Source organism: Streptomyces sp. DT2A-34, assembly GCF_030499515.1.
Classification (GTDB): Bacteria; Actinomycetota; Actinomycetes; order Streptomycetales; family Streptomycetaceae; genus Streptomyces.
Genome location: NZ_JASTWJ010000001.1, coordinates 2748358 through 2806028, shown reverse-complemented (window position 1 = coordinate 2806028; position 57671 = coordinate 2748358). Strand labels below are relative to the sequence as shown.

The following is a 57671-nucleotide window of genomic DNA, read 5'->3' as shown; positions in this document are numbered from 1 at the left end:
CCAGCAGCCACAGTGCGTTCGGGCCCATCTGGTTCTCGATGACCCAACGGACGTCGTAGCTGTTGCTGCGCGGGTAGCGGGCGTGGGTCAGCCGCTTGGTGAGGTCCTCACTCGAGGTCCTCGGGGTGATGTCTGGCATCGGTGAACGGGCTCCTTGAGTCCTGGAAGACGGAAAGGGATACGGAGGAGCTCGGCCGGACGCTCAAACAATGCACCTGCCCAGGTCGGCGGCGATGTGCCGCGGCAACGGCTGACCTTCGGAAGCTAGCAGCCCGCCCTGCGGACCCGCATCCGGTTTCTCAGCGCGACGCGCTACGCTCGCCCGCCATGAGTGGACGCGGTGATTCCGAGATATCCGAGACGAGGGAGGACCGGACCGAGGCGCCCGAGGACGAGCGCGTCGAGGAACTGGTGGATGTCGAGGAACCGGAGGACGTCGAGGACCCGGCGCAGGTGGCGCGGCGGGCCCGCTGGACGGCTGCTGCCGCCGGGATGCTTCTGACGCTCGCCGGGCTGTCCGCGTCGGCGATACGGGCCACCGGGTCCGCGCCGGCCCTCGTCCCGGCCGCCTATGCGCTCGGCGCCGCCGTCTGCGCGCTCGCCGCCTTCCTCGGCTCGCGGGGTCGTACGCGCCGGGCGCTGTGGCTGCTCGTGACCGGCGTGATGGTGATGGCACTGGGGGATCAGTTCGACTGATGTGAAAGGCGTCACTCACGAACGACAGAGTGGCCGTTACTGTCCTGTGATCTGCCTCCCACTCGTGTGAATAAACCCACGAACGCGGCAAACGATCATTTTCGCCTGCAAGAGTTTGCTTCACATCGCTCACGCGTTCTTTGCGGGCTGTTCACTTCATGAACGACTGTTCCCGGTCAAAGATCCATAAATCGCCCCTGGGAGCTCGTTCGTGGCAGCCCTCGCACGCTGGTGTGTACAACGCCGCCTCCTCCCCCTCCTGCTGTGGCTCCTGGCCTTCGGCGGGGTGAGCGCGGCCGCCGCCGTCACGGGCTCCGCCTACTCGAACGACTACGAGGTCCCCGGCACCGAGTCGGGCCGCGCCACCCAGCTGCTTCAGGACGGTTTCCCCGGCCTCGGCGGCGACAGCGACACCGTCGTCTGGCACACCGAGTCCGGCACGGTCCGCGCCGCCGACGTCGAACAGACCATGACCCGCACCCTGGGCGAGATCGCGGACCTGCCCGGCGTCGCGGCCGTGGGCAGCCCGTACGACAAGCAGGGCGCCGCGCAGATCAGCGAGGACGGGCACACGGCGTACGCCACCGTCACCTTCGACACCGGCGCCGAGAACCTCGACAAGGGCGAGGCGCAGGCCGTGGTGAGCGCGGCCAAGGCCGCCGAGGCCGACGGACTCCAGGTGGAGCTGGGCGGGAGCGCCGTGGGGCTCACCGAGTCGCCGGGCGGGCATCTCGCCGAGGTCGTCGGGGTGGCCGTCGCCGCGGTCGTGCTGTTCCTCGCCTTCGGCTCGCTCGCCGCCTCACTGCTGCCCATCGCCACCGCGCTGGTCGGCGTCGGCACCGCGTACGCCGGGATCGTGCTGCTCGGGCACGCCATGACCGTCGCCGACTTCGCGCCCATGCTCGGGATGCTCATCGGGCTCGGCGTCGGCATCGACTACGCGCTGTTCATCGTCACCCGGCACCGGCGCGGCCTGAAACGCGGGCTGTCCGTCACCGAGTCGATCACGAACGCCGTGGCGACCACCGGACGCGCGGTCGTGTTCGCGGGTGCCACGGTGTGCATCGCCCTGCTCGGGATGCTGATCCTCCGGCTCGGCTTCCTCAACGGCGTCGCGATAGCCGCGTCCCTGACCGTGGTCCTGACGGTCGCGGCCTCCGTGACCCTGCTGCCCGCCCTGCTGTCCTTCATCGGCCTGCGCGCCCTGAGCCGCCGCGAGCGGCGCCGGCTGACGGAGCACGGGCCCGAGCCCGAGCTGCCGACCGGGTTCGCCGCCCGCTGGTCGGCGTTCGTGGAGCGCCACCCCAAGGTGCTCGGCGCGATCGCCCTGGCCGTCGTCACGGTCCTCGCACTGCCCACCCTCGGCCTGCGCCTCGGCACCTCCGACCAGGGCAACAACCCGGAGTCCTCCACCACCCGCCAGGCCTACGACCTCCTCGCCGACGGCTTCGGCCCCGGCGTGAACGGCCCCCTCACCCTGGTCACCAAGGTCGACGGCGGCGACGACAAGCTCGCCCTCGACAACCTCGACGCCACCCTGCGCCACACCGAGGGCGTCGCGTCGGTGACCCCGGCGACGTACAACACCGGCGGCGACACCGCGTACCTCACCGTCGTACCGGAGTCCTCCCCGCAGTCGCGGCAGACCAGCGACCTCGTCGACCGGCTGCGCTCCGAGGTCCTGCCGCGCGCCGAGACCGGCACCTCGCTCGATGTGCACGTCGGCGGTATGACGGCCGGCTACGACGACTTCGCCGACGTGATCGTCGGCAAGCTGCCGCTGTTCGTCGGGGTCGTCATCGGCCTGGGCTGTCTGCTGCTCCTGCTCGCCTTCCGGTCGGTCGGCATACCTCTGAAGGCCGCGGTGATGAACGTGGCCGCGGTCGCCGCCGCCTTCGGCGTCGTCGTAGCGATCTTCCAGTGGGGCTGGGGGAGCGAGTTGCTGGGCCTGGGCCGCGCGGGTCCGATCGAGCCCTTCCTCCCGGTCATCATGGTGTCGGTGCTGTTCGGCCTCTCCATGGACTACCAGGTCTTCCTCGTCAGCCGGATGTACGAGGAGTGGCTGGAGACCGGTGACAACCGGCGGGCCGTCCGGGTCGGCCTCACCGAGACCAGCCGGGTGATCAACTCCGCCGCCGTCATCATGATCTCGGTGTTCCTCGCCTTCGTCCTCAGCGGTGACCGCGTGATCGCCATGTTCGGCATCGCCCTTGCCGCCGCCGTCGCCCTGGACGCCTTCGTCCTGCGCACACTCCTCGTCCCCGCCCTGATGCACATGCTCGGCGCCGCCAACTGGTGGCTGCCCCGCTGGCTCGACCAGCGCATGCCCCGCATCAGCATCGAGCCGCCCGAGTCCCGTGCCGCCCATGAGAGGCTGGCCGCCGTGACGGACGCCGAGGTGGCGGACGTGCTGGCGGGGGAGGAGCGACAGCGGGATGTACGCGATATCGCTGGGTGACGACGGAGCCGAACTGCGGCCCCTGGAGCCGTGGCACGCCGAGGAGTTCCTCGCCCACCTGGAGCGGGGGAGGGACTTCATCAACCAGTACGTCCCCTTCGGCTCCAAGGCCGTCGACGTGGACTCCGCGCGCGAGGCACTCCAGCGGTACGCCGACATGCGCGCCGCCGACACCGGATCCCTGCACGGCATCTGGCTGGACGGAAAACTCGTGGGCGGCGTGCTCTTCCTCAACTTCGAGGCGGAGAACGCCAACTGCGAGATCGGCTGCTGGCTGGAACCCGCGGGCACCGGCCGCGGGCTCGTCACGCGCGCGATGCGCGTGCTCATCGACTTCGCGATCGAGCGGCGCGGCATCCACCGCGTCGAGTGGATCGCCGCCGCCGGGAACACGCCCAGCCTGAACGTGGCCCGGCGCCTCGGCATGACCCGCGAGGGCGTGCGGCGGGAGAGCTACCCCTATCGTGGGGTGCGGCACGACCTCGAGGTGTGGTCGATCCTGGCCCCCGAGTGGCGTGAGGCACGCGCGCGTGCCGCCCACAACGACCATGAAGAGTCCTCTCGATCATTACTCGATCATTAAGAGACCTCTCAGACAGCGTCCGTACGGTGCGAGGCATGGGAACGAAGACAGTGGACGAGACCGGCGCCGACAGCGGCACCGAGGTGAAGACCGACGAGGAGAAGGTGGACGTCGTCCAGACGACCGACGCCACCGGCTCCGCCGACGCCGACCAGGCGACGGAGACCGACGAGACCGAGGAAGAGGTGGCCGTCGAGGCGACGGAAGAGGGCCCCTCCGGCGTCGGCCAGGGCGCGGGCGCGGTCGTCTCCGCGGCGCTCGGCCTTGTCTCCCTGAGCGGCGGCTGGCTCGGTACGGTCGCCTCAGCGCGGCAGTCCCTCTACGCCCAGCTGGAGTCCTCGACGTCGTCGTCCCAGAACGTCTCCAAGCTTCTTGAGCAGGGCTACGGGGACGCCTGGAACGCCACCGCCCTGTGGGCCGGCGCCTTCGCGCTCCTCGCGCTGATCGTCGGCGTCGTCGTGCTCGCCCGGCCCGCGTTCGGGGCGCCCGGCAAGCCGCAGGCCGTGTGGATCAAGTCGGTCGCCTGGGGCGGTGTCTCGCTGGGCGTCATCGGCCTGCTGCTGGCCGTACTCAAGTACACCGACGTCCTGCTCGGCGTGCCGTCAGTGGGCTGAATCACCGCAGGTCCCGAGGGGCCTCAGGGCCGCCGTAAGCACATCGGACGGCGCTCTGAGGCCCCTTACGCGTGTCTGAGGCACCCCCCGCCGCCGAAGATGCGGAACTCTCCCGATGTGGCGGACCCGCCTGGGAGACGAAGGTGGAGGCATCGCACCAAGCGAGCCCGAAATCCGACTCTCACCAGGAAAAACGAGGGATCCGCCATGTACGAGTACGAGCTCCAGCACCTCCGTGCCGCCGAACTGATCCGCCAGGCCGAGCACGAACGCCTGGTCCGCGAGGCCGTCCGCGGCCGCCGCGCCGCGAAGCGCTCCGCTGAGGGCGCGGCGGAGGCGGAGGCGCATACGTGGCGCCTCCGCAGGCACCGGCATCCGCGTGCCGCGTGAAGGCGGGGGACACGGGGGTGAGGGTCGGCGCCGGCCCGGGTCATCCAGCCCGTCCGGGGGGCGGCAGCCCCCAGAAAACCGGTGCCGGGCTGTCAGTCGTGCATGCGATGCTCGGGCCCGTGCAGAGCCAGTCCGTAAGCCCCGTGTTCGTCGGCCGCGCAACCGAGTTGGAGACCCTGAACGACGCCCTCGCCCTTGCCGCCGGAGGCAACCCGCAGGCCTTGGTGATCGGCGGAGAAGCCGGGGTCGGCAAGACGCGGCTCGTCGAGGAGTTCACCGCTGCCGCCGGCCGCGCGGGCGCCGTCGTCGCGCTCGGCGGCTGCGTGGAGATCGGCGCCGACGGGCTGCCCTTCGCGCCGTTCTCCACCGCGCTACGAGCCCTGCGGCGCGCACTCCCCGGCGAGCTTGCCGACGCGGCCGCAGGGCAGGACGAGGAACTGGCCCGGCTACTGCCCGAGTTGAGCGATCCGGCGCTGTCCCGCGGGACGGACCGGTCCGACGAGGAGGGCATGGCCCGCCTCTTCGAACTCACCGCCCGCCTGCTGGAGCGCGTCGCCGCCGGCCGCACGGTCGTCGTCGCCCTGGAGGACCTGCACTGGGCCGACGCCTCCACCCGCCACCTCCTCGCCTATCTCTTCCGCACCCTGCGCACCGGCCGCCTCGTCGTCCTGGCCACCTACCGCTCCGACGACATCCACCGCCGCCACCCGCTGCGTCCGCTCCTCGCCGAACTCGACCGGCTGCGCACGGTCCGCCGTATCGAAGTCGGCCGCTTCAACCGCGCCGAGGTCGGCCGCCAGATCGCCGGCATCCTCGCCACGGAACCCGATCCGGCCCAGGTCGACGAGATCTTCGAACGCTCCGACGGCAACGCCTTCTTCGTCGAGGAACTCGCCGTCGCCGCCCACGAGGGCTGCCGCACGGGCCTCACCGACACCCTGCGCGATCTGCTCCTCGTGCGGGTGGAGGGGCTGCCCGAGGCCGCCCAGCGGGTCGCCCGGATCGTCGCCGAGGGCGGCTCCACCGTCGAGTACCGGCTGCTCGCCGCCGTCGCGGGGCTCGCCGAGGACGACCTCATCGAGGCGCTGCGGGCCGCCGTGAACGCCAACATCCTCATCGCCGCACCCGGTGGCGACGGCTACCGCTTCCGCCACTCCCTGGTCCGCGAGGCCGTCGGCGACGATCTGCTGCCCGGCGAGCGTTCCCGCCTCAACCGCCGTTACGCGGAAGCACTGGAGGCCGACCCGACGCTCGTCCCGGCCGACGAGCGCGTCATGCGCCTGGCCAGCTACTGGTACCACGCCCACGACCCCGCCAAGGCCCTGCCCGCCGTCCTGGACGCCTCCGTCACCGCCCGCCGCAGGCACGCCCACTCCGAGCAACTGCGGCTGCTGGAACGCGCGATGGAGCTGTGGGACTCCGCACCCGAGGACGTCCGGGCGAAGCTGCGCCCCGTCGACTACACCGAGGTCTACCCGCCCTGCGGTTGCGACCCGGAGACCACACCCCTGCGCTACCTCGACCTGATGGCCGAGGCCGCCGTCGCCGGACGGCTGTGCGGGGAGCGCGAACGCGCCCTGAAGATCACCAAGCGGGCCCTGCGCCTCCTGGAGGACGAGGGCGGCGACCCCCTGCGCGCCGCCTGGTTCTGGGTCCAGCGCTCCCGCCTGGTCGAGGCCCTGGCCCGCGGCGACGGCTGGCAGGAACTCGGCACCGCGAAGGAACTGGTGCGCGGCCTGCCGCCGTCCGAGGTGCACGCCGAGGTGCTGGCCACCTCGGCCAACTGGGCGATGCTGCGCGACCCCGGCCCCGAGGCCATGTCGGCCGCCGAGCGCGCCGTCGAGTACGCGCGCATGGTGGGCGCCGAGGACATCGAACTGAACGCCCGCCTCACGCTCGGCCAACTCCTGGTCGACGCCGGGCACATCGAGGCCGGGCTGGCCCAGATGTACGAGGTCAGGGACGAGGTGACGGCCCGCGGCCTGACCACCGTGGTGGGCCGCAGCCATGTGAACCTCCCGTCCGTCCTGGAAGGCATCGGCCGCTCCGAGGACGCCGTCGGCATCCTGCGCGAGGGCCTGCGCCTCACCCAGGAGTGGGGCCTGCGCGACTCCGAGGCCTGGGTCTGGGCGAACCTCGCCAAGTCACTGATCTCCCTCGGCCACTGGGACGAGGCCGCCCAAGCCGCGGTCAACGCCCAGCGGACGGGGCAGTCCGCCAGGCCGCGCGGCGGCGGCTCCAACAGCCTCGCCCACCTCGCGCTCGCCCGGGGCGACATCGCCGAGGCCGCCCGCCACCTGGCCGCCGGCCGCGCCGCCTACGGCACGCACGACCCCATGCCGCAGAACAGCCTGCGGATGTCCTGCCTCGCCGTCGGCACAGCCGCCGCCGAGGGCCGCCTCCTCGACGCCCGCGCGGAGGCCGACCGGGTCCTGAGCGCCGGTTTCCCGCCCGGCAGCCAGCGCTACGCCTGGCCGCTGCTACTGGCCGCCGCCGTCGTCGAGTCCGACGCCCGCGGCCACGCGCTGCCCGCCGCGCAGCAGGGCCGCGCCGCCTTCCTGGAACGGCTCTTCGAGGCCACCCGCAAGCTCACCACCGGCGCACCGCTGTGGCTGGCCTACGAGAAGTGGACCCGAGCCGAACTCGCCCGGGCCGAGAACCGGGCCACCCCCGACACCTGGTCGGACGTGATCACCGCCTTCGAGGCCCTGGAGCGCCCCTACGACCTCGCCCAGGTCCGCCACCGTCTGGCCGAGGCGCTGCTCGCGATCGGCGGCGAGGACGAGCGCGCCCGCGCCACGGAACTGCTCCGCCTGACCCGGGCCACCGCCGTCCACCTGGGCGCCCGCCCCCTCGCCGACGCCACGACCCACCTGGCCCAGCGAGCCCGCCTCACCCTCACCGCAGCCCCGCCCCCGACCGACCCGGCCGGCTCCCTCGGCCTCACCACCCGGGAACGAGACGTCCTGCGCCTGGTCTCCGCCGGCCGCACCAACCGCCAGATCGCCGGGGAACTCTTCATCTCCCCGAAGACGGCCAGCGTGCATGTGTCGAACATCCTGGGGAAACTCGGCGTCTCGGGGAGGGGCGAGGCGGCCGCGGTGGCACATCGGATGGGGCTGTTTCCGGCCGAAACGCTCACGTCTGGGACGAGTGGCTGAGGTTTACGCTGTAAAGGACGATGGCCCCGGGAGGCTCCGTGTTCAACGCGTTCGAGGAACTCTTCGCACCCGGCCGCAAACACACCCGCGACGAACAGAACCGTCTGGAACTGACCCGCGAGGACGTCGGAGACAACGACCCCGGGCGCGGACCGATAGATCTCGCGTCCGGGAAGGTGGTCGTACGGCAGCCCGAGCCGACGGCCGGGGAGTTCGACGAGGACCAGGACGACGACGGGGAGGAGTGAGGGCGGCTCCTCAGCTCACCCGCACCTCCAGGATTCTGTCGTCCCCGTCCTTCGGGCTGCCCCGGCCGTCCGTGTTGCTCGTCGTCACCCACAGTTTGTCGCCGCCCGCCGACACCACCGTCCGCAGCCGGCCGTACTCGCTCTCCAGGAAGGCCTGCGGGTCCGCCGAGGCCTCCGTGCCCTTCAGAGGGACGCGCCACAGGCGCTGGCCCTTCAGGCCGGCCATCCAGACGGAGCCCTCGGCATAGGCGATGCCGCTGGGGGAGGCCTCGTCCGTGCCCCATTGGGCCAGTGGGTTGTGGTACCGGGCGTCGTCGGACTTGCCCTCGACCTCCGGCCAGCCGTAGTTGTCGCCCGGCTTGATCGCGTTCAGCTCGTCCCAGGTGTCCTGGCCGAACTCCGCGGCGAACAGGCGCTGTTCGGCGTCCCAGGCCAGGCCCTGGACGTTCCGGTGGCCGTACGAGTACACGGGGGAGTCGGGGAAGGGATTGCCCGGGGCCGGTTCACCTTCCGGTGTCAGGCGCAGGATCTTGCCGCCCGTGGACTCCTTGTCCTGGGACAGGCCCGTGTCGCCGCTCTCGCCCGTGCCCGCGTACAGCATCTTGTCCGGGCCGAAGGCGATTCGGCCGCCGTTGTGGATGAAGCCCTTGGGGATGCCCTTGAAGATCGTGTCGGGCGCGCCCAACCGCTCGCCCGACGGCTTCTGCTCGTCGTACAGCATCCGGACGATGCGGTTGTCCGAGGCCGAGGTGAAGTACGCGTAGACCATGTGGTCCGAGGCGTAGTCCGGCGACAGCGCCAGGCCCATGAGGCCGCCCTCGCCCGCCGGTGACACCCCCGGTACCTCGCCCAGCTCGGACTTCTTACCCGTCTCCCTGTCGATCCGCGTGATGGTGGCCTCGTCGCGGGAGGAGACGAGCAGGTCGCCGTCGGGGAGCGGGGCCAGGCCCCAGGGCGTGTTCAGGCCCTCGGCGACCGTGCGCAGCACCTTGACCGAGCCCTGTGCCGGCGGGGTCTCCTCGGCCGCCCGGGAAGGCGGCGACCCCGACCCCGTAGTGCTCGATGCCGCGCTCCCGGCCTGCCCCGGTGATCCCCCGTCTTCGGAGGAACAGCCGACCGTCAGCAGGAGCGCGGCCGTGGCCATTGCGGCCGTCACAACTCGACGTTGCACGATCAAGGTCCCTTCGAAGCGGCGGAGTTCTACTTTTCTTACACCGCTCGACGCCTCACAGGTTCCCGATCCATGAACCTTGAATCACCCGCCCGGGCTATCGCCCGGCCCTCGCTTGGCCTCCGCCCGGTCCTCGCTTGGCCTCTGCCCGGTCCCCGCCCGGCCTCTGCCCGGGCCCCACCCGGTCTCCGGCTGGTCCCCGCCCATCCCGTCCGGTTACGGTCCCTCCCGGGAGGTGCTGGACCTGAGCCCGGCGAACGTCGTCCGGGACCCCGGCGGCGTCGGTCCCAGGATCCCTGCGGCGTCAGTGCCAGGCCCGCGACGGCCGCGCCGTCAGTCCCAGGACCCCAGTGCCCGCGGCAGCTCCGCGACCTCCGTCAGGTCCTCCGCTGTCAGCCGCACTCGCTCAGCCCCCGTGTTCTCGGTCGCCCAGGGCTCCTTGCAGGTTCCCTGCGGCGTCGGTCCAGGCCTCGACACTTGTGCCGTCAGTCCCAGACCCTGGCGGCTGCGGCCCCAGTCCCAGACCCCGACGGCTGTGCCGTCAGTCCCAGGACCCCAGTGCCCGCAGCAGCTCCGCGACCTCCGTCAGGTCCTCCGCCGTCAGCCGCACTCGCTCAGCCCTCGCGTTCTCGGTCGCCCAGCGCTCCTTGCAGGTTCCCTGCGGCGTCGGTCCAGGCCTCGACACTTGTGCCGTCAGTCCCAGACCCTGGCGGCTGCGGCCCCAGTCCCAGACCCCGACGGCCGCGCCGTCAGTCCCAGGACCCCAGCGCCCGCGGCAGCTCCGCGACCTCCGTCAGGTCCTCCGCCGTCAGCCGCACTCGCTCAGCCCTCGCGTTCTCGGTCGCCCAGCGCTCCTTGCAGGTTCCCTGCGGCGTCGGTCCAGGCCTCGACACTTGTGCCGTCAGTCCCAGACCCTGGCGGCTGCGGCGTCAGTGCCAGACCCCGACGGCCGCGCCGTCAGTCCCAGGACCCCAGTGCCCGCGGCAGCTCCGCGACCTCCGTCAGGTCCTCCGCCGTCAGCCGCACCCCCTCGGCCCCCGTGTTCTCGGTCACCCAGCGCTCCTGCTTGGCCCCGGGCACCGGGACCACGTGCCGGCCCTGCGCCAGCACCCACGCCAGCGCCACCTGTGCGGGCGTGACCCCGTCCCCGTGCCGGGCCGCTATTCGGCGCAGGCCGGCCACTATCGGCTGGTTCGCCGCCATCATCTCCGCGGTGAAGCGCGGGTGCCGGGCGCGGACGTCGTCCGGTTCGAAGCCCTGGCCCGGGGTCAGTGTGCCCGTGAGGAAGCCGTTGCCCAGCGGCATGGCCGCCAGGAAGCCGACGTCGCGTGCCTCGCACCACGGCAGCAGCGTCTCCAGGGCCTCCGGCGACCACACCGACAGCTCCGCCTGCACGGCGCTCACCGGAAAGACCTGCTGCACCCGCTGCAGCTGGCGGATCGTCGTGTCGTGCAGGCGGGTTCCCGAGCGGCGGCCGCCCCGCGCACCCATCGCGCACAGCCCCAACGACCGTACTTTTCCGGCCTGCACGAGCTCCGCCATCGCGCCCCACGTCTCCTCGATGGGGACTTCGGGATCCGCGCGGTGCAGTTGGTAGAGGTCGATCACGTCCGTCTGCAGGCGGCGCAGAGAGGCGTCGCACGCCCGCTTCACATAGCCGGGACGGCCGTTGGCCACGATGTGCTGTTCGCCCACCAGCAGACCGACCTTGGTCGACACGAACGCGTCCTGGCGGCGCTCCTTCAACGCCCGCCCCAGCAGCAGCTCGTTGGTGAACGGACCGTACATGTCGGCCGTGTCCAGCAGGGACGAGCCCAGATCGAGCGCCCGGTGCACCGCCCTGAGCGACTCCTCGCCCCGCTGCCGCGACGAGCTGTACGCCCAGCTCATCGGCATGCACCCGAGCCCGACGGCTCCCACCGCGAGTGCCGCCGCGCCCAACGTCCTGCGCTCCACCTGGCCGTAACCCTCCCTCTTCCGGCACCCCAACCTAACCTCTGCACACCTGTTCGCCTGACATAGCCTCCAGAGCATGACTGCTGATGTGTGGCTCCCCATCCCGCCGGAAGAGATCGAGGGCCTCCCCGAGGGCCCGAACTACCGCTTCTGGGACGGCGCCGAGGACTTCCCCGCCGACCCGGCGGAGTGCGCCTTCTACGTCGTCCCGTACATGAAGGCGCCCGCGCTCGGGCAGCGTCCGCTGCCGGAGATGAGCTCGGTGCAGGTCGTGCAGACGCTCTCCGCCGGCATCGACCATGTGGAGGCGGGCCTCAGGCACCTGCGGCCGGGCGTGAAGCTGTGCAACGCGCGCGGGGTGCACGAGGCGAGCACCGCCGAGCTCACCCTCACGCTGATCCTCGCCTCGCTGCGCGGCGTCCCCGACTTCGTGCGGGCGCAGGACAAGGGGGAGTGGCTCGGCGGATTCCGGCCGGCGCTGGCGGACAAGAGTGTCCTCATCGTGGGATACGGCTCGATCGGGGCGGCGATCGAGGACCGGCTCGCACCCTTTGAACTGGCGCGGGTGGCGCGCGTCGCGCGCTCTGAGCGCACCACGGCGCGCGGACCCGTGCATCCGCTCACCGAACTGCCCGCCCTGCTCCCGGAAGCGGACGTCGTCATCCTGTCCACGCCCCTGACGGACGCCACCCGGCACCTGGTCGACGCCGACTTCCTGGCCCGGATGAAGGACGGCGCGCTGCTGGTCAACGTCGCCCGTGGAGCCGTCGTCGACACCAAGGCGCTGCTCGCCGAGCTGGAGACCGGGCGCGTCACCGCCGCCCTGGACGTCACAGACCCCGAGCCGCTGCCCCGGGAACACCCCCTGTGGCGTGCGCCGGGCGTGCTGATCAGCCCGCATGTGGGCGGACCGACGTCGGCGTTCCTGCCCCGCGCGAAGAGGTTGCTGGTGGACCAGTTGAGTCGTTACGTGAACCGGGAGCCCCTGCGCAACGTGATCCTTACGACAGGGGCGTAGTCCGCTTCGAGCACCCTCCGCAACCTCCCGGAAGCGGTCCGTACTCGCATATGCGCTGGTCGTCACGGAGCGTAGAGGCGCTATGTCCCTGAGTGACGAGACTGGTGTATCGTCCGGACAGGGGTTGCGCCGCGTACGTTCGGCGCCGGGGATGGATATTTCAGATTTGTGAGGGGGGCGACGGGCGATGCACGGCCTATGGACCAACGACCCGACGCGGCGGGGCCGCCGACGACCCTGGCGAACGTCCGCGTGCAGACGCGGCCACCACGGCGCTCACGGCTGCCATCACAGTCACCACCACCGCAGGCACAGCAGCCGCAGGCGGCATGCGTACACAGCGCACCGGGACCCTCGGGACCCGGGGGCGGCGCGGACCGGGAGGGCCCGGTGAGCTCGCCACCCTCTCCCACGACCACCCTCGACGGAGCGCTGCGGGCACAGCCCTCGTCGGCGGCGATGCTGCCCCGCCGGCCGTCCATCGGCGGCGGCTCGGGGTTCGTCCCCCAACTCGTGCTGGCCCTGCTGTGTGCGGCATACGCCGTCGGTTCCGCGGTCGGCTGGGGCTCTGACCAAGTCGCGCTGATCATGGGCGACTTCGGGCTGGCCGCCGCGGCCGGCGCCGCCGCCGTGTCCTGCTTCCGCTACGCCCGTAGCCGCCATATCCGGTTTCGGCCGGCCTGGCTGCTGTTCGCCCTCTCCTCGGCCATGGCGGCCCTCGGCAACCTGGTCTGGGGGTGGTACGAGGTCGTCCTCGAACAGCCCGTGCCCAGCCCCTCCTACGCCGACGGGTTCTTCCTGTGCTTCGCGCCGCCCGCCATCGTGGGACTCCTGGTGCTCGCCAAGCGGCCGGTGACGAAGGCCGGCTGGGTCTGCCTCGGGCTGGACGCCTGGCTGATCGGCGGCTCGCTACTGACCCTGGCGTGGAGCCTCGCGCTCGCCCAGGCCGCCAAGCTCGACTCGAACGGCGGGGCGAGCGTGGCGCACACCGCGCTCTCGCTCGCCTACCCGCTGCTCGACATCGCCCTGGTCAGCATGGTGCTCGCGCTGCACTTCCGCCGCTCGTCGGCGAACCGCACCGCGGTCAACACCGCGATCGGCGCCCTCGCCCTGACCGTGATGTGCGACGCCCTGTTCACCTCGCCGCTGCTGCACAACAGCTACCGCTCCGGCCAGCTGCTCGACGCGGGCTGGTTCGCCGGCTCGCTGCTGCTGGCGTACGCCCCGTGGGCCGCGCCGCGGAACGCGGAGGGCGAACGGCAGGACGGGTCGGGGCACACGCGCGTGGTGCACGAGCACGTCCCCGGACAGCGCGGCGCAAGCCATCACCACGCGCCCGCGCCGGGAGGTGAGCACAGCCGGTACCCGGCCAACCGGCCGATCGCCGGCTCCCTGGCCGCGCTCACGCCGTACCTCGCCGCCGCCGTCTGCACGCTGGGGATCCTCTACAACGTGCTCAACGGCCGCAGCGTCGACCGCGTGGTGCTCATCACCGGCGGCACGGTCGTGCTCGCCCTCGTGGTGCGCCAGGGCATCATGCTGCTCGACAACATCACCCTCACCCAGGAGCTGGCGCAGAAGGAGAACCACTTCCGCTCCCTGGTGCAGGGCTCCAGCGACGTCATCATGATCGCCGCGCCCAACGGCATCCTCCGGTACGTCTCCCCGGCCGCCGCCGGAGTCTACGGCCGCACCGCCGAGGAGCTGGTGGGTACGGAACTGGCCAATCTCATCCACCCGGAGGACCTGGGCTGCGTGGTGCACGAGGTGCGCCGCTTCCTCGCCGCCAGCCCCCTTGAGGAACCCACTACGCGCATCGAATGCCGCTTCCGGTCCGGCGAGGACGGGTGGCTCAACGTCGAGTCGACCGTCAACCGCCACCACGGCGGCCTCATCTTCAACAGCCGGGACGTGACCGAAAGAGTGCGCCTGCAGGCGCAGCTCCAGCACAACGCCGAGCACGACCCGCTCACCGACCTGCCCAACCGCGCGCTGTTCACCAAGCGGGTCCAGCAGGCCCTGTCCGGCCGCCGTGCCTCCGATCGAGGCATCGCCCTGCGCAACACGGCCGTCCTCTTCATCGACCTCGACGGCTTCAAGGGCGTCAACGACACGATCGGACACCAGGCCGGGGACGAGTTGCTCGTCCAGGCCGCCCGCAGACTCCAGGAGGCGGTCCGGGGCGGGGACACCGCCTCCCGGCTGGGCGGCGACGAGTTCGCGGCCCTGATCGCCGGGGACAACACCCGCGACCGCACCGCCCGCGAACGACACATCCTGGAGCTCGCCGACCGCCTCAGAGTGACGCTGTCGCAGCCCTACCTCATCGACGGCAACGATGTCCGTGTCAACGCCTCCATCGGTGTCGCCTTCGCCGAGCCCGGCCTCGGCGCGGGGGAGCTGCTGCGCAACGCCGACCTGGCCATGTACCGCGCCAAGGCGGGCGGCAAGGGCCGAGTCGAGCTGTACAAGCCGCAGATGCAGCAGGACGTCGTACGCAAGGCGGAGCTGGCCACGCGTCTGCGTGCCGCGCTGCACGACGGCGAGTTCGCGCTGCTGCACCAGCCGGTGGTGTGTCTGGAGGACGGCCGGATCACGTCGATCGCCACCCAGGCGCGCTGGCGGTCCTCGCAAGGGGTGCTGTTCACGCCCGCCGAGTTCCTGCGGGTGGCCGAGGACAGCGACAAGACCGCCGAGCTGGGCCGCTGGATGCTGGAGGAGGCCGTCGAGCAGGCCGCCGAGCGCGCCGCGACCGGGCTCGCCGTACCTGTCGCCGTGCGGGTGGGCGCGCGCCGGCTGCTGGACCGGTCGACGCCGCTCGGCTCGATCGAGGCGCTGCTGACCCGGCACGGGCTGCCGTCCGGTTCACTGATCATCGAGCTGTCCGACCTAGACCCCCGTGTCTCGCTGGATGAACTGGAGCGCCGCCTGAGCGGCCTGCGCAGAGCCGGTGCCCGGGTCGCCCTGGACGGCTTCGGCAGCGGTTACGCGGCGCTCACGGCCCTGCGCCGACTGCCCGTCGACGTGGTCAGGCTCGACCGCGGCCTGGTCGAGGGAGTCGTCGAGTCCGCGCGGTTGCACAAGATCACCAGTGGGCTGCTGCGGATCGCCGGCGACCTCGGGCTGCAGTCCGTGGCCGACGGTGTGGACCTGCCGGAACAGGTGGTCGCACTGCGCGCGATGGGGTGCACGCACGGGCAGGGCATGGCGTTCTCCGGTCCGCTGGACGAGTACCGGCTGCGCCGGGCGCTCGGTTCCGGCCGCTATCCGGTACCGCACGGACCGGCGGAGCCCGCGTTCGCGGGAGGCGGGTCAGGGGTGTACACCAGTGGTGTGACCGCTGTCCTCGGAGGCGGCAGTGCCCTTCGCTCACATAATGAGACTCCCGTCCCACCTACTTGACAGTGGGTGCGTGCCGGGGAGAGGGTCAGTGCCATGCGCACCCGAATTCTCGTACTTGGAAAGCGCGTCGGCTGAAGCTGGTGACGTCCGGACAGACCCGGAACTCCCAGCGACCCCACCCGGCGCGCTCCCCTCGCTTGCCTTATGGCACGAGGGGTTTTTTGTTGCACAGGCACGAGTCGTGCAGCATCGAAACTCCGCCCAAACCTCGCAAAAACCCTCAGCATCGAGAAGAGAATGCCGATGACCGAGCAGGCCACCGGGGCCCATCACCCGCAGCCGCGGCCCCGATCCGGAGGACACCAGTCCGCCCCCGAGCACGTCACGGGTGCGCAGTCCCTCATCCGCTCTCTCGAGGAGGTCGGGGCCGACACGGTATTCGGCATTCCCGGCGGTGCGATCCTTCCGGCGTACGACCCGCTGATGGACTCCACCAGGGTCCGCCACGTCCTGGTCCGCCACGAGCAGGGCGCCGGTCACGCCGCCACCGGTTACGCGCAGGCCACCGGCAAGGTCGGCGTCTGCATGGCGACCTCCGGCCCCGGCGCCACCAACCTGGTCACGCCGATCGCCGACGCCCACATGGACTCGGTGCCGCTCGTGGCGATCACCGGGCAGGTGGCCTCCAAGGCGATCGGTACGGACGCCTTCCAGGAGGCGGACATCGTCGGCATCACGATGCCGATCACCAAGCACAACTTCCTGGTCACCAAGGCCGAGGACATCCCGCGGATCATCGCGCAGGCGTTCCACATCGCCTCCACCGGCCGCCCCGGCCCGGTCCTGGTCGACATCGCCAAGGACGCCCTCCAGGCGAAGACCACCTTCTCCTGGCCGCCCACCATGGACCTGCCCGGCTACCGGCCCGTCACCAAGCCGCACGCCAAGCAGATCCGCGAGGCCGCCAAGCTCATCACCTCCGCGAAGCGCCCCGTCCTCTACGTCGGCGGCGGCGTGATCAAGGCCGGCGCCACCGCCGAGCTGAAGGTCCTCGCGGAACTCACCGGAGCGCCCGTCACCACCACCCTGATGGCGCTCGGCGCATTCCCCGACAGCCACCCGCTGCACGTGGGAATGCCGGGCATGCACGGTGCGGTCACCGCCGTCACCGCGCTGCAGAAGGCCGACCTGATCGTCGCCCTCGGAGCCCGCTTCGACGACCGCGTCACCGGCAAGCTGGACAGCTTCGCCCCGTACGCCAAGATCGTCCACGCCGACATCGACCCCGCCGAGATCGGCAAGAACCGCGCCGCCGACGTGCCGATCGTCGGTGACGCCCGCGAGGTCATCGCCGACCTGGTCCAGGCCGTCCAGAAGGAGCACGCCGAGGGCCACCAGGGCGACTACAGCGCCTGGTGGAAGGACCTCAGCCGCTGGCGCGAGACCTACCCGCTCGGCTACGACCAGCCCGAGGACGGCTCCCTGTCCCCGCAGCAGGTCATCGAGCGCATCGGCCAACTCGCCCCGGAGGGCACGATCTTCGCGGCGGGCGTCGGCCAGCACCAGATGTGGGCCGCGCACTTCGTCCAGTACGAGAAGCCAGCCACCTGGCTGAACTCCGGCGGCGCCGGAACCATGGGCTACGCGGTCCCGGCCGCGATGGGCGCCAAGGCCGGAGCCCCGGACAAGGCGGTCTGGGCGATCGACGGCGACGGCTGCTTCCAGATGACCAATCAGGAGCTCACCACCTGCGCCCTGAACAACATCCCGATCAAGGTCGCCATCATCAACAACGGCGCCCTCGGGATGGTCCGCCAGTGGCAGACCCTCTTCTACAACCAGCGCTACTCCAACACCGTGCTGCACAGCGGCCCCGAGGCCGACGGCAAGCAGCCGAGCGCCGGCACCCGCGTCCCCGACTTCGTGAAGCTGTCGGAGGCCATGGGCTGCTACGCGATCCGCTGTGAGTCGCCGGAGGACCTCGACAAGGTCATCGAAGAGGCGAACTCCATCAACGACCGCCCGGTCGTCATCGACTTCATCGTCCACGAGGACGCGATGGTCTGGCCGATGGTCGCCGCCGGCACCTCCAACGACGAGATCATGGCCGCCCGGGACGTCCGCCCCGACTTCGGCGACAACGAAGACGACTGAGAGCCGTAGGTAAAGGAAGCAGACCATGTCCAAGCACACGCTCTCCGTCCTGGTGGAGAACACGCCGGGCATCCTCGCCCGGATCGCAGCCCTGTTCTCCCGCCGCGGCTTCAACATCGACTCGCTCGCGGTCGGCGTCACCGAGCACCCCGACATCTCCCGCATCACCATCGTGGTGAACGTCGAGGACCTCCCGCTGGAGCAGGTGACGAAGCAGCTCAACAAGCTCGTCAACGTGCTGAAGATCGTCGAGCTGGAGCCGGGTTCGGCCGTTCAGCGCGAACTCGTTCTGGTGAAGGTGCGCGCCGACAACGAGACGCGCTCCCAGATCGTCGAGATCGTCCAGCTGTTCCGCGCCAAGACCGTCGACGTCTCCCCGGAGGCCGTGACGATCGAGGCCACCGGCAGCAGCGACAAGCTGTCCGCCATGCTGAAGATGCTGGAGCCGTACGGCATCAAGGAGCTCGTCCAGTCCGGCACGATCGCGATCGGCCGCGGCGCCCGTTCGATCACGGACCGGTCGCTGCGCGCCCTGGACCGCTCGGCCTGAGCCCCCGTACGGCCCGTCGCGGCTTCCCGCACGGCCGACTCGTAGAAGATTCACGTACGACCGGAATCGGGCGGCCGGCGAGCCACCGGCCGCCCGCATTCCGAGACCCCGAGACCTCCCTCACCCCCGCCGTCATACGGTGGGACGCAACACCTGCACACAAGGAGAGAACCCAAAGTGGCCGAGCTGTTCTACGACGCCGACGCCGACCTGTCCATCATCCAGGGCCGCAAGGTCGCGGTCATCGGTTACGGCAGCCAGGGCCACGCCCACGCGCTGTCGCTCCGTGACTCGGGTGTCGACGTCCGCGTCGGTCTGCACGAGGGCTCCAAGTCCAAGGCGAAGGCCGAGGAGCAGGGCCTGCGCGTGGTGAGCCCGTCGGAGGCCGCCGCCGAGGCCGACGTCATCATGATCCTCGTCCCGGACCCGATCCAGGCCCAGGTCTACGAGGAGCACATCGCCCCGAACCTGAGCGACGGCGACGCCCTGTTCTTCGGCCACGGCCTGAACATCCGCTACGGCTTCATCAAGCCCCCGGCCGGCGTGGACGTCTGCATGGTCGCCCCGAAGGGCCCGGGCCACCTGGTGCGCCGTCAGTACGAGGAGGGCCGCGGCGTTCCGTGTATCGCCGCCGTCGAGCAGGACGCCACGGGCAACGCCTTCGCGCTGGCCCTGTCGTACGCCAAGGGCATCGGCGGCACCCGCGCCGGCGTCATCAAGACGACCTTCACCGAGGAGACCGAGACCGACCTGTTCGGTGAGCAGGCCGTTCTCTGCGGTGGTACGGCCGCGCTGGTCAAGGCCGGTTTCGAGACGCTGACCGAGGCCGGCTACCAGCCGGAGATCGCGTACTTCGAGTGCCTGCACGAGCTGAAGCTGATCGTGGACCTCATGTACGAGGGCGGTCTGGAGAAGATGCGCTGGTCGATCTCCGAGACCGCCGAGTGGGGCGACTACGTCACCGGCCCGCGGATCATCACCGACGCCACCAAGGCCGAGATGAAGAAGGTCCTCGCCGAGATCCAGGACGGCACCTTCGCCCAGGCCTGGATGGACGAGTACCACGGCGGTCTGAAGAAGTACAACGAGTACAAGACGGCCGACTCCGAGCACCTGCTGGAGACCACCGGCAAGGAGCTGCGCAAGCTCATGAGCTGGGTGAACGAGGAGGCGTAAGTCTCAGCCGACGGGGCCGGAGCTTGCCGCTCCGGCCCCGTTGTCCACCCCGTCGTATCACGGACGGGTGATCCTTCCGCAGAGGCGCAAGACGACCTCCGCCGCGCCACTAGACTGGCGCACAACATACGCGTCAGGCCCACAGCGTCGTGCGTCTCCACGCGGCTAGCCCCTCCACCGCCTGCGGCCGTCGGGACGGCCGTCCGCATTGGACTTGTGAGGACTCACGTGAGCTCGAAACCCGTCGTACTCATCGCTGAAGAGCTGTCGCCCGCCACCGTGGACGCGCTTGGCCCCGACTTCGAGATCCGCCACTGCAACGGAGCAGACCGAGCCGAACTGCTCCCGGCCATCGCCGAAGTGGACGCGATCCTGATCCGCTCCGCCACCAAGGTCGACGCCGAGGCGATCGCCGCCGCCAAGAAGCTCAAGGTCGTCGCGCGAGCCGGCGTCGGCCTGGACAACGTCGACGTCTCCGCCGCCACCAAGGCCGGCGTGATGGTCGTCAACGCCCCCACCTCGAACATCGTGACCGCCGCCGAGCTGGCCTGCGGTCTCCTCGTCGCCACCGCCCGCCACATCCCGCAGGCCAACGCCGCGCTGAAGAACGGCGAGTGGAAGCGCAGCAAGTACACGGGTGTGGAGCTCGCCGAGAAGACCCTCGGTGTCGTGGGTCTGGGCCGTATCGGTGCGCTGGTCGCCCAGCGCATGTCCGGCTTCGGCATGAAGGTCGTGGCCTACGACCCCTACATCCAGCCCGCGCGCGCCGCCCAGATGGGCGTCAAGGTGCTGTCGCTGGACGAGCTGCTCGAGGTCTCCGACTTCATCACCGTCCACCTGCCCAAGACCCCCGAGACCGTCGGCCTCATCGGCGACGAGGCGCTGCGCAAGGTCAAGCCGAGCGTGCGCATCGTCAACGCCGCGCGCGGCGGGATCGTCGACGAGGAGGCGCTGTACTCCGCCCTCAAGGAGGGCCGGGTCGCCGGTGCCGGTCTCGACGTGTACGCGAAGGAGCCCTGCACGGACTCCCCGCTGTTCGAGTTCGACCAGGTCGTCGCCACCCCGCACCTCGGTGCCTCCACCGACGAGGCGCAGGAGAAGGCCGGTATCGCCGTCGCCCGCTCGGTGCGTCTCGCCCTCGCCGGTGAGCTCGTGCCGGACGCGGTGAACGTCCAGGGGGGCGTCATCGCCGAGGACGTCAAGCCGGGTCTGCCGCTCGCCGAGCGCCTGGGCCGTATCTTCACGGCGCTCGCCGGTGAGGTCGCGGTCCGCCTCGACGTCGAGGTCTACGGCGAGATCACCCAGCACGATGTGAAGGTGCTGGAGCTCAGCGCCCTCAAGGGTGTCTTCGAGGACGTCGTCGACGAGACGGTGTCCTACGTCAACGCCCCGCTGTTCGCCCAGGAGCGCGGCGTCGAGGTGCGGCTGACGACCAGCTCGGAGTCGTCCGACCACCGCAACGTCGTCACCGTGCGCGGCACGCTCGGCAACGGCGAGGAGGTGTCGGTCTCCGGCACCCTGGCCGGCCCCAAGCACCTCCAGAAGATCGTCGCGGTCGGCGACTACGACGTGGACCTCGCGCTCGCCGACCACATGGTCGTCCTGAAGTACGAGGACCGTCCGGGTGTCGTCGGCACCGTCGGCCGCATCTTCGGTGAGGCGGGCATCAACATCGCCGGCATGCAGGTCTCGCGTGCCGTCGCCGGTGGCGAGGCGCTGGCCGTCCTCACCGTCGACGACACGGTGCCCGCCGGGGTGCTGACCGAGGTCGCCGAGGAGATCGGGGCGACGTCCGCCCGTGCGGTGAACCTGGCCTGACGCTCCACGACGAACGCCGGGTGGGCTGAGGATTCTCGGCCCACCCGGCGTTCGTCATGCCAGGACCTTGTCCGGTTCCGAGGCCTTCGCGGGCTCCCGCACGTGCACCCGCCGCAGCGTGACCGCCGCCAGCACCGCCGCGCCCGCCAGCACCACCGCTCCGGCGATCGCAGCGCCCCGCATCCCGTCGGTGAACGCCTCCCGCGCGACCGCGGCCAGCCCCGGGACCTGATCGGCGACGGCCAGCGCGCCGCCCAGCGTCTCGTGCGCCACGTCCGGCGCCGAGGCCGGGATCTCGTGGCGGTAGATCGCCGTACCGATGGAGCCGAGGACCGCCATGCCCAGCGCCCCGCCGAACTCCGCGCCCGTCTCCATCAGCGAGGACGCTGTGCCCGCCCGCTCCACCGGGGCGGTGCCCAGCGCGAGGTCCATGATCTGGGACATGGCCGTGACGCCCCCGACCGCGAGGACCCCGCACGCCGTCAGCACCAGCCCCATCGAGTCCGTACCGGCCAGGGCCAGTAGCGCGAAGCCGGACGCGGCGATCGCGAAGCCCGCGGTGACGACATGGGCGCGGTCGACGCCCTTCTGCACCAGCTGGGTCGCGATCGGCGCCGCCGCCCCGATCGGCACCGACGGCAGCAGCGCCCACAGGGCCGCCTCCAGCGCGCCCATGCCGAGTACCGACTGGAGGTACTGCGTGGTGAAGTAGGTCGAGCCCACCACCCCGAACATGCAGACGAGGTTGAGGCCCACCGAGGGGGCGAAGCCCCGTCCGCGGAACAGGGCCGGCGAGATCATCGGCGCCGCGGCCGTGCGCTGACGGTGGACGAAGAGGGCCGCGAACAGCAGGCCTACGGTGATCGGGACGACGTAGCGGACGTTCCAGCCCTCGGACGGGATCTCCTTCACGCCGTAGATCACGGGAAGCACCGCCGCCATCGACAGCGGAACGCTCAGCCAGTCGAAGCGGCCGGGCTCGGGGTTCCTCCACTCCGGGAGCAGGATCGGCCCGAGGACCAGCAGCAGCGCCATCGCCGGCAGGTTGACCAGGAAGACCGAGCCCCACCAGAAGTGCTCGACCAGCACCCCGCTCATCACCGAGCCGAGCGCGATCCCGGCCGTCATCACGCCGGACCACATGCCGATCGCCTTCGCGCGCTGGCCCGGGTCGGTGAACATCGTGCGGAGCAGGGCCATCGTCGACGGCAACAGGGTCGCGCCGCCGATGCCGAGGACCGCGCGGGCCGCGATCAGGGTCTCGGCGCTGCTGGCGTACGCCCCCACCAGTGAGGCGGCGCCGAAGGCGGTGGCGCCGATCAGCAGGAGGCGGCGGTGGCCGATGCGGTCGCCGAGCGAGCCCATCGTCATCAGCAGGCCCGCCAGGACGAAGGCGTAGATGTCGAAGATCCACAGCTGCTGGGTGCCGGTCGGCTCCAGGTCCGCGCTGATCGCCGGGATCGCGAAGTACAGGACCGAGACGTCCATCGAGACCAGCAGCAGCGGCAGCATCAGCACGCCGAGGGCGGTCCATTCTCGGCGGCCGGCGCGGGCGGGGACAGGCGTGGTGGTGCTCGCCGGGTCGGTTGTCATGGCAGGGAATGTACGTGCGTCTTAAACGCTTGTCTAGGACGGCTGTATATGACGACTGTATGGATCGACGGTAGGGTGGTCGGCATGGGACACCGTGAGGATCTGCTGGAAGGCGCCAAGCGCTGCCTGCTGGCGAAGGGGTTCGTGCGGACGACCGCGCGCGACATCGTCAAGGAGTCGGGGACCAACCTGGCGTCGATCGGCTACCACTACGGGTCGAAGGACGCGCTGCTGGCGCAGGCGTACGTGTCGCTGGTCGAGGGGCTGGGCGACGCCTTCGAGGGCGACGGGACTGCCGGGATCACCGCCGAGCCGGGCTCGATCGAGCGGTTCCAGGAAGTGTGGTCGAACATCATCGGCACCATGCGGGAGCCCGGCTCGGTGTGGCGTCTCAGCGTGGAGATCACCGCCATGGGCGATCAGTTGCCCCAGGTGCGCGACCATCTCTCCCATGCCCAGCTGGAGGCCGGGCGCGGCATCATCCCGCTGCTCATGGGCGGGCGTGAGGAGGATGTCCGGGACGAGACCGTGGACACCCTCGGCAAGTTCTATCTGACCCTGATGACCGGACTCATCACCCAGTGGACCTTCGACCCCGAAACCGCGCCCAGCGCGGAGCAGCTCACCGAGGGCCTCCGCCAGGTGATCGAGGCCGCTACCCGGAAATGACGCGCCCGTCACGCATCTCGATCGCCCGGTCCGCGAAGTGCCGTACGACCGCCCGGTCGTGGCAGATGAACAGGTAGCCGAGGCCGAGGTCGTCCTGGAGGTCGGCGAGCAGGTTCAGCACGCCGGCCCGCACCGAGGGGTCGAGGGCCGACACCGGCTCGTCCAGGACCAGCAGGTGTGGCTCGGAGGCCAACGCGCGGGCGATTCCGGCGCGTTGGCACTGGCCGCCGGAGAGTTCGTGCGGGTGGCGGTCGCCGTACGACGGATCGAGGCCGACCCGGTCGAGGAGTTCGGCGACCCGGGCGGGGCCGTCGGTGGCGCTCCAGCGGCCCTGCACCTTCAGTGGTTCCGCCACCGCGTCGCGGATGCGGTGGCGGGGGCTCAGGGAGCCGAACGGGTCCTGGAAGACCGGCTGCATGCGGGGGCGCAGCGGGCGCAGCTCGCGTTCGGTGAGGGTCGTCAACTCCTGTCCCTCGAAGACCACTTCACCGGCGTCCGGGCGGCGCAGCTGGAGGACCGCGAGGGCTGTGGAGGACTTGCCGCAGCCGGAGGGGCCGTTGACGGCGAGGGTCTCGCCGGCGGCCAGGGTGAACGAGACGTCGTCGACCGCGGTGACGTCGCCGTAGCGGACCGTGAGGTGGCGGACGTCGAGCAGGGCGTCACTCATGCGGGCTGCCGCTCCTCTCCCTGTCCTTGGAACAACTCCGTCGCGGGGTGGGGGAGTTCCGCCCAGTGATGGCAGGCGACCAGGCGTCCTTCCACCTCCTGCGGCTCCGGTTCCCGCGCACGGCAGGCGTCTGTCGCGAGCGGGCAGCGCGGGGCGAAGGCGCAGCCTGGCGGGAGTGCGCCCGGGGCGGGCGGGGTGCCGCGCAGGGCGGGCAGGCGGCGGCCCGGGGGTGCGTGCTGGGGGAGGGAGGCCAGCAGGCCCGCCGTGTACGGGGCGCGGGGGCGGTCCAGTACCTCGCCGGCCCGGCCCAGTTCGGTGAGGCGGCCGGCGTACATCACCAGCACGCGGTCCGCGCGGTCCCGTACGACGTCCATGTCGTGGGTGACGAGCACGAGCGCGGCCCCCACCGCCTCCCGTTGCTCGGCGAGCACCCGCAGCACCTGGTCGCGGTGCTCCTCGTCCAGGGCCGTGGTGGGCTCGTCGGCGACGACGATGTCGGGTTCGTTGATCGTCGCCATGGCGATGACGGCGCGCTGCCGCATGCCGCCGGAGTACTCGTGCGGATACGCCCGTGCCTTGCGGGCGGCGTCCGGGATGCCGACCCGGTCGAGCGCGGCGACCGCCCGGGCCCGGGCCTCCTTGCGGGAGACGCGGGCCACCGACCGTACGGCGGCGGCGAGTTGGTCGCCGACCGGGTGCACGGGGGACAGGGCGGACAGGGCGTCCTGCGGGACGAGGCAGATGCGGCGGCCGCGGTGGGGCGCGAGGTCCGGCTCGATCGTCCCGCTCGTCGTCGCGCCCCGGGGCAGCATGCCGAGCAGCGCCCGGGCGGTGAGGGACTTGCCGGCGCCCGATTCGCCTACGAGGGCGAGGACTTCGCGCGGGCGGACGTCGAAGGTCAGACCGCGTACGGCCTCGACTCCGTCGAAGGCGATGCGCAGGTCGTGTACCGACAGCAGTGCGTCAGACGGCAACGGGGGCTTCCTTCCTCTGCTCCGTCGGAGCGGCTCGCCTTGCCCTCCGGCCCTGTACGGCCGCCGCCCCCGACACCGCGAGCCCCGCCAGCAGGGCGAGCGCGACGGCCGGGGCGAGGGCCGCCCAGGGGGCGCGTTCGATGTAGGCGCGGGACTCGTCGAGCAGCAGGCCCCACTCGGGGGTGGGCGGCTGGGCGCCCAGGCCCAGGAAGCCGAGGGAGGCCAGGGCGAGGGCGATACCGGGCAGGCGCAGCAGGGCGTGGCGGGCGACGGGGGCGGCGACGGACGGCAGGACGTGCCGGGTGAGGATCCAGAACGGGGTCGCGCCCATGGCCCGTTGCGCGGTCAGGAACGCCGACGCCCGCACCTCCTGCACCAGGGCCGCCGCGTGCGCGGACAGCGCCGGCCACGAGATCAGGGCGACCGCGAGGGCCGTGCCGCCGGTGCCGGGGCCGGCCGCCGCGGCGACCAGGATGCCGACGATCACCGGGGGCAGGGCGTTGGCGATGTCGGCCGCGCCCGCTGCGATGCCGGGCAGGAAGCCCAGCGCGAGTGCGACCAGCAGGCTCAGCACACAGATGGCGGCGGCCGTGCCGACGGTCGAGGCGGCGCCGTGCCCGAGCCGGGCCAGCACGTCGCGGCCGAGGGCGTCGGTGCCGAGCGGGTGGGCCCAGGAGGGGGCGGTGAGGCGGGCGCTGGTGTGCACGGTGTACGGGTCCCGCAGCAGGCCCCAGCCGATGGTCACGGCGAGGACCGTGAACAGGGTCAACGGGATCGCCGGGTGGGTACGGACCGGACGTGCCGGGGGCAGCGTCAGCCCGGCGTCACGCAAGGCGGGGCCGAGCAGCCGGCGCCGTACGCCCACCGCCAGCGCACCCGCGACCAGGCCGAGCAGCAGCAGGGCCAGGACGGAACCCTGGAGCAGCGGCAGGTCCTGCGACTTGGCCGCGCCGAGCGCCGTACGGCCGATGCCGGGCACCGCGAACACCATCTCCACGGCGACCGCTCCGCCGGTCAGGCCGACGGCGACCATCCCGAACTGCGGTACCAGGGGCGGCAGTACGCGCTTGAGGGCGGCCGCCGAGATCGTCGTACGGCTCACTCCCGCACCCCGCCACAGCTCCACCCACCGCTCGTCGAGCACGGCGGGCAGCGCGTCCGCGACCAGCCGGCCGAGCAGACCGCCCGCCGGGACGCCGAGGGCGAGCGCGGGCAGCACCAGGTACTCGGGGCCCGCCCAGCCGGCCGTCGGCAGCCAGCCCAGCCACACCCCGCACACCAGCAGCGCGACCGTGGCCAGCAGGAACTCGGGGACCGCGGCGAGCATGGCGGCGAAGGCACCGGCCGATCCGCGTCCCCGCACCAGCACCGGCGCCACCAGCACGGCGGCCAGCACGACCGCGACGCCGAGCGCCGCGCCCATCAGGCCCAGGGACACCTGGAGGCCGGCGACGACGGACGGCAGGACGTCGGTTCCGGACACCCAGGAGGTGCCGAAGTCACCGTGCAGCAGGTCCGAGGCCCAACTCCCCAGCAGCGAAAGGGGACCGGCGTCCAGGCCCAGGTTCTCGCGGATCGCGGACAGGGCCTCCTCGGTCGCCTCCTGCTCGGCCGACCGGGCGCGCAGCACGGTCAGCGCCGGGTCCCTGCGCGAGAGCCAGGGCAGCAGGCCGACGGTGGCCAGGACGGCGACGAGACAGGCGAGGCGGGTCAGCCCGGCCGCGCCGACCGCCTTCCTCGCCCGGCCCCTCACTTGACGTACGTGTCGATCGTGACGAGCTCACGCTCGCGCGGGTCGTGCGCGGCGTCCACGACACCGGCGGCGTCGCCCTGGATCACCCGCTCGTGGAGCATGGGGACGGCCGCGTCCTCGGCGAGCACGGCGGCCTCGGCCGCGATGATCGCCTTGCGGCGGGCGTCGCCGGTCTTCGTCTCGCTGGCCTTCTTCAGCGCGGCGTCCACGGAGGGGTCGGCGAGCTGGGAGATGTTGAAGGAGCCGTCGGAGGCGAAGTCGCTGTACAGGTAGGCGGCCGGGTCGCCGGAGTCGAGGACGGTGGCGCGGGAGAGGATGAACGCGTCGAACTTGCCCGCGAGGGCGTCGGATTCGATGTTGGCGTACTCGCGGACGTCGAGCTTCACCTTGAATCCGGCCTTCTGGAGCTGCTGTTGCAGCGTGGCGGCGACCTCGGGCAGTTCCGCCCGGTCGGTGAAGGTGCCGATGGTGATCGTCGTGCCGTTCGGCTTGCCGGCCTTGGTGTGCTTGACGGGCGTGCGCAGTTCGGCCGCCCACGGCAGGGCGGGCCCGAGCAGTCCTTCGGCGACATCCGCCCGCCCCTCGTACACGCCCTCGACGATCGACTTGGCGTCGATCGCCTCCCGGGCGGCGGCGCGCAGCGAGGCGTCCTTGAAAGCGCCCTTCCCGGTGTTCAGGTAGAGCGTGTTGGTGCGCGGCATCGGGACCTCGGTGATCAGGTCCTGGTCGAGGACAGCGGCCTGGGAGACCGGAATCGCCTCGACGATGTCGGCCTCGCCGGTGCGCAGGGCGGCGGCGCGGGCCGTCCCGTCCGGCACGAACGTGACGTCGATTCCCGGGGCCTTGGCCTTGCCGCCCCAGTACGCGTCGTAGCGGTCGAGGGTGGCGGAGGAGGTGCCGTTGACCTTGACGAGTTCGAAGGGGCCGGTGCCGGCGCCGACGGGGTTCACCGTCTTGCCCTTGTAGGCCTTGGCGGCCAGGACCGACAGCTGGGGCGAGCTCAGCCGCTGCGGGACGAGGGGATCCTCGGTGCCGGTGGTGACCGTGACCGTGTCGGCGTCCTCGGCCTTCACGGTCAGCTCCACGCCGTCGAGGATGCGGGGCTTGGGGGAGGCGGAGGCGGCCTTGGTGAGCGACCGCACGACGGCGTCCGCGTCGAGCTTCGTGCCGTCGTGGAAGGTGACGCCGTCGCGTATCTCGAAGGTCCAGGTACGCCCGGACTGCTGCCACTCGGTGGCGAGCGCGGGCTGGGCGTCGCCTTCCTTGTCGAGCTTCACCAGGGTCTCGGCGGCCGACCAGCGCGACAGCTTGAACGCGTCGTCGCTCAGTGGGGACAGGCCCGAGCGGGGCGGCTGCATGTGCGCGACACGGATGCGCTTGCCGTCCGCACCCGCGTCCGCTGCGGATTCCGCCCCGGCGAAGCAGCCGGTGAGCAGTGCGGAGGCCGCGGTGAGGGCGGTGGCGGGGAGCAGGCGGTGAGCGGGCAGGCGCACGGAACCCTCCGGGTAAAGGGGCGGTCAAGAGAGCGGTTGCTGCGAACCATAGCACGATGGAAATCATTTCCAATAATCTGCCCTTGCTGCGCCTGCCGGGCGGCTGGCGCCGCCGGCTACCGCAGGCCGTGGCGTCGGCGCTCCTCCGCGCTGAGCGCGCGACTCGCCCGGCTGCGTCCCCTGTCGATCAGGGTCCGCGGATCCGTGGCGACCGGCCAGATGCGGACGGTCTGGTCCCGGGACGCCGTGGCCACCCGTGCGCCGTCCGGGGACCAGGCGACGCTCTCGACGCCGCCCGAGTGCCCGCCGAGGATCAGCAACTCCGCTCCACGGTCGACGTCCCAGATCCGTGCCGTGCCGTCCGCCGAGGCGGTGGCGGCGAAACGGCCGTCCGGCGACCAGCAGACATCCCGGATGGTGTCGTCGTGTCCGGTCAGCGCCAGCGCCTCCGCCCCGTCCGCCGCGCTGTGGATCCGAAGGGTCCTGTCGTTGGAGACGGAGGCGATCCGGGTGCCGTCGGGTGACCAGGCCACAGCCTGGACGAAGTCGGTGGGGCCGGTCAGGCAGTGCAGCTCGGCTCCGGCCTTCGCGTCCCAGATCCGCACGGTGCGGTCGACTGCGGCAGAGGCGAGGCGTGTGGAGTCCGGTGACCGGCAGACGTCCCGGATGAGGTCCTCGTGGGCGGCAAGCGTGCGCAGCAGCTCCCAGGTGGAGGCGTCCCAGACCCGCACCGTCCGGTCGTGGGCGCTGGTGGCGACGCGCGTGCCGTCGGGTGACCAGGCGACCCCCTCGACCCGGTCGGAGTGCGCCTGGACCAGGTTCTGCATGTGGCCCGTCGCGGCGGACCAGATACGCATCGTGCGGTCGTTGGAGGCCGTGGCGATGAACCGGGCGCCCGGGGACCAGGCCACGTCCCGGACCGGGTCGGTGTGTCCCTCCAAGGTGTGCAGCCAGGTGCCGTGCCGGGCGTCCCACACGCGGGCCGTGCAGTCGAACGAGGCGGTGCTCAGCCGCCGCCCGTCCGGTGGCCACGCGGCCGCCTCGACCAGAGCGTCGCGCCCGCGCAGGACGACCACGTCGTCCGGCCGCATCAGGTCCCAGATGCGGCCGGAGCCGTCATTGGCGACGGTGGCGATCCGGGCACGTCGGTCGCATGGTTCATCGAGAGGCCGACGAGCACGGAGAAACGCAGGACAGGACCTGCACGGCCCGAGTGAGCACGTGCCGGTACACAAGTCCCCCGTATCGGTCGACATCGGCTTCCGAGGTGTGGCAGTCGCGGTGAATTATGCCCACCGGCAAGGGAGTTACGGTTCGGGAGCGCGGGATTCACACACGCTCGCCGACCGGCCGGAACGCGGCCACCCTACAGTCGCGCCCCCTTCAACCCCATGTGCAGCAACAGCCGGTCCTCCCCGTCGTCCAGGTCCAGGCCCGTGAGCTGTTCGACGCGGGAGAGGCGGTAGTACAGGGTCTGGCGGTGGATGCCGAGTTCGGCGGCCGTGCGGCCGGCCTGGCCCGCGCAGTCCAGGTAGACCTTGGCGGTGCGGGCCAGTTCCTGGTGGGTGGGGGAGAGGAGCGGGGTCAGCGCGGGGTCGTGGAGCGTCTCGGGGGAGAGGGAGGTCAGCAGGCGGTACGGCCCGATGCGCGACCACTCGGCCACCGGTCCGAACCGCGGTTCCGCCAGGGCCGCGCGGGTCGCGGCCGACGCCTCCTGCCATACGGCGCCCAGATCGGCGAGGCCGGAGCGCGGTTCGCCGAGGCCGGCCGCCACCCGTGACCGGCCCGGCGTGGACGGCCGGGACGGCGCCTGGGCCGGGCCTTCCTTCAGCAGCCGGGACGCCGCCGCCAGCGCCGCCGTGCGTACCTCGGGTGAGCGCAGCCGCACCAGCACCGCCAGGCTCTGCCCGGCCGCCCCCCACGGCACCGTGCACAGCGCGGTCGCGTGCGGCACCGTTCGCACGGACGGGGCGTCGTCGGGGTCGGCCGAGGGCCAGGGGGCCACGCAGACCACCGTATGGACGCCGTCCGCGCGTGCGCCCAGGGCCGTGCGCAGCTCGGCGACCGCCATGTCGCCCTGCCAGCCCCGCTCCGCGGTCAGCGCCGCCCGCAGCTCCCGGCTCAGATCCGCCCCGTGCTGCGCCTCGTCCGCGAGCAGTGCGCCGATCCGGGCGGTCACCTCCATCGCCCCCGCGAGCTGGTGCTCGGTGGGCCCCGGATCGTCGTCGAGGAGCCAGACGTAGCCCAGCACCACACCCCTGTGGCGTACCGGGAGGCAAATACGTCCGCGGTACACCCCGGCCTCCGGAGTGGGCGGGATGCGCACCGGGCCGGTCGCTCGCGTGATGCCGAAGCCCTCGAACCAGGTCCGCACCGCCGCCGTGGAGCGGCGCGTCAGGATCGAGCGGGTGCGCACCGGGTCCAGGGCCGATGCGTCGAGTTCGTCCTCGCTGTCGTACGCGCCGAAGGCGATCAGCTCGAAGTCCCGGTTCTCCAGGGTCGCGGGCACGCCCAGCAGCTCCGAGAGCTCGTCGACGAGCTCCTGATAGTCGTCCTTGCGGTCCTTGGATTCCGGCGTCACCCGGGCATTCTCCCGCATTTCCGCGACGCCTTCATACATCTGTCTGAGATCTGTGGCACGGATGCGTGACAGCTGTCGATGGCTGCCGTTCGGAGGGATCCTTAGGTTTCACGGTGGTTCTCCGTGCCGTACCCGGAACATCACTTATCGGGGTGTCGGCCGTCATTCGGCTGTGTTTGTGGAGGTGCCCCGTGCTTGGTCCCTTGATTCTCGCCGCGTCGCGCAGCGACCGGATGCGACGCCTGATCTCGGCGGCTCCGGGGACGAGGCAGGTCGTCGACCGGTTCATCCCCGGCGAGACCGTCGACGAGGTCGTGCCGATCATCCGGGACCTCACCGGCAAGGGCCTGGAGCTGACGATGGACGTCGTCGGCGAGGACATCACCCGCCCCGAACAGGCCGCCGCCGCCCGGGACGCCTATCTGCTGCTCATCGACCGGATCAAGGATCTGGAGCTCGGCGAGCGCGTCGAGATGTCCGTCAAGCTGTCCATGTTCGGGCAGGCCCTCCCGTCGCCCACCACCGCCCTGTTCGAAGGGCCCTCCGGGCCCGCCCCTACATTCCAGGGCGGCCACGAGCTGGCGCTCGCCAACGTCCGCCAGGTCGTCGAGGCCGCCGCCGCCATCGGTACGACGGTCACGCTCGACGCGGAGGACCACACCACCCTCGACTCGATGTTCGCCATCCACGAGGAACTGCGCAGGGACTTCCCGCAGACCGGCTGCGTCATCCAGGCCTACCTGTTCCGCACCGAGGCCGACGCCCGCCGCCTCGCCGCGAACGGCAGCCGCGTACGGCTCGTCAAGGGCGCGTACAAGGAGCCCGCCGAGGTCGCCTACCAGCAGAAACACGAGATCGACAAGGCGTACGTCCGTGTCCTCAAGGTTCTGATGGAGGGCACCGGGTACCCGATGATCGGGTCCCACGACCCCCGCCTGATCTCCGTCGCCCAGGAACTCGCGCGGCGCGCCGGGCGAAAGCTCGACGAGTACGAGTTCCAGATGCTGTACGGCATCCGCAGCGACGAGCACCTGCGGCTGGCCGCCGAGGGCCACCGCATGCGCGTCTACACCGCCTACGGCACGGACTGGTACGGCTACTTCATGCGCAGGCTGGCTGAGAAGCCGGCGAACCTGCGCTTCTTCGTCCGCTCGATGGTCAGCAAGGGGTGATGCGCTGGATGAGCGGCGGCTGTCGGTCCCCGAGAGACGCTCGGAGGCCGACAGCCGCCGCCCCACGGCCGGCTGAGCCGGACCGGTTCCGTGGAAAGGAGTTACGGAACCCGTGACTCCGCCCCCGAGGGGGCTTCTCACGAGCCCGCCGAGGCGAGTTCGTGACGGTCAAGCCCTGACCGCTGCTCACCATACGCAACGGCTTCAGCTCGCCCCGGCTGGAGCCCGGGAATCACTCGGAAGAGGTAACCATGGACGCTGTGACCCAGGTCCCCACCCCCGTCAACGAGCCGGTGCACGGCTACGCCCCCGGCTCGCCCGAGCGTGCCCGGCTGGAGGTCAAGCTCAAGGAGCTGGCCGAGAACCCGATCGACCTGCCCTGCACCATCGGCGGCGAGAAGCGGCTGGGCGGCGGTGAGCGCTTCGACGTCGTGCAGCCGCACAACCACAAGGCCCGCCTCGGCACCTACGGCAACGCCACCCAGCAGGACGCCCAGGACGCCATCGACGCGGCCCTCGCCGCCGCGCCGGCGTGGCGTGCGATGTCGTTCGACGACCGTGCCGCGATCATCCTGCGCGCCGCCGAGCTGCTGTCCGGGCCGTGGCGCGAGACGCTGGCCGCGTCGACGATGCTCGGTCAGTCGAAGACCGCCCAGCAGGCCGAGATCGACACGCCCTGTGAGCTGATCGACTTCTGGCGCTTCAACGTCAAGTACGCCCGTGACCTGCTCGCCGAGCAGCCCCCGGCGAACTCCCCGGGCGTGTGGAACCGCCTCGACCACCGCCCGCTGGAGGGCTTCGTCTACGCGATCACGCCGTTCAACTTCACGGCGATCGCGGGCAACCTGCCGACGGCCCCGGCCCTCATGGGCAACGTCGTCGTCTGGAAGCCGTCCCCGACCCAGACCCACGCCGCCGTGCTGCTCATGCAGCTGCTGGAGGAGGCCGGGCTGCCCAAGGGCGTCATCAACCTCGTCACCGGCGACGGCGTCGAGGTCTCCAAGGTCGCGCTGGAGCACCGCGACCTCGCCGGCATCCACTTCACCGGCTCGACCAAGACCTTCCAGTACCTGTGGAAGACGGTCGGCAACAACATCGAGAAGTACCGCTCCTACCCGCGCATCGTCGGCGAGACCGGCGGCAAGGACTTCGTCGTCGCCCACCCGAGCGCGGACAAGGCGGTCCTGAAGACGGCCCTGACCCGCGGTGCCTTCGAGTACCAGGGCCAGAAGTGCTCGGCGACCTCCCGGGCGTACATCCCGGCGTCGATCTGGAACTCCGGCTTCAAGGAGGAGTTCGCCGCCGAGGTCGACTACATCACCATGGGTGACGTCACCGACCTGTCCAACTTCATCGGCGCCGTCATCGACGAGCGCGCCTTCGCCAAGAACAAGGCCGCGATCGACCGCGCCAAGTCCGACCCGGCCTGCACGATCGTCGCGGGCGGCTCCTACGACGACTCGGTCGGCTACTTCGTGCGCCCGACCGTCGTCGAGTGCACCGACCCGGAGAACGAGGTCTTCACCACCGAGTACTTCGGCCCGTTCCTCGCCGTGCACGTCTACGAGGACGACAAGTACGACGAGATGCTGGACCAGATGGAGTCGGTGTCCGCCTACGCGCTCACCGGCTCGGTCATCTCGGGCGACCGCGCCGCGGCGGCGTACACGATGGAGAAGCTGCGCTACGCGGCCGGCAACTTCTACATCAACGACAAGTCGACCGGCGCCGTCGTCGGCCAGCAGCCCTTCGGCGGCGGCCGCGCCTCCGGCACCAACGACAAGGCCGGCGCCCCGCAGAACCTGATGCGCTGGACGCTGACCCGCGCCATCAAGGAGACGCTGGTCGCGCCGACCGACTACACGTACCCGCACATGGGCTGACACCCCCACACACCTTGGAAGGCCGGGTCCCGAACGGACCCGGCCTTCTCCGGCTGCGGGGGACGGACTACTCGGCGATCTCCGTACGCTCCCACCACTCGTACACCGGCAGCCTGCCCTGCGCGGTGTCCGCGTGCCGTGGAGTCGGCCTGAAGTGCTCGTACCCGCCGCGCAGCCTGATCTTCGCGTCCGGGCCCGGGGACGGGGTCGGCACGATCCGTTCGGGCAGGTCGTCGGGGCCGCCCTCGAGGAACACTTTCGACATGTCGTTCATGGGTTCACCGGTTCCCCTCGGCCGGACCCGGTCTCCCGCGCCCTGCGCAGGATCAGCCGAGTGGGCGATCCCCTCGATACTGGTCGGATGACCACGCCCGCACCCGCCGCCACCCCGCGCACCGTCCACACCGCCGACCTCACCACGGCCGAACTGCGCGCGATCCGCGCCCTGTTGGACGACGCCTTCGACGGCGACTTCTCCGACGAGGACTTCGAGCACGGGCTCGGCGGTATGCACGCCCTGGTCCACGACGACGCCGGGCGGCTCGTCGCGCACGGTTCGGTGATCATGCGGCGGGTGCGGCACCGGGACCGGTGGCTGCGGGTCGGGTACGTCGAGGCGGTGGGCGTACGGCCCGACGCGCGCCGGACGGGGCTCGGGGGCCGGGTGATGGCGGAGCTGGAGCGGGTGATCGACCGGGCGTACGACGCGGGGATGCTGTCCGCGAGCGACGAGGGGGCCGCGCTGTACGCCGCCCGTGGCTGGGAGGTGTGGGGCGGGCGGGTCTGCGCGCTGGGGCCGCAGGGCGTCGTGCGGCTGCCGGACGAGGAGGGGAGCACGTTCGTGCGGCCTGCCCTCGCCGGTCCGCTCGACCCGGCGTTCGAGCTGGTCTTCGACTGGCGGGACGGTGACGTGCTCTGACGGGCCGGAGGTAAAAGCGCAGGTCAGTGGGGTGTGACCCAGTGCACCGTCTCAGATAGTAGGAAGTCCGAGTAATTGTGGAGACAGGCGCGCTGTCCTCCCTTAGTTTTGTAGAAGCCGAACGTCTCGCTCGATCAAGCGAATGGCGGTCGTGAGCCGGGCCCCGTGCAGGCAACCCCTGCGGCACCGCTCCCCGCCCCACCCGGCGTCTCGTAACCCCTGTCTGCACTCCCGGATTCTCGAAGGAGTCGATTTCCCATGGCCGAGACGACCGCCCGCCGTCGAGTCCGTCACCTCTCCCGTACGAGCGAGTCCGACCGCAAGAACGCCGCGGCTGCCCTCCAGCGCGCCCTCGACCGCAGGGACAACGGCGGAGCCACCGGCCATCAGGCGGCCTGACGCCGCACCAGCGCACCAGCGCGGACGCGCAGACGCACACAAGCCGGGAGCCGCACCCGCATGAGGTGCGGCGCGGTATCGCACCCCGCGCCGCACCTCGGGTCCGCTCAGCCGCCTCGCCGCACCTCGAAATGGTCGACGCGCTCGCCGCTCGGCGTCAGCGCCGACACCTTCAGGCGAGGCTTGGCGCCGCTCTCCGCCTCCACCGCGAGGAAGGAGAAGCCCCGGTAGCGCACCCGCGACCACCGCACGCTCTCCGTCCTGGCGTCCCGTGACCTGGTCCACCTGAAGGAGTCGACCGACTCCCGCTCGGTGACATGGCCCTCGTAGCTCTCCTCGACGCCCTTCGGGAAGCCGTACAGGTCCTTGCCGCCGCCGCCCGCCGTGACGTACACGATCCCGTCCCGCGTCGGGTCCGTCGTCGCGCCGATCGGTACCGGCGCGCCGACCTCGCCGTTCAGGATCGCGTCGGTCCGCTCGTACACGTGGTTGTGCCCGTTGATCACCAGGTCGACCTGGTGCTTGGCGAAGAGCGGCACCCACTCGGCGCGAATGCCCCCGTCGGAGGCGTGTGTCGAGGTGGAGTAGGCGCAGTGGTGGAAGTAGACGACGATGAAGTCGACCGAGCGGTCGGCCCGCAACTCGCCGAGCTTGCGGTCCAGCCACTTCGTCTGCCGCCCCTCCGTGTAGCCGAAGTTGGCGGGGATCTCGTACGACACGTCGTTCGCGTCCAGGGCGACCACGCCGACATTGCCGTACGTGAACGAGTACACCCCCGGCGCCGTACGCGGGTCGAAGCCGCTGTCCGGGAGGGAGAATCGGGCGAGTTGGCCGCCGTAGCCGTCCGGCGAGTACCAGGCCTCCATGTCGTGGTTGCCGGTCGTCACCATCCACGGCACCGACTTCGCCACCGACTCCGTCTGCTTGAGGAACACGTCCCACATGCCCGCCTGGAACGCGTCCGAGTCCTTGCCCTTGCCGGTCGGGTTCGCGTAGCAGATGTCCCCGGCGTGCAGATGGAAGGCGGGGTTCTGGCGCAGCAGGGCGCGGTCGTTGTCGGCGGCGTGCATGCCGACGCCCTGGTCGCCGAACGCGGTGAACACGAACCGCTCGGGCGGGGACGCGGGCGCCGTGCGGAAGGAGGCGATCGTGGGCCTGCGCGCGGGGGACGCCGGGTCGAAGCCGTCGTGCCCGACGCCGTAGTAGTACGTCGTGCCCGGCCGCAGGCCGTCCAGGGCCGCGTGCAGGTAGTACTGCTCGACCGCCGCGCTCACCCCCGCCATCTCCGGGGTCTTCAGGTCGCGCAGCTCCGCCTCGATCCTCCGGTCCAGGTCGTCCGGGCGCAGACCGATGCGGACGTACGGCCTGCGCACCGCGGCCGGCACCTGCCAGGAGATCCGCATCTGCGTCTTGGGGTCGGCGCCGAAGGCGAGGTGGCGGCCGAAGGGGGCGACGACGGAGCCGGGCACCTTCGTGGTGGCGGAGGCGGGGGCGGAGGCGGGGGGTTTCGAGGCGGTGGTCGTCCCCGATGTCGAACATCCCGTCAGCAGTCCGCCCGCCAGCGTTCCGCCCGCCACCGCCGAGGCCGTCACCACCGTGCGGCGCCGCACCAGTTTGGTGCGCAGGTACTCGTGCTGTTCGGCCATGCTCATCCGGCGCGCGAGCTGAGGTGGGATGCCGAAGTCGGGAAGGTCCATGGCGGTGAAGTTCCCAGCGAACGCCAACACCTGCCCCACATACGGGTGAACGCCAGTCGAAGGGCTGACGCCCGGCCGCTCGACACTGTCCGTATGGCGGACATGCCGTGTCATCCCATGGGACGAGGAGTAGGGTGCCGACATGTCTCGCAGCCTCAATCTCGCAGTGATTCCCGGTGACGGCATCGGCCAGGAGGTCGTGGCCGAAGGCCTGAAGGTCCTCTCCGCCGTCCTTCCGCAGGATGTGAAGCTGGAGACCAAGGAGTACGACTTCGGCGCCCGGCGCTACCACGCCACCGGTGAGACCCTCACCGACGCCGATGTCGAGGCGCTCAAGAAGCACGACGCCATCCTGCTCGGCGCGATCGGCGACCCCTCGGTCCCGTCCGGCGTCCTGGAGCGCGGTTTCCTGCTCAAGCTCCGCTTCCTCTTCGACCACCACGTCAACCTGCGTCCGTCGAAGCTCCTCCCGGGTGTCGCCACCCCGCTCGCCGGTCAGCCGGAGATCGACTTCATCGTCGTCCGTGAGGGCACCGAGGGCCCGTACACGGGCAACGGCGGCACCATCCGCAAGGGCACCCCGCACGAGGTCGCCACCGAGGTCTCCGTCAACACGGCCTTCGGTGTCGAGCGCGTGGTCCGCGACGCCTTCGCCCGCGCCCAGGCCCGCCCCCGCAAGAAGCTGGCGCTGATCCACAAGAACAACGTGCTGGCCTTCGCGGGCCACCTGTGGACGAACATCTTCAACCAGGTGGCCGAGGAGTTCCCCGACGTCACCACCGAGTACATGCACGTGGACGCGGCGACCATCTACCTGGTCACGCAGCCCGAGCGCTTCGACGTGATCGTCACCGACAACCTCTTCGGCGACATCATCACCGACCTCGCCGCGGCCGTCTCCGGCGGCATCGGCGTCGCCGCGAGCGGGAACATCAACCCGAGCGGCGAGTTCCCGTCCATGTTCGAGCCCGTCCACGGCTCGGCCCCGGACATCGCCGGCCAGGGCAAGGCCGACCCCACCGCCACGGTGCTGTCCGTCGCCCTGCTCCTGCGCCACCTCGGCTACGACGCCGAGGCCGCCCGCATCGACGAGGCCGTCTCCGCCGACCTCGCGGAGCGCACCGGCAAGCCCGCCCGCTCCACGTCGGAGATCGGCGACGCGCTGGCCGTACGAGTAGCCGGCTGACGCCCGTCGCGCCACTCGAATACCTTCGAAGCCGCCGGGTCACTCCGCACCCGGCGGCTTCCCCATGTCCGCCGCCGGGTGTCACCATCATCCCCGGATTGCGATTCACGCCGATCAAGCCGATCAGGCCGATTTCTTCCACGGCTCCCGCTTGCGATAATCGAACGCGGAGCCGCGGATCGACGGAATGCTCGGACGTCCTAGCACTGGCCACTGGCAGTACTGGCGTGAGCGCGGCCCGCCACAACCAACCGGTGAAGGACATCTACTCATGACGACGCCCACGATCGAGCTCAAGCCGTCCGCCGGCCCCCTCGCCACCGCGGACCGCGAGGCGATACTGGCCAACCCCGGCTTCGGCCGCCACTTCACCGACCACATGGTGACGATCAAGTGGACCGAGGGCCGCGGCTGGCACGACGGCCAGCTCGTGCCGTACGCGCCGATCTCCCTCGACCCGGCCACGATGGTCCTGCACTACGCGCAGGAGATCTTCGAGGGCCTCAAGGCGTACCGCCAGCCCGACGGGTCCGTCGCCAGCTTCCGTCCGGAGAAGAACGCCAAGCGCTTCCAGGCCTCCGCCCGCCGGCTCGGCATGCCGGAGCTGCCGGTGGAGACCTTCATCGAGGCGTGCGACGTGCTGGTGGGCCAGGACCAGGCCTGGGTCCCGGCGCACGGTGGCGAGGAGTCCCTCTACCTGCGCCCGTTCATGTTCGCGACCGAGGTCGGGCTGGGTGTGAAGCCCGCGAGCGAGTACCTCTTCATCGTCATCGCATCCCCGGCCGGCGCCTACTTCCCGGGCGGCGTCAAGCCGGTGTCCATCTGGGTCTCCGAGGACCACGTCCGCGCCGTGCCGGGCGGCATGGGCGACGCGAAGACGGGCGGCAACTACGCCGCCTCCCTGCTGGCCCAGGCCGAGGCCGCCGCCGAGGGCTGCGCCCAGGTCTGCTACCTCGACGCGGTCGAGCGCAAGTGGGTCGAGGAACTCGGCGGCATGAACCTGTACTTCGTGTACGGCGACAAGATCATCACCCCGTCCCTCACCGGCTCCATCCTGGAGGGAGTCACCCGTGACTCCCTTCTCACGGTCGCCCGTGACCTCGGCTACGAGGCCGAGGAGGGCCGCGTCTCCGTCGACCAGTGGCAGCGCGACTCCGAGAACGGCACCCTCACCGAGGTCTTCGCCTGCGGTACGGCGGCGGTCATCACGCCGGTCGGCACCGTGAAGCGCACGGGTGCGCAGTGGCAGCAGAGCGGCGGCGAGCCCGGCGAGGTCACGCTGAAGCTGCGCGAGGCGCTCCTCGACATCCAGCGGGGCACTGCCGCGGACCAGCACGGGTGGATGCACAAGCTGGGCTGACCCGTCGCTCGGCGTCGAGGCCGGGGTCGCTGGGGGCTGCCGCCCCCAGACCCCCGCTTCGGCCCTGAACGGGCCTTGTCCTCAAACGCCGGACGGGCTGGTGTCGCCGACCGGCACCGAGTTGTCGGCCTCGGCTTCCGCCTTCACGGAGCCCGGGGCCGACAGCGCGTACGCCAAGCCCCCCACCAGCCCCGACAGCAGGAAGCTGCAGTCCACCCCGCCCGTCAGGCTCAGCAGCGGCCCCTCGTACGACGGCAGCGCGACCGCGAGCAGACCGACCACCGCGCCCAGCGCCCACGCCACCGTCGCCTGGATGTTCCAGCCGGCCCGGTACCAGTAGATCCCGCCCCGCGCCCGGCGGTTGAAGACCTGGAGGGCCTCCGCGTCGTACACGCCACGGCACCGCGCGAAGCCGATCAGGGTGATGACCGCCCACGGGGTGCCGATCGCGGTCAGCAGCAGGACGAACGACGTCATCGCGTCCTGTGCCGTCGAGGCGTAGTGGCCGATGAAGACGCAGGCCGTGGCGACGACCGCGACCGCGTAGGTGGCCTGGGCGCGGGAGGCGCGCGGCAGGATGGCGTCCAGGTCGAGGCCCATGGAGTAGAGCATCAGGCCCGCGTTGCCGACCGAGCCGGCGGTGGCGGCCAGGAGCAGCGGGATCAGGTACCAGGTGGGGGAGGCGTCGACCAGGGGACCCGCGTAGTCGAGGGCCGCTCGCGCCGCGTACGCCGTGAAGGTGCCGAACAGCTGCGGGAGCAGCAGGCCCAGGATCAGGCCGAGCCACGTCGCGTGCAGGACCCGGCGTGAGGAGTGGCGGGCCGGGGAGATGTAGCGGGTGTAGTCGCCGAGGAGCGTGATGAAGGCGATCGGGCCGGACAGCCCCGCCGCCACCGTCGCCAGCAGCCATGTCGGCCAGAAGCCGCCCAGCAGATAGCCGCCCGCCTCCGGCAGCGCGTCGGTCGTGAAGTGCGGGGCGTAGGCGATCGCGCCGAGGGCCAGCAGGGCCGTCATGCCGATCGCGAGGACGCGGGACATGGCGAGCAGCACCCGGTAGCCGTACACCGCGCCCGCGACGGTCGCCGCGGCCAGCAGCCCGTACACCACGCCGTACGACACCCCGCTCGCCGGCAGCCCGACGAGCCGGCCCAGGACGCCCACCATCACATCGCCGCCGATCCACACGGTCAGGGCGGTGTAGCCGAGGGCGAGCAGGAGCCCGACCACGGAGCCGACCAGGCGGCCGCGCACTCCGAACTGGGCGCCGGGGGAGGTGGACAGGTTCGTCGCCGTGCGCAGGGAGATCAGGGCCAGCGGTGCGGTGAGGGCCGTGCCGACGAGGGTGCCGACCACGATCGAGGTGACCGACGCCCACCAGTCCAGGCCGAACGACGGCGGCAGCCAGCCGAACACGATCACCCCCAGGCAGAGGTTCGAGCCCAGCAGGATCGAGACGAGGTCCCGTGGGCCGCTCGTGCGTTCCTCGTCGGGGATGGTGTCGACTCCGCGCTGTTCCATCGGCATGCTGATCTCCCTCGGTTTGAGTGACGTTCAATGTGAGGTGCCCGAGGTTTGCTGTCAACCTTTCCGGACGGGGAAATCAATGATTAGAGTGATGCTCTAAAGTCGAGTCAGGCAAGGAGGTGCCGCGTTGTGAGACTGACCCCCACGGAACGTGACCGGCTGTTGCTCTTCGGGGCCGCCGAACTGGCCCGGGCACGCAAGGCCCGCGGGCTGAGGCTGAACGTGCCGGAGGCGACCGCGCTCGTCGCGGACACCGTGTGCGAGGCCGCCCGCGACGGGGCCCGGCTCGCCGAGGCGATCGAGCGTGCCCGGTCCGTGCTCGGGCCGGACGACGTGCTGCCGGGTGTCGCGGACGTCGTCACCGAGGTGCATGTCGAGGCCGTCTTCGACGACGGCTCGCGGCTCGCGGTCGTCTCCGACCCCATCGGGAGCGGGCTCGGTCCGGGGGCTCCCGGCGCGCTGCTGCCGGGGCCCGGGCACGCCGAGCCCGAGGCGGCCGTACGGCTGACGGTCACCAACACAGCCACCGTGCCCGTCTCCGTGACCTCCCACTTCCACTTCTTCGAGGCCAATCCGAGGCTCGACTTCGACCGCGCGACGGCCTACGGCATGCGGCTCGCCGTGCCCGCCGGGTCCTCGGCGCGCTTCGGGCCCGGGGAGAGCGTCGAGGTCGGGCTCGTGCCGATCGGGGGTGACCGGATCGCCATCGGGTTCGCCGGTCTTGTCGACGGGGCGCTGGACGCGCCGGGGGCGAAGGAAGAGGCCCTGCGCAGGGCCGCCGCCTGCGGATATCTGGGAGCAGACCGATGAGCATCGATCCTTACGCGTACGCCGCCACCCACGGCCCCCGCGCCGGCGACCGCATCCGCCTCGGCGACTCCGGGCTGGCGATCAGGGTCGAGGCCGACTCGCAGCGCTACGGCGACGAGTTCCTCGCCGGGTTCGGCAAGACCGCCCGCGACGGGCTGCACCTCAAGGCCGCCGCCGTCCGGGACACCTGTGACGTCGTCATCAGCAACGTGGTGGTGATCGACGCGGCGCTGGGGATCCGGAAGGTCTCCATCGGGATCAGACAGGGGCGGATCTGCTCGATCGGGCGGGCCGGGAATCCCGACACCCTCGACGGGGTCGACGTCGTGGTCGGGACCGGGACGTCGATCGTGTCCGGCGAGGGGCTCATCGCCACCGCCGGGGCCGTCGACACCCATGTGCACCTGCTGTCGCCGCGCGTCATGGAGGCCTCGCTCGCCTCCGGGGTGACCACGATCATCGGGCAGGAGTTCGGGCCGGTGTGGGGCGTCGGGGTCAACTCGCCGTGGGCGCTGCGGCACGCGTTCAACGCCTTCGACGCCTGGCCGGTCAACATCGGGTTTCTGGGCCGGGGTTCGTCGTCCGACTCCGCCCCGCTGATCGAGGCGCTGGCCGAGGGCGGGGCGTCCGGCTTCAAGGTGCACGAGGACATGGGCGCCCACACCCGGGCGCTGGACACGGCGCTGCGTGTCGCCGAGGAGCACGACGTCCAAGTCGCCCTGCACAGCGACGGGTTGAACGAGTGCCTGTCGGTCGAGGACACGTTGAAGGTGCTGGAGGGCCGGACCATCCACGCCTTCCACATCGAGGGCTGCGGCGGCGGACACGTCCCGAACGTGCTGAAGATGGCCGGCGTCCCCAACGTCATCGGCTCCTCCACCAACCCCACCCTGCCCTTCGGGCGGGACGCGGTCGCCGAGCACTACGGCATGATCGTCTCGGTACATGACCTGAAGACCGACCTGCCCGGCGACGCCGCCATGGCCCGCGACCGCATCCGCGCCGGGACGATGGGCGCCGAGGACGTGCTGCACGACCTGGGCGCGATCGGCATCACCTCGTCGGACGCGCAGGGCATGGGCCGGGCCGGCGAGACGGTCCGCCGCACCTTCGCCATGGCAGGGAAGATGAAGGCCGAGTTCGGCGCCCCGGACGACGGCCACGACAACGAGCGCGTCCTGCGCTACATGGCCAAGCTGACCATCAACCCGGCCATCGCCCACGGCCTCGCGCACGAGGTCGGCTCCATCGAGGTCGGCAAGCTCGCCGACATCGTGCTGTGGCGGCCGGAGTACTTCGGCGCCAAGCCGCAGCTGGTGCTGAAGTCCGGCTTCCCGGCGTACGGCGTGGTCGGCGACCCCAACGCCGCCACCGACACCTGCGAACCCCTCGTCCTCGGGCCGCAGTTCGGGGCGTACGGCGCCACCCCCGCCGACATCTCCGTCGCCTTCGTCGCCCAGGCCGCCGTCGACCAGGGAGGCGACAGCATGCCCACCCGGCGCCGCAGGGTCGCCGTGCGCGGCACGCGCGGCATCGGACCGGCCGACCTGCGCCTCAACTCCCGTACCGGAGCCGTCGACGTCGACCAGCGCACCGGTCTGGTCACCCTCGACGGGGAGCCGCTGCGCTCCGAGCCGGCCGAATCCGTCTCCCTCAACCGCCTGTACTTCCTGTGACGTTCAGACAAGGACCCGCTATGACCACCCCCGCCGCCGACGGCTTCCGCATGCCCGCAGAGTGGACTTCGCACGAGCGCACCTGGATGGCGTGGCCGGGCCCGAACCCGACCTTCGACGCTCCCGAGGGCCTCGCCGACGCACACCTCGCCTGGGCCTCGGTCGCCCGTGCGGTCCGCCGCTTCGAGCCGGTGACGGTGGTGTGCGGGCCGGGGCAGGCGAGGGAGGCCGCCGCTCTCCTGGGCCCGGACATCGACACCGTCGAGCGGGAGCTGGACGACGCGTGGATGCGCGACATCGGGCCGACCTTCCTGACCAACGGAAAGGGGGAACTCGCCGCCGTGGACTGGACGTTCAACGGCTGGGGCGCGCAGGACTGGGCCCGCTGGGAACACGACGCGAAGATCGCCGCGTATGTCTCCGACCTCGCCGGGTCGACAAGGACGTACGCCTCGAAGCTCGTGAACGAAGGCGGTGCGATCCATGTGGACGGCGAGGGCACCGTCCTGCTCACGGAAACGGTCCAGCTCGGCCCGGAGCGGAACCCCGACTGGACCCGGGAGCAGGTCGAAGCCGAGATCCACGCGATGCTCGGCACCCGCAAGGCGATCTGGCTGCCGCGCGGCCTGACCGGCGACTACCCGCCGTACGGCTTCGGCACCCTCGGCCATGTCGACATCGTGGCCGCCTTCGCCCGCCCCGGTGTGGTCGTCGCCCATGTGCAGCCGGACCCGGCGCATCCCGACCACGAGGTGACGAAGGAGGTCGTCGGGCTGCTGAAGACGCAGACGGACGCGCGGGGCCGCAGCCTGGAGGTCGTCGAGGTCCCGGCGCCCACCGTCCTGGAGGCCGACGGCCACTGGGCCGACTACTCCTACATCAACCACTACCTCTGCAACGGCGGCGTGGTCCTGTGCGGCTTCGACGACCCGCGCGACGAACTCGCGGCCGGAATCTTCCGCCGGCTGTTCCCGGAGCGGACGGTGACGCTCGTCGACGCCCGGACGATCTTCGCGGGCGGGGGCGGTATCCACTGCGTCACCCAGCAGCAGCCGAAGGCCGTGGTCCGGTAGAACGTACGGGTGAACGTACTGCTCTGCGCCACCTGCGGAACCCGGCTGACCGAGCCGGTCCGGCGGCTCGACGAGATGCCCCCGTATCCCGGCGGGGACGGGCTGCCGGACCTGGACGACCCGCGGCCCGGCCCGCCGAGCGTCCCGCGCGGTACGTACGCCGTCGATCCGCACCCCTTCGGGGCGCCGTACGTACCGTACGACGGGCCCGCGGGCGAGTACGCCGGGGTCTCCCCGGGCGGCGTGTGGATGTCCGACGCGCGGGGACTGCTGCTCTCCGCGGGGCCACGCGGCACCTACGTCGTGCACCCGCTCGATGCCGTCGGCCTCGCACCCCACACCGACGGCGCCCGCCTCGTCGGATGCTGCGGCCCGAGCGGCACCCGAGGGGTCAACCACGTGTGCGCCTGCGGGGCCGAGGTCGCCATCGTGGCCGCCGACTGCTGCATCCCCCGCGAGACCCGGTTCGTCCCGGACGCCGTCCGTGTGGAGGCCGCCGCGTGACCACCCGCCGCCGTACCCCCGCCCCGCCCCGCGAGGACGTCCTCGTCGCCGCCATGGAGATGATCGCCGAGCGCGGTCTGGAGAAGCTCACCATGGCGGCGCTCGGCCGTGAGGTCGGGATGAGCAGCGGCCATCTCCTCTACTACTTCCACTCCAAGGACGAACTGCTGCTCCAGACCCTGGAGTGGAGCGAGGGCCGGCTGGGCGCCGAGCGGGGCCGGCTGCTGACACGGGCGTCCGCGACGGCCCGGGAGCGGCTCGACGCGTACGTCGACCTGTATGTCCCCGACGCTCACCGCGATCCGCACTGGACGCTGTGGCTGGAGGTCTGGAACCGCTCGCAGAACGCCGACGACGACGCCCGCGACCGCCAGGCCGCGATCGAGGGCGCCTGGCACCGCGATCTGGTCGCGCTGCTGGCGGAGGGCGTGTCGCGGGGTGAGTTCCGGGCGGTCGACCCGGACCGCTTCGCCGCCCGGCTGCGGGCGCTGCTCGACGGGTTCTCCATCCATGTGGCGATCGGGCTGCGGGGGACCGATCGTGGCCAGGTCCTGTCGCACGTACGGGAGTTCCTCGACGAGTCACTGGGGCGGTCGGGGCTCGCGGACGCATGACCGGCCGTCCGGGTTGTACGTAAACGAGCGCATTGACCCGTGCCGCGTGATGCGCTTGCATCCCTGTGGGCCCTCGGCGCGGGGGCGAGGGAACGACAAGGTTTCGGGGGGAACCATGTCCACAGGCGCGCGTGTCCGCAGAGTGCCGTTCGCCCCGCGCGGGGTCTCCTCGGGCGCGGCCCTGACCGCCGCCCTGCCTGACCGCCCTGCCCTGACCGCCCTGCCGACGGCCGCCGCCGACGCCGGCGGACGCCATGTCCTGCCGTCCGACAGCAACGGGGCGTCGGACGTGTTCATCGACCACATCCACTGACCGACCACCAGCACCACACCAGGGGGAACAGATCTTGTACGTCAGCACACGCACCGCGCTCGCCACCGCCCTCGTCGCCGCCACGGTGGCCCTCACGGGAACGTCGGCGAGCGCCGCGCCCCGAGTCCCGTCCACCGAGCGAATCACCGTGTCCGGTACGGGAGAACAGGGCACCGACTACTCCGCGGGCCCCTACCTGAGCGCGAACGGCCGCTACGCCGCGTTCTCCTCCTACGCGCCGAACCTCGTGCCCGGCGACACGAACGGCGTGGAGGACGGCTTCGTACGCGATCTGCGCACGGGCCGGGTGGAGCGGATCAGCGTCACGTCCGACGGCACCCAGGTCGACGGCGGCACCGAGCCCGTGGCCATCAGCGCCAACGGCCGGTATGTCGTGCTCGTCTCGACCGCCGACAACCTCACCGACTGGCCGGAGCCGAAGGAGTACTGGGCCAAGGACGTCTACGTCCACGACCGGGTCACCCACCGCACCGAGCGGGTCAGCACGACACCCACCGGCGCCTCCGCCTACGCGCACGGCGCCGCCGCGATCTCCGACGACGGCCGGTACGTCGCGTTCAACGCCCGGCCGAAGCAGATGGAGAGCGGCCAGACGGTCATCTACCCGGCCGTGTACGTCACCGACCGCCGCACCGGCATCGTCGAGCGGATCACCAACCGTGACCACCCGGACCGGGGCTCCTACCACCTGGACATGAGCGCGGACGGCCGGTACGTGGTCTACGAGCAGTTCGGCCCGCGCGGCGGGGGCGGCGCGATGCCGGCGCACGACCGCCGCACCGGCACCGAGGAACAGGTCGACGCCACCCCGCGGGGCACACCCGCCCAGCGCTACGGCCTGGACCCCTCGATCTCGGCGGACGGCCGCTACGTCGCCTTCACCTACCGGGGCGAGGACCTGCTCCCGGACGGCACCGCGTCCAACACCAGCACCTATGTGCGCGACCTGCGGACCGACACCACCCGCGGCATCGTCCACGACGGCACGGGCGACCCCGCGGTCATCGCCGGTCCCGAGATCAGCCGCAACGGCCGCTACGTCGCCTACGGATTCCGGGCCGCGCAGGGCCAGGACAACATCTACGTACGGGATCTGCGCACCGGCACGTCCAGCCTCGCCAGCGAGTCGGCCACCGGCGGCCCCGTCACCGACGACAACGTCTACGTCACCTCGTTCGGCGGCGGCGACAAGCTCCTCGGCCTCGGTTCCGGCTCCGCCCAACTGGTCCCCGGCGACACGAACGGCGTGACCGACGGCTTCCTGCGCCGCCTGCGTTGATCAACCCAGTGCTCGCATCCTGAGACGGACGGTGAGCGCGGGGGCGTCTTGTGCCAGACTGCCTCCGTGCTCTCGTTCGCCATGATTATTGGCAGCAGGCGCGCCGGTCCGCAGTGACCACCACGTACGACCAGGTACGGGTGGACACCGTCGTCCTCGACCCGCGCGCAGACCTCTCGCACCCGCGAGGGGTTTTTCTGTTTCCCGGCCCATCCGCAGCCGGGCGGAGAGCGTGAGGGACCATAGGTGGGGGCGGTGGAACCGGTCATTCCGGTAGACCGAGATCCAACACAGGAGCCTTACGACCATGACGGTAACCAGCGAACTCGACGACTCGTTCCACGTCTTCGACACCACCCTGCGCGACGGCGCCCAGCGGGAGGGCATCAACCTCACCGTCGCCGACAAGCTGGCCATCGCACGGCACCTGGACGACTTCGGCGTGGGCTTCATCGAGGGCGGCTGGCCCGGAGCCAACCCCCGGGACACCGAGTTCTTCGCGCGCGCCCAGCAGGAGATCGACTTCCAGCACGCCCAGCTGGTCGCCTTCGGCGCGACCCGCCGCGCGGGCGCCAAGGCGAGCGAGGACCCGCAGGTCAAGGCGCTGCTGGAGTCCGGCGCCCCGGTGATCACCCTGGTCGCGAAGTCCCACGACCGGCACGTCGAGCTCGCCCTGCGCACCACGTTCGACGAGAACCTGGAGATGGTCCGCGACACCGTGTCCTACCTGCGTGAGCAGGGCCGCCGCGTCTTCGTCGACTGCGAGCACTTCTTCGACGGCTACCGCGCCAACCCCGAATACGCGAAATCCGTCGTCCGTACGGCCTCGGAGGCCGGCGCCGACGTCGTCATCCTCTGCGACACCAACGGCGGCATGCTCCCCGCCCAGGTCCAGGCAGTCGTGTCGACCGTCCTGGCCGACACGGGCGCCCGCCTCGGCATCCACGCCCAGGACGACACCGGCTGCGCGGTCGCCAACACCCTCGCCGCGGTCGACGCGGGCGCGACCCACGTCCAGTGCACGGCCAACGGCTACGGCGAACGGGTCGGCAACGCCAACCTGTTCCCGGTCGTCGCGGCCCTGGAGCTGAAGTACGGCAAGAAGGTCCTCCCCGACGGCCACCTGCGCGAGATGACCCGTATCTCGCACGCCATCGCCGAGGTCGTCAACCTCACCCCCTCCACGCACCAGCCGTACGTCGGCGTCTCCGCCTTCGCGCACAAGGCCGGCCTGCACGCCTCCGCGATCAAGGTCGACCCGGACCTGTACCAGCACATCGACCCCGAGCAGGTCGGCAACACCATGCGGATGCTGGTCTCCGACATGGCGGGCCGCGCCTCGGTCGAGCTCAAGGGCAAGGAGCTCGGCATCGACCTCGGCGGCGACCGCGAGCTGGTCGGCCGGGTGGTCGAGCGGGTCAAGGAGCGCGAGCTCAAGGGCTACACGTACGAGGCGGCGGACGCGAGCTTCGAGCTTCTCCTCCGTGCCGAGGTCGAGGGCAAGCCCCTGAAGTACTTCGGCGTCGAGTCCTGGCGCGCGATCGTCGAGGACCGCCCCGACGGCACCCACGCCAACGAGGCCACGGTCAAGCTCTTCGCCAAGGGTGAGCGCATCGTCGCCACGGCGGAGGGCAACGGCCCGGTCAACGCCCTCGACCGCGCGCTCCGAGTCGCCCTGGAGAAGATCTACCCGCAGCTCGCCAAGCTGGACCTCGTCGACTACAAGGTCCGCATCCTGGAGGGCGTGCACGGCACCCAGTCCACGACCCGCGTCCTGATCTCCACGTCCGACGGGGCGGGGGAGTGGTCCACGGTCGGCGTCGCCGAGAACGTCATCGCGGCGTCCTGGCAGGCCCTGGAGGACGCGTACACGTACGGGCTGCTGCGGGCCGGGGTGACGCCGGCCGAGTAGACGTACCGGTTGCCCGCCGTCGGCGTGGGCCGGGGGTGGGTCGCGCGGCCCGGCGCTACGGGGTGCCGCTGCGCCCACCCCTGCCGCCCCGGCGGCACGACTGCCCGCAGCTACGTCGGCATGGCGGCCCGTGCCGGCGCGGGCCCCTACCCCCCACACACACGCAGGCGCTACGCGCGCCCCCGCACAGGCCGCCGCAGGCATCCAAGCCGCACCCCCACCTCACCCGCAGGGACCGTCGAAGACGGCTTTCCCGGACACACCAAGGTTTCGCGTCGCGCGTTCACTTGCTGAAGCAACAACCCCCCAGTTTTGGCCAGGAGTTGACCGTGTCCCGGTCCTGACGTGAAGTCTTGACGCCAACCCGCACCACCAGTTGACTCACGGCGTGAGCCAAGTCATGTGTTGACTCCGAGAGTCGAGGGACGTTCCATGCGACGAACCGCCCTGCTCGCCTCCGCCGCACTCCTCACCACCCTGCTCCCGCTCACCGCCGCCCCCGCATCCGGCGCCGACGACCCCACCCCCATCCCCGTCGACCGCTTCGAGGGCGAGGTGCCCTTCGCGAGCCCGCCCGCCGAGGGCGTCTTCACCTGGGGCGGCGACAACGACGACCCACCGACTCTGCGACTGACCGCCCGCGCCGACGCGCCCGAGGGCGAGAAGGTCCTCGCCGGCACGTACGACATCAGCGGCTACGGCGGCTTCACCCACGGCTTCGCCTTCGCCGAACCCGCCCGCGACTGGTCCGCCCACAAGGGCATCCGCCTGTGGTGGGACGGCCAGGACAACGGCAAGAAGATCGCCTTCGAGCTCAGGGACGGCGGCGCCAACGGCGAGGCCTCCGAGCTGTGGACGACCTCCTTCACCGACGACTTCACCGGCTGGAAACAGATCGAGCTGCCGTTCACCGACTTCACCTATCGCACCGACTACCAGCCCGTCGGCGGCATCGACCACATCCTCGGCCTCACCCAGACCTGGGGGTACGCCGTCACCCTCCCGGTCGGCGTCAGGGGTCGATTCGCCATGGACGGCTTGGAGTTGTACGGCAAGGCCGACCAGTCCCTGAAGGCCTCGGTCCTGACGGACTCCGCCGTCCACCCCACCGACGAGGGCGACACGGCAACCGCGAAGCTCACCGTCGCCACCACCGGCTCCACCCCCCTCGACGAACCCGTCACCGTCACCTACGAGACCACCGGCGGCACCGCCGACCCCGGCAGGGACTACACCCCGGTCACCGGAACCGTCACCTTCCCGGCCGGCACGGCCTCCGGCACCACCCGCGAGATCCGCGTCCCCACCCTCGAGGACCGGTCCGCCGAGCCCGCCGAGACGATCCCCTTGAAGCTGACCGTCACCGGCGCCAAGCCCCCGGCCGAGACCCCGCGGATCGTCGTCGACGCGCACGGACTGCCGTATCTCGACAGTAAGTTGCCGGTGCGCAAGCGCGTCGCCGACCTCGTCTCACGCCTCTCCCTTCAGGAGAAGGCCGGCCAGATGACCCAGGCCGAGCGCGGCGCGCTCACCGCGTCCGGTGACATCGCCACGTACGCCCTAGGCTCGCTCCTGTCCGGCGGCGGCTCCACGCCGACGCCCAACACCGCCGAGGCCTGGGCGAAGATGATCGACGGCTTCCAGCTCCGGGCGCAGGCGACCCGCTTCCAGATCCCGCTGATCTACGGCGTCGACGCCGTGCACGGCCACAACAACCTGGTCGGGGCGACGATCATGCCGCACAACATCGGAATCGGCGCCTCCCGGGATCCGGGGCTGGCGTACCGGGCGGGCGCGGTGACGGCCGCCGAGACGCGGGCCACCGGCGTCCCCTGGGACTTCGCGCCCTGCCTGTGCGTGACGCGGGACGACCGGTGGGGACGGGCGTACGAGTCCTTCGGCGAGGACCCGGCCCTGGTCGACGCCATGGAGACCGTCATCCAGGGCCTCCAGGGCAGCCCCGACGGACGCGACCTGGACCGCGGCGACAAGGTCCTCGCCACCGCCAAGCACTTCGTCGCCGACGGCGGCACCGAGTACGGCTCCTCCACCACCGGCACGTACACCATCGACCAGGGCGTCACCAAGATCAGCCGGCAACAGCTGGAGGCGGTCCACCTCGCGCCCTACGCAACGGCCGTCGACCGCGGCGTCGGCACGGTCATGCCCTCGTACTCCTCCCTCGACCTCGTCGGCGACGGCAAGGGGCCGGTGAAGATGCACGCCCGCGCCGACGTGATCAACGGCGTCCTCAAGGACCGTATGGGCTTCGACGGCTTCGTGATCAGCGACTGGCAGGCCATCGACCAGATCCCCGGCGACTACGCCTCCGACGTCCGTACGTCGGTCAACGCGGGCCTCGACATGATCATGGTGCCGTACGCGTACAAGGACTTCCACGCGACCCTGATCGACGAGGTGCGGGCGGGCCGGATCGGCGAGAAGCGGATCGACGACGCCGTATCCCGCGTCCTCACGCAGAAGTTCCGCCTCGGGCTCTTCGAGAAGCCGTACGCCGACACCGGCGGGGCCGCGCGGATCGGTTCCGCAGCGCACCGGGCCGTGGCACGACAGGCGGCCGCGCAGTCGCAGGTGCTGCTGAAGAACACGAACGGGCTCCTGCCCCTGAAGAAGTCGCAGAAGGTCTACGTCGCCGGATCCAACGCCGACGACATCGGCAACCAGAGCGGCGGCTGGACGATCACCTGGCAGGGCTCGTCCGGGGACATCACGCCCGGTACGACGATCCTGGAGGCGATGCGGAAGAACTCCGCGCGGCTGACGTACTCCAAGGACGCCTCGACCCCGACGGGTGGCCATGACGTCGGTGTGGTCGTCGTCGGCGAGACCCCGTACGCCGAGGGCGTCGGTGACGTCGGCAACGGCCACGACCTTCGGCTGAGCCCCGCCGACCAGGCGGCCGTCGACAAGGTGTGCGGCGCGATGAAGTGCGCGGTGCTGATCGTGTCCGGGCGCCCGCAGTTGATCGACGACGAGAGCCTCGCCGGGATCGACGCGCTGGTCGCCTCCTGGCTGCCCGGCACCGAGGGCGACGGCGTGGCCGACGTCCTCTACGGCAAGCGGCCCTTCACCGGGCAGCTGCCCGTCACCTGGCCGAAGAGCGAGGCGCAGCCGCCGATCAACGTCGGGGACACCTCGTACGACCCGAGGTTCCCCTACGGCTGGGGCCTGACCACGCTGACCAAGGTGCCGGGCGGCGGCGCCGCGACGCTGCGGGCACTCGGCATCGCGGCCACGGCCGCCGAGCGGGCCGGGGCCGAAGAGGCAGGCCGCGCGCTGGTCACCAAGGCCCGGCTGATCGTCCAGCACAGGGCGGCCGGCACGGGGATCACCGAGGCGATGGCCAGGCCCTTCGCCGAGGCCGACCATCTGCTGTTGACGGGCCGGTACGGGGCGGCGGTGGAGAGGCTGACGGCGGCGTACAGAGCGGCCTGAGCCGTACAGGGCATCTCTTCCGGTGGGCAGGTCCGTGCCGGGAGAGATGCCCGTTCTCGTGCCCCATCGGGTAGCGTCGAAGTATGAGGACTCCGCTGTTCCGGGGCCTCATGCGCGCAGCTGTGGTGCCGGTCGCCGCGACGTTCGCGGTGCTCCTGGCCGGTGCCCCCGGCGCGCACGCGGCCACGGACCTCTCAACCGTCGCCGAGGAACTGCGCGAGGGCCCCGTCTACGTCGCCCCCGCCGCCTCGGACCAACTGTCGTCGGCTGACGCCGAAGCGCTCGCCGACAAGATCAAGGACGCCGACAAACCCGTCTTCGTCGTCGTTCTCCCGGCCGACCAGCCGACGCAGAACCTCCTCCTGAACCTCCGTACCGAGACCGGTGTCACGGGCCTGTACGGCGTCCGCGTCGATGATCGCTTCGACGCGGCGGCCGACTCCTCGGTCCTGTCCCGGCAAGGCGTGGACAACCTGGTCACGTCGGTGCGGGGCGCCGGTGACCCCAAGGCCCAGCTGAACGACTTCGTCGACGCGGCGCTGCGCAACGTGCGCGGCACGGCGCCCGCCAGTTGGAGCGACGGCGGGGGCGGCGGTGGCGTGGACGTCGGCGGGCTGGTCGCCGCCGGCGCGGTACTGGCGGCGGGCGGCGCGGGCGCGTACGCGCTGGTCCGGCGCAACCGGCGGCGCCACGAGGAGGAGCAGCGGGCGGCGCTGGAGAAGCTGCGGGTCGTGGTCGACGAGGACATCACGGCCTTCGGCGAGGAACTCGACCGTCTGGACTTCCACCCGGCCGAGCCCCGTGCCGACGACGCGATGCGCGCGGACTACGAACGCGCGCTGGACTCCTACGAGCAGGCAAAACGGCTCATGGACGGGGCCCGCAAACCGGAGGACGTCAAGGCGGTCACCCAAGCCCTGGCGGACGGCCGCTTCTCCCTCACCCAGCTGGCCGCCCGCCGGGAGCACCGGCCCCTTCCGGAACGCCGGCCACCCTGCTTCTTCGACCCACGCCATGGCCCGGCGGTGGCCGACGAGACCTGGACCCCACCCGGCGGCAGCGCCCGCGAGGTCCCGGTCTGCGCGGCCGACCGCAGCCGCCTCGCCGAAGGCCGCGACCCCATGGTCCGCGAGGTGGACACGGACTACGGCCGCCGCCCGTACTGGGAGGCCGGCCCCGCCTACGGCCCCTGGGCCGGCGGCTACTTCGGCGGCGGCATCCTCCCCGGCCTCCTCATCGGCACGATGCTCGGCAGCATGATGGCCATGCCGGCCTACGCGGCCGACTACGGCGCCGGGTACGGCTACGGCGGCGGGGGTTACGAGGGCGGCGACGTGTCCGGGGCGGACTTCGATGCCGGGGACTACGGGGGCGGGTTCGACGGCGGAGGAGGCTTCGGCGGAGGGGACTTCGGTGGGGGCGGCTTCGACGGGGGAGGTTTCTAGCCGTAGGCGTGGAACGCCACACGGGCCCGGCGTCCGAGGACGCCGGGCCCGCAGTACTCAAAAATCAGAGGCACTGGCAGGTCAGAGACCGGCCGCCGCCGAGGCGATCGCGGAGGCGAAGGTCGAGACCTCGGTGTAGACGCCGGGGGCGTTCGGGCGGGCGCAGCCTATGCCCCAGCTGACGATGCCGACCTGGATCCACGCGTTGCTCGCGTCCCGGCGGAACATCGGGCCGCCGGAGTCGCCCTGGCAGGTGTCGACACCGCCCGAGGCGTAGCCGGCGCAGATCTCCTCGTTCGCGATGAGGCCGCTGTAGCCGCTGTAGGAACGACAGGTGGCGTCGCTGACGAACGGCACGTTGGCCTTGAGCATGTAGCGCTGCTGGGAGCCGCCCTCGGTGGCCGCGCCCCAGCCGGCGACGGTGAAGGTGCCGGTGTTGTACTGCGTGGTGGTGGCGATCTTCAGCGTCGGCAGGTTGATGGGCTGGGCGAGCTTGATGAGCGCCCAGTCCTTGCCGTTGCCGTTGTAGCCGGGGGCCCGGTACACGTACGTGGAGCGGACCTGGACCCGGCCGCTGGTGGACTGCAGGTCCACGACACCGGCGGTGGCGGTGATGCTCGTGTTCGCACCGGTCCCGCTCACACAGTGCGCGGCGGTGAGCACGATCTGCTGGGTGTAGAGCGCGCCGCCACAGCCCATGGAGAGCCGGACCATGAACGGGAACTCGCCCTGCGTGGCACGGGTTCCGCCGACGACGCGCGAATCGGCCGCGTTCGCGGCCGAGACGGGCTGAAGACTGACGATCGCGAGAGCGGCGGCGCCGAGGACCGCGCATCTCTTGAGCGCGGTGAGGAGCTTCTTCAACGTGATGCCTTCCGTGGGGGGTTGGACATACGAACGTGGAGAGCGCTGGGACGTCAGGGGCATGGCAGGAAGAGAGACGGTGATGGGTGCGGCCCTCGGTCTGTCATGCGCTAGTCAATTCTGTTGCTGGATTATGTGGATTCTGTGAGCGCACGGGCAAGGGGCAAATTCCGGCCAGACCCCTTCAGGACACGGGCGGGTCGAGGACGGCGGTGCGCAGACCGGCGCGAACCCGAGCCCGAGCCGCCACAGGGCACCGGCGTCGACATGGACCGTGATCCACGCACGCCGGTGCCCGTCCGCGCCTGGGCCGCACCCCGTCCGGAACCGGGCCGCGGCGCGGCGGTCATGCCGACGACGACGCCTGGCTACGACGCCCGGCCGTGCCCTGATGACACCGCCGGGCCAGACCTGCCACAGCCACCGCCACCCCCGCCGCCACCAGCGACAGCGCCACCAGCGCAGCGCTGACCCACAGGGGTGACCGGTACCCGAGCCCGGCCCCGATGGCCGTACCGCCGAGCCACGGCCCCAGCGCGGCGCCCACGTTGAACGCGGCCGTCGCGAAGCCGGCGCCCAGCGTGGGCGCGCCGGGAGCCGCGTACAGCACCTGGGAGATGAGCGTGGATCCGACACCGAAGGACAGGGCACCCTGCACGAAGACGAGCCCGAGCGCCACGGCCGGCGTCCCGGCGCCGAGCGCGAAGGAACCCCACCCGAGGCACAGGGCACTCCCGCCCCCGATCACCACCACCCCGGGCCACCGATCGGCGAACCGCCCCCCGACGCCGACCCCCGCGAACGCCCCCGCACCGAACAGCGCGAGCACGACGGGCACCCATCCGCGCTCCAGCCCCGTCACCTTCGTGACCAGGGGCGCGAGATAGGTGAAGGTGCAGAAGGTGGCGGCGTTCACGAGGGCACCGAGGAGCAGCGTGACCTGGAGCCGAGGGCTGCGCAGCGACCGCAGTTCACCGCGCAGGGCAGGCCGCGCGGAGTCGGCGGAACCACCCGGCACGGACCGCACGACGGCCACCACGGCAGGCACGGACACCAGCGCCACCGCCCAGAACGCCGCACGCCACCCCCAGAGCTGACCGAGCACCGCCCCGGCGGGCACCCCCACCACGCAGGCGAGCGTGACTCCGCCGAGCAGGGTGGACGTGGCCCGGCCCTTGGCATCCGGCTCGACCATGTGGACGGCCGCGACGAGGGCGACAGCCAAGAACCCCGCATTGGCGAGCGCACCGACGACGCGGGTGCCGAGGAGTACCCCAAAGCTCTCGGTCACGGCCCCGACGACATGGACGGCGAGAAAGACGCCCAGAAACCCCAACAGCGCACCCCGCCTGGACCACCGCCGGGCGAGCCCGGCCATCAGGGGCGCCCCGACAACCATCCCCACGGCGAAGGCCGAGCCGAGCGCACCGGCAGCCGGGACGGAGACCCTCAGATCCCGGGCGATGTCCGGCAACAGCCCGGACAGCATGAACTCGGACGTCCCCTGCGCGAACACGGCAACGCCCAGCAGATAAAGAGCGAACGGCATGAAGAAACTCCGCAACCCGAAGTCGACGTCGAAAACGGCACGTTGAACGGCCGTCCGGCAGCGGAGTGAGCCCTGAAACGGAGTGAGCTGATCAGCCCGGCATCACAAGCAGCCACCGGAGAGCCGGTGGCCGGAGTCTGGAGGCTTCGGGGCTGGACACAGGCGCAGACTAAGCGGACCCGGCCGAGCGGGTCCACCCGTTTTCAGCGGACGCCGAGCGCAGCGACGACATGCTGCTCCGCTTGCCTGGAGCGCCCCACGAGCGACATCACTCACCCCCTCACCGTCCTGCAGGGCTGCGGACTTGTACGCAGAGAGGTGGACGCCTTCCGCAGGAACCGGAGCGTGTACCGAGTCGGCGAACCCCTGATCGCCTTCGATCACGCCATTTCACGGCCCAAGCTTCCGTTGTTGGACCGAGGCATGGCGGAACAGGTCTGGGAAAGCTCCCTGCCGCGATTCCTCTCGGCTGTCGTCGGCCCGCACTTTGAGCAGATCTGCCGCGAATGGGTGGCCCATTTCGCGGCTCCCGAGACATTCGGGGGCATGCCGATCGATGTCTCGTACGGGACCGTTCCTGATCAGGCGCTGCGCACCGGCTACGAGATCGATGTCGTCGTACGCGGAGCCGTGGACCAGGACAATGGGGTCCTGCTCTCGCTGGGCGAGGCCAAGTGGGATCAGGTCATGGGCACGGGGCATCTGGAACGGCTGCGCCATGCGCAGGCGCTGCTCGCGGGTCGCGGGGTCGATGTGTCGGCTGTGCGGCCGGCCTGCTAGAGCGGTGCTGGGTTCACCGACGAACTGCGCAGCGCGGGGGAGAGGGGCGAAGTGGTGCTGGTGGACTTGCGGCGGCTCTACGAGGGTGGGTGATGAGGTGGGCGCGGGGCGGGCCCCCTCATAGGACAGAAGCTGACCTATACCTGACCTACCGTCTCCCCATGACCACC

The 57671-nt window shown here is 71.3% G+C and carries 45 protein-coding genes and 5 pseudogenes (2 of these 50 only partly in view); 32 read left to right on the top strand and 18 right to left on the bottom strand.

All coding sequences use genetic code 11. The features are described 5' to 3' along the window. Nucleotides 1–139: pseudogene (locus QQM39_RS12140) on the bottom strand (cyclopropane-fatty-acyl-phospholipid synthase family protein) (it extends 666 nt beyond the left edge of the window). 188 nt (nucleotides 140–327) lie between these two features. Between QQM39_RS12140 and QQM39_RS12135 the strand changes: the two are divergent. From QQM39_RS12135 to QQM39_RS12105, 7 genes are all read left to right on the top strand, one after another. Continuing rightward, a complete protein-coding gene (locus QQM39_RS12135) occupies nucleotides 328–696 on the top strand; it encodes a hypothetical protein (protein ID WP_301996696.1) in 369 nt (122 codons plus the stop codon). A gap of 211 nt (nucleotides 697–907) precedes the next feature. Beyond that, nucleotides 908–3154 (top strand): MMPL family transporter, encoded by a 2247-nt coding sequence (locus QQM39_RS12130; protein ID WP_301996695.1) that lies wholly within the window; start codon nucleotides 908–910, stop codon nucleotides 3152–3154. Beyond that, complete coding sequence (locus tag QQM39_RS12125) at nucleotides 3132–3737, top strand: GNAT family N-acetyltransferase (protein WP_301996694.1); 606 nt, start codon at nucleotides 3132–3134, stop codon at nucleotides 3735–3737. The genes QQM39_RS12130 and QQM39_RS12125 overlap by 23 nt, the downstream gene beginning before the upstream one ends. Nucleotides 3738–3772: 35 nt before the next feature. Next, nucleotides 3773–4351: a hypothetical protein gene (locus tag QQM39_RS12120; protein WP_301996693.1), complete on the top strand. Its 579-nt coding sequence runs from the start codon at nucleotides 3773–3775 to the stop codon at nucleotides 4349–4351. Between the two features lie 207 nt (nucleotides 4352–4558). Continuing rightward, the gene (locus tag QQM39_RS12115) at nucleotides 4559–4741 is read left to right on the top strand and encodes a hypothetical protein (RefSeq protein WP_301996692.1); all 183 of its coding nucleotides are present in this window, start codon (nucleotides 4559–4561) and stop codon (nucleotides 4739–4741) included. Nucleotides 4742–4848: 107 nt separating this feature from the next. Then, on the top strand, nucleotides 4849–7902 hold the full coding sequence (locus tag QQM39_RS12110) for a helix-turn-helix transcriptional regulator (protein WP_302003556.1): 3054 nt from the start codon (nucleotides 4849–4851) through the stop codon (nucleotides 7900–7902). Between the two features lie 38 nt (nucleotides 7903–7940). Beyond that, nucleotides 7941–8150, top strand: coding sequence for a DUF6191 domain-containing protein (locus QQM39_RS12105; RefSeq protein WP_301996691.1), 210 nt, complete (start codon nucleotides 7941–7943; stop codon nucleotides 8148–8150). A 10-nt stretch (nucleotides 8151–8160) separates the two neighbouring features. Here QQM39_RS12105 and QQM39_RS12100 read toward each other — a convergent pair whose 3' ends face one another. From QQM39_RS12100 to QQM39_RS12080, 5 genes and pseudogenes are all read right to left on the bottom strand, one after another. Further along, nucleotides 8161–9294: a sorbosone dehydrogenase family protein gene (locus QQM39_RS12100; protein ID WP_302003555.1), complete on the bottom strand. Its 1134-nt coding sequence runs from the start codon at nucleotides 9292–9294 to the stop codon at nucleotides 8161–8163. A gap of 360 nt (nucleotides 9295–9654) precedes the next feature. Continuing rightward, nucleotides 9655–9783 (bottom strand): annotated as a pseudogene (locus QQM39_RS12095) (aldo/keto reductase); the annotation flags it as partial. A 79-nt stretch (nucleotides 9784–9862) separates the two neighbouring features. Continuing rightward, nucleotides 9863–9991 (bottom strand): annotated as a pseudogene (locus tag QQM39_RS12090) (aldo/keto reductase); the annotation flags it as partial. 79 nt (nucleotides 9992–10070) lie between these two features. Beyond that, nucleotides 10071–10187: pseudogene (locus QQM39_RS12085) on the bottom strand (aldo/keto reductase); the annotation flags it as partial. 91 nt (nucleotides 10188–10278) lie between these two features. Further along, on the bottom strand, nucleotides 10279–11277 hold the full coding sequence (locus QQM39_RS12080; RefSeq protein ID WP_301996690.1) for an aldo/keto reductase: 999 nt from the start codon (nucleotides 11275–11277) through the stop codon (nucleotides 10279–10281). A gap of 76 nt (nucleotides 11278–11353) precedes the next feature. Between QQM39_RS12080 and QQM39_RS12075 the strand changes: the two genes are divergently transcribed. From QQM39_RS12075 to serA, 6 genes are all read left to right on the top strand, one after another. Beyond that, the gene (locus tag QQM39_RS12075; protein ID WP_301996689.1) at nucleotides 11354–12295 is read left to right on the top strand and encodes a 2-hydroxyacid dehydrogenase; all 942 of its coding nucleotides are present in this window, start codon (nucleotides 11354–11356) and stop codon (nucleotides 12293–12295) included. Between the two features lie 390 nt (nucleotides 12296–12685). Further along, nucleotides 12686–15697 carry a bifunctional diguanylate cyclase/phosphodiesterase gene (locus QQM39_RS12070; protein WP_301996688.1) on the top strand — a complete coding sequence of 1004 codons (3012 nt, stop codon included), beginning with the start codon at nucleotides 12686–12688 and terminating at the stop codon, nucleotides 15695–15697. 237 nt (nucleotides 15698–15934) lie between these two features. Beyond that, nucleotides 15935–17791 (top strand): acetolactate synthase large subunit, encoded by a 1857-nt coding sequence (locus tag QQM39_RS12065; protein WP_301996687.1) that lies wholly within the window; start codon nucleotides 15935–15937, stop codon nucleotides 17789–17791. A 25-nt stretch (nucleotides 17792–17816) separates the two neighbouring features. Beyond that, nucleotides 17817–18341: an acetolactate synthase small subunit gene (ilvN, locus tag QQM39_RS12060; protein WP_043504310.1), complete on the top strand. Its 525-nt coding sequence runs from the start codon at nucleotides 17817–17819 to the stop codon at nucleotides 18339–18341. Nucleotides 18342–18518: 177 nt separating this feature from the next. Further along, complete coding sequence (gene ilvC, locus QQM39_RS12055; RefSeq protein WP_301996686.1) at nucleotides 18519–19517, top strand: ketol-acid reductoisomerase; 999 nt, start codon at nucleotides 18519–18521, stop codon at nucleotides 19515–19517. A 228-nt stretch (nucleotides 19518–19745) separates the two neighbouring features. Then, nucleotides 19746–21335 (top strand): phosphoglycerate dehydrogenase, encoded by a 1590-nt coding sequence (gene serA / locus QQM39_RS12050; protein WP_301996685.1) that lies wholly within the window; start codon nucleotides 19746–19748, stop codon nucleotides 21333–21335. Between the two features lie 54 nt (nucleotides 21336–21389). Here serA and QQM39_RS12045 read toward each other — a convergent pair whose 3' ends face one another. Then, nucleotides 21390–22928 carry an MFS transporter gene (locus QQM39_RS12045; protein ID WP_301996684.1) on the bottom strand — a complete coding sequence of 513 codons (1539 nt, stop codon included), beginning with the start codon at nucleotides 22926–22928 and terminating at the stop codon, nucleotides 21390–21392. 84 nt (nucleotides 22929–23012) lie between these two features. Here QQM39_RS12045 and QQM39_RS12040 point away from each other — a divergent pair, with 84 nt between their 5' ends. After that, nucleotides 23013–23597 carry a TetR/AcrR family transcriptional regulator gene (locus QQM39_RS12040; RefSeq protein WP_301996683.1) on the top strand — a complete coding sequence of 195 codons (585 nt, stop codon included), beginning with the start codon at nucleotides 23013–23015 and terminating at the stop codon, nucleotides 23595–23597. Here the strand turns inward: QQM39_RS12040 and QQM39_RS12035 are convergent. The 6 genes and pseudogenes from QQM39_RS12035 to QQM39_RS12010 all read right to left on the bottom strand — a co-directional run bounded on the left by QQM39_RS12035 (nucleotide 23584) and on the right by QQM39_RS12010 (nucleotide 31083). Next, nucleotides 23584–24264 carry a dipeptide/oligopeptide/nickel ABC transporter ATP-binding protein gene (locus QQM39_RS12035; RefSeq protein ID WP_301996682.1) on the bottom strand — a complete coding sequence of 227 codons (681 nt, stop codon included), beginning with the start codon at nucleotides 24262–24264 and terminating at the stop codon, nucleotides 23584–23586. The two genes, QQM39_RS12040 and QQM39_RS12035, sit on opposite strands and share 14 nt — an antisense overlap. After that, nucleotides 24261–25238, bottom strand: coding sequence for an ABC transporter ATP-binding protein (locus tag QQM39_RS12030; protein WP_302003554.1), 978 nt, complete (start codon nucleotides 25236–25238; stop codon nucleotides 24261–24263). The genes QQM39_RS12035 and QQM39_RS12030 overlap by 4 nt, the downstream gene beginning before the upstream one ends. Next, nucleotides 25228–26991, bottom strand: a pseudogene (locus tag QQM39_RS12025) (ABC transporter permease subunit); the annotation flags it as partial. The gene QQM39_RS12030 and the pseudogene QQM39_RS12025, both read right to left, overlap by 11 nt. Then, entirely contained in the window at nucleotides 26988–28484 is a 1497-nt protein-coding gene (locus QQM39_RS12020) for an ABC transporter substrate-binding protein (RefSeq protein WP_301996681.1), read from the bottom strand. The gene QQM39_RS12020 and the pseudogene QQM39_RS12025, both read right to left, overlap by 4 nt. Nucleotides 28485–28600: 116 nt before the next feature. Beyond that, on the bottom strand, nucleotides 28601–29575 hold the full coding sequence (locus tag QQM39_RS12015; protein ID WP_301996680.1) for a WD40 repeat domain-containing protein: 975 nt from the start codon (nucleotides 29573–29575) through the stop codon (nucleotides 28601–28603). A gap of 275 nt (nucleotides 29576–29850) precedes the next feature. Then, on the bottom strand, nucleotides 29851–31083 hold the full coding sequence (locus tag QQM39_RS12010) for a CdaR family transcriptional regulator (protein WP_301996679.1): 1233 nt from the start codon (nucleotides 31081–31083) through the stop codon (nucleotides 29851–29853). Between the two features lie 173 nt (nucleotides 31084–31256). On the opposite strand from QQM39_RS12010, the gene QQM39_RS12005 reads away from it, so the two are divergent. Both QQM39_RS12005 and pruA read left to right on the top strand, forming a co-directional pair. Further along, complete coding sequence (locus QQM39_RS12005) at nucleotides 31257–32237, top strand: proline dehydrogenase family protein (RefSeq protein WP_301996678.1); 981 nt, start codon at nucleotides 31257–31259, stop codon at nucleotides 32235–32237. A gap of 251 nt (nucleotides 32238–32488) precedes the next feature. After that, entirely contained in the window at nucleotides 32489–34120 is a 1632-nt protein-coding gene (gene pruA, locus QQM39_RS12000) for an L-glutamate gamma-semialdehyde dehydrogenase (protein WP_301996677.1), read from the top strand. Nucleotides 34121–34187: 67 nt separating this feature from the next. Here pruA and QQM39_RS11995 read toward each other — a convergent pair whose 3' ends face one another. Next, nucleotides 34188–34394: a DUF5988 family protein gene (locus QQM39_RS11995; RefSeq protein ID WP_301996676.1), complete on the bottom strand. Its 207-nt coding sequence runs from the start codon at nucleotides 34392–34394 to the stop codon at nucleotides 34188–34190. 87 nt (nucleotides 34395–34481) lie between these two features. Here QQM39_RS11995 and QQM39_RS11990 point away from each other — a divergent pair, with 87 nt between their 5' ends. Both QQM39_RS11990 and QQM39_RS11985 read left to right on the top strand, forming a co-directional pair. Further along, nucleotides 34482–35039, top strand: a complete 558-nt coding sequence (locus tag QQM39_RS11990; RefSeq protein WP_301996675.1) for a GNAT family N-acetyltransferase — start codon at nucleotides 34482–34484, stop codon at nucleotides 35037–35039. Nucleotides 35040–35297: 258 nt separating this feature from the next. Next, nucleotides 35298–35438: a hypothetical protein gene (locus tag QQM39_RS11985; protein WP_107083653.1), complete on the top strand. Its 141-nt coding sequence runs from the start codon at nucleotides 35298–35300 to the stop codon at nucleotides 35436–35438. Nucleotides 35439–35545: 107 nt separating this feature from the next. On the opposite strand, the gene QQM39_RS11980 is transcribed toward QQM39_RS11985, so the two are convergent. Further along, nucleotides 35546–37135 carry a metallophosphoesterase family protein gene (locus QQM39_RS11980; protein ID WP_301996674.1) on the bottom strand — a complete coding sequence of 530 codons (1590 nt, stop codon included), beginning with the start codon at nucleotides 37133–37135 and terminating at the stop codon, nucleotides 35546–35548. Nucleotides 37136–37277: 142 nt separating this feature from the next. Here QQM39_RS11980 and QQM39_RS11975 point away from each other — a divergent pair, with 142 nt between their 5' ends. Both QQM39_RS11975 and QQM39_RS11970 read left to right on the top strand, forming a co-directional pair. Beyond that, complete coding sequence (locus QQM39_RS11975) at nucleotides 37278–38321, top strand: 3-isopropylmalate dehydrogenase (protein WP_301996673.1); 1044 nt, start codon at nucleotides 37278–37280, stop codon at nucleotides 38319–38321. A gap of 271 nt (nucleotides 38322–38592) precedes the next feature. Then, complete coding sequence (locus QQM39_RS11970; protein ID WP_301996672.1) at nucleotides 38593–39681, top strand: branched-chain amino acid aminotransferase; 1089 nt, start codon at nucleotides 38593–38595, stop codon at nucleotides 39679–39681. An 81-nt stretch (nucleotides 39682–39762) separates the two neighbouring features. Here the strand turns inward: QQM39_RS11970 and QQM39_RS11965 are convergent, their stop codons facing one another. Beyond that, a complete protein-coding gene (locus QQM39_RS11965; RefSeq protein ID WP_301996671.1) occupies nucleotides 39763–41205 on the bottom strand; it encodes a cytosine permease in 1443 nt (480 codons plus the stop codon). A gap of 129 nt (nucleotides 41206–41334) precedes the next feature. On the opposite strand from QQM39_RS11965, the gene ureA reads away from it, so the two are divergent. The 10 genes from ureA to QQM39_RS11915 all read left to right on the top strand — a co-directional run bounded on the left by ureA (nucleotide 41335) and on the right by QQM39_RS11915 (nucleotide 54308). Beyond that, nucleotides 41335–42015, top strand: coding sequence for an urease subunit gamma (gene ureA, locus QQM39_RS11960; RefSeq protein ID WP_301996670.1), 681 nt, complete (start codon nucleotides 41335–41337; stop codon nucleotides 42013–42015). Beyond that, the gene (locus tag QQM39_RS11955; RefSeq protein WP_301996669.1) at nucleotides 42012–43691 is read left to right on the top strand and encodes an urease subunit alpha; all 1680 of its coding nucleotides are present in this window, start codon (nucleotides 42012–42014) and stop codon (nucleotides 43689–43691) included. The genes ureA and QQM39_RS11955 overlap by 4 nt, the downstream gene beginning before the upstream one ends. 20 nt (nucleotides 43692–43711) lie before the next feature. After that, nucleotides 43712–44764, top strand: a complete 1053-nt coding sequence (locus QQM39_RS11950; protein WP_301996668.1) for an agmatine/peptidylarginine deiminase — start codon at nucleotides 43712–43714, stop codon at nucleotides 44762–44764. 9 nt (nucleotides 44765–44773) lie between these two features. Next, the gene (locus QQM39_RS11945; RefSeq protein WP_301996667.1) at nucleotides 44774–45268 is read left to right on the top strand and encodes a hypothetical protein; all 495 of its coding nucleotides are present in this window, start codon (nucleotides 44774–44776) and stop codon (nucleotides 45266–45268) included. 53 nt (nucleotides 45269–45321) lie between these two features. Next, entirely contained in the window at nucleotides 45322–45882 is a 561-nt protein-coding gene (locus QQM39_RS11940; protein WP_302003553.1) for a TetR/AcrR family transcriptional regulator, read from the top strand. A gap of 115 nt (nucleotides 45883–45997) precedes the next feature. After that, a complete protein-coding gene (locus QQM39_RS11935) occupies nucleotides 45998–46195 on the top strand; it encodes a hypothetical protein (RefSeq protein WP_301996666.1) in 198 nt (65 codons plus the stop codon). Nucleotides 46196–46229: 34 nt separating this feature from the next. Then, nucleotides 46230–47495 carry a hypothetical protein gene (locus QQM39_RS11930; protein ID WP_301996665.1) on the top strand — a complete coding sequence of 422 codons (1266 nt, stop codon included), beginning with the start codon at nucleotides 46230–46232 and terminating at the stop codon, nucleotides 47493–47495. Between the two features lie 307 nt (nucleotides 47496–47802). Continuing rightward, nucleotides 47803–49407, top strand: coding sequence for a citramalate synthase (gene cimA / locus QQM39_RS11925; RefSeq protein ID WP_301996664.1), 1605 nt, complete (start codon nucleotides 47803–47805; stop codon nucleotides 49405–49407). 432 nt (nucleotides 49408–49839) lie between these two features. After that, nucleotides 49840–52863, top strand: coding sequence for a glycoside hydrolase family 3 N-terminal domain-containing protein (locus QQM39_RS11920; protein ID WP_301996663.1), 3024 nt, complete (start codon nucleotides 49840–49842; stop codon nucleotides 52861–52863). An 83-nt stretch (nucleotides 52864–52946) separates the two neighbouring features. Beyond that, the gene (locus QQM39_RS11915; RefSeq protein WP_301996662.1) at nucleotides 52947–54308 is read left to right on the top strand and encodes a hypothetical protein; all 1362 of its coding nucleotides are present in this window, start codon (nucleotides 52947–52949) and stop codon (nucleotides 54306–54308) included. An 81-nt stretch (nucleotides 54309–54389) separates the two neighbouring features. Here the strand turns inward: QQM39_RS11915 and QQM39_RS11910 are convergent, their stop codons facing one another. Both QQM39_RS11910 and QQM39_RS11905 read right to left on the bottom strand, forming a co-directional pair. Then, complete coding sequence (locus tag QQM39_RS11910; RefSeq protein ID WP_301996661.1) at nucleotides 54390–55172, bottom strand: trypsin-like serine protease; 783 nt, start codon at nucleotides 55170–55172, stop codon at nucleotides 54390–54392. 346 nt (nucleotides 55173–55518) lie between these two features. Then, on the bottom strand, nucleotides 55519–56721 hold the full coding sequence (locus tag QQM39_RS11905; protein WP_301996660.1) for a Cmx/CmrA family chloramphenicol efflux MFS transporter: 1203 nt from the start codon (nucleotides 56719–56721) through the stop codon (nucleotides 55519–55521). A gap of 345 nt (nucleotides 56722–57066) precedes the next feature. On the opposite strand from QQM39_RS11905, the gene QQM39_RS11900 reads away from it, so the two are divergent. After that, a complete protein-coding gene (locus tag QQM39_RS11900) occupies nucleotides 57067–57501 on the top strand; it encodes a hypothetical protein (protein WP_301996659.1) in 435 nt (144 codons plus the stop codon). 161 nt (nucleotides 57502–57662) lie between these two features. Further along, nucleotides 57663–57671, top strand: partial view of a YdeI family protein gene (locus QQM39_RS11895; RefSeq protein ID WP_301996658.1) — the beginning only. The gene runs 567 nt beyond the window's last position; 9 of the gene's 576 nt are visible here — the first part of the coding sequence; the start codon lies at nucleotides 57663–57665; the stop codon falls past the right edge of the window.

Coding starts and splice junctions, on each gene's coding strand:
- pruA (WP_301996677.1), top strand. CDS start 32,489: ATGGACGCTGTGACCCAGGTCCCCACCCCCGTCAACGAGCCGGTGCAC.
- QQM39_RS11965 (WP_301996671.1), bottom strand. CDS start 41,205: ATGCCGATGGAACAGCGCGGAGTCGACACCATCCCCGACGAGGAACGC.
- QQM39_RS11980 (WP_301996674.1), bottom strand. CDS start 37,135: ATGGACCTTCCCGACTTCGGCATCCCACCTCAGCTCGCGCGCCGGATG.
- QQM39_RS12010 (WP_301996679.1), bottom strand. CDS start 31,083: ATGCGGGAGAATGCCCGGGTGACGCCGGAATCCAAGGACCGCAAGGAC.
- QQM39_RS12015 (WP_301996680.1), bottom strand. CDS start 29,575: ATGCGGCCGGACGACGTGGTCGTCCTGCGCGGGCGCGACGCTCTGGTC.
- QQM39_RS12135 (WP_301996696.1), top strand. CDS start 328: ATGAGTGGACGCGGTGATTCCGAGATATCCGAGACGAGGGAGGACCGG.
- QQM39_RS12045 (WP_301996684.1), bottom strand. CDS start 22,928: ATGACAACCGACCCGGCGAGCACCACCACGCCTGTCCCCGCCCGCGCC.
- QQM39_RS12040 (WP_301996683.1), top strand. CDS start 23,013: ATGGGACACCGTGAGGATCTGCTGGAAGGCGCCAAGCGCTGCCTGCTG.
- QQM39_RS12075 (WP_301996689.1), top strand. CDS start 11,354: ATGACTGCTGATGTGTGGCTCCCCATCCCGCCGGAAGAGATCGAGGGC.
- QQM39_RS11905 (WP_301996660.1), bottom strand. CDS start 56,721: ATGCCGTTCGCTCTTTATCTGCTGGGCGTTGCCGTGTTCGCGCAGGGG.
- QQM39_RS11920 (WP_301996663.1), top strand. CDS start 49,840: ATGCGACGAACCGCCCTGCTCGCCTCCGCCGCACTCCTCACCACCCTG.
- QQM39_RS11935 (WP_301996666.1), top strand. CDS start 45,998: ATGTCCACAGGCGCGCGTGTCCGCAGAGTGCCGTTCGCCCCGCGCGGG.
- QQM39_RS11955 (WP_301996669.1), top strand. CDS start 42,012: ATGAGCATCGATCCTTACGCGTACGCCGCCACCCACGGCCCCCGCGCC.
- QQM39_RS12035 (WP_301996682.1), bottom strand. CDS start 24,264: ATGAGTGACGCCCTGCTCGACGTCCGCCACCTCACGGTCCGCTACGGC.
- QQM39_RS11975 (WP_301996673.1), top strand. CDS start 37,278: ATGTCTCGCAGCCTCAATCTCGCAGTGATTCCCGGTGACGGCATCGGC.
- QQM39_RS11950 (WP_301996668.1), top strand. CDS start 43,712: ATGACCACCCCCGCCGCCGACGGCTTCCGCATGCCCGCAGAGTGGACT.
- QQM39_RS11985 (WP_107083653.1), top strand. CDS start 35,298: ATGGCCGAGACGACCGCCCGCCGTCGAGTCCGTCACCTCTCCCGTACG.
- QQM39_RS12100 (WP_302003555.1), bottom strand. CDS start 9,294: ATGGCCACGGCCGCGCTCCTGCTGACGGTCGGCTGTTCCTCCGAAGAC.
- QQM39_RS12115 (WP_301996692.1), top strand. CDS start 4,559: ATGTACGAGTACGAGCTCCAGCACCTCCGTGCCGCCGAACTGATCCGC.
- QQM39_RS12110 (WP_302003556.1), top strand. CDS start 4,849: ATGCTCGGGCCCGTGCAGAGCCAGTCCGTAAGCCCCGTGTTCGTCGGC.
- ilvN (WP_043504310.1), top strand. CDS start 17,817: ATGTCCAAGCACACGCTCTCCGTCCTGGTGGAGAACACGCCGGGCATC.
- QQM39_RS11990 (WP_301996675.1), top strand. CDS start 34,482: ATGACCACGCCCGCACCCGCCGCCACCCCGCGCACCGTCCACACCGCC.
- QQM39_RS11940 (WP_302003553.1), top strand. CDS start 45,322: ATGGAGATGATCGCCGAGCGCGGTCTGGAGAAGCTCACCATGGCGGCG.
- QQM39_RS11995 (WP_301996676.1), bottom strand. CDS start 34,394: ATGAACGACATGTCGAAAGTGTTCCTCGAGGGCGGCCCCGACGACCTG.
- QQM39_RS11915 (WP_301996662.1), top strand. CDS start 52,947: ATGAGGACTCCGCTGTTCCGGGGCCTCATGCGCGCAGCTGTGGTGCCG.
- QQM39_RS11970 (WP_301996672.1), top strand. CDS start 38,593: ATGACGACGCCCACGATCGAGCTCAAGCCGTCCGCCGGCCCCCTCGCC.
- QQM39_RS12125 (WP_301996694.1), top strand. CDS start 3,132: ATGTACGCGATATCGCTGGGTGACGACGGAGCCGAACTGCGGCCCCTG.
- QQM39_RS12120 (WP_301996693.1), top strand. CDS start 3,773: ATGGGAACGAAGACAGTGGACGAGACCGGCGCCGACAGCGGCACCGAG.
- QQM39_RS12065 (WP_301996687.1), top strand. CDS start 15,935: ATGCCGATGACCGAGCAGGCCACCGGGGCCCATCACCCGCAGCCGCGG.
- cimA (WP_301996664.1), top strand. CDS start 47,803: ATGACGGTAACCAGCGAACTCGACGACTCGTTCCACGTCTTCGACACC.